Consider the following 54,262-nt stretch of genomic DNA (forward strand, 5'->3'; position numbering starts at 1 on the left):
CCGTGCCTGCTGGTCTGCCATCGCGAATTCCTTTAGGTGAGACGTGACACGAGGGCGAACCTGACGAAAGGTCATGGAAATGGCAACTGCTGAAATCACCGTGCGCGGCGCTGGCATCTTTGGGCTGTCAATCGCATGGGCCTGCCACCAACGCGGGGCCAAGGTGCAGGTGATCGACCCCGCAGGGCCCGGCGCTGGATCAAGCGGCGGGCTGGTCGGCGCGCTCGCCCCGCATGTGCCGGAAAACTGGAACCCAAAGAAGGCGTTTCAGCTTGAGAGCCTGTTGATGGCCGAAGGGTTCTGGGCCGAGGTTGAAGATACCGGGGGTGTTTCGCCGGGCTATGGACGCCTTGGCCGCCTGCAACCCATCGCGGATGAGCGCACGCTGGAACTGGCCCTCGCACGCCGCGAGACCGCAGCCGAGCTGTGGCAAGACCATGCGATCTGGGACGTGCGCCCGGCCTCCGATTTCGGTGACTGGTGCCCGCCCAGCGCAACCGGAATGGTGATCCACGACACGCTCTCGGCGCGCATGCATCCGCGCCGGGCCTGTGCTGCGTTGGTCGCCGCCCTGCGCGCTGGCGGTGTCGAGGTCGCAGGTGACGGGCGCGACGAAGGGCACGTGGTTCATGCCACCGGGTATCAGGGGTTGTTGGACCTGAACGCCCTGTCGCCGCGTCTGGTTGGCACGGGCGTCAAGGGACAGGCCGCACTGCTGGCCTACGATGCCGGTGCGGTGCCACAGCTTTATGCGGATGGGTTGCACATCATTCCGCATGCGGATGGCACCTTGGCCATCGGCTCCACCAGCGAGCGTGAATTCATCCGCCCGGACGAACCTGATGCGCAGCTTGATCAGGTGATTGCACGTGCCATCGCCGCAATGCCACAACTTGCCGGTGCCGAGGTTCTGGAGCGTTGGGCCGGTGTACGCCCCCGCGCCCGCACGCGCGCGCCAATGCTGGGAGAATACCCCGACCGCCCCGGGCATTTCATCGCCAACGGTGGCTTCAAGATCGGCTTTGGCATGGCCCCCAAGGTCGCCGAGGTCATGGCAACCCTGCTGCTGGACGGACGCGACACCATTCCCGACGGGTTTCGTGTCTCTGACAATCTCTGAGTGTGCCGCGGTCCCGGCGTTCAAGAGAGGGATTGCGCTGCGCCAGGCGCATCGCCGAACGCGGGGGCCGCACCCGTTGGGTGCGGCCCCCGCGGCCTGCCCGATGCTGTCACCCAGTTGCAGCCGCGCGAAGCTGGGTCATCAAGTCGGTCAGTGTCTTGGTATAGAGCTCGCTGGTCAGACGTCCGGCCGCGTCGAATTCCTTGCTCGATCCAGCCAGATGTACCTCCGGCCCGGGCAGAACACGCGGGCGAAACGGCACCAGGAAACTGCGCAGGATCATCTGCGCGCGCTCCCCGCCCGCACGCCCCGCTGCGGCAGACATCACGGCCACGGGCTTGTCGGCCCAGGGGTTGCCCTCGGTGCGGCTCACCCAATCCAGCGCGTTCTTGAGCACGCCGGATGGGCCTTTGTTGTACTCGGGCGTCGAGATGACCACGGCATCCGCCCCTGCAATCTGATCGGCCAGCGCCTGCACGGCGGTGGGTATACCGTCGGCCTCTTCCGCATCGCCATCATAAAGCGGCAGGTTCAGATCGCCCTCGATGACCTCCGCAGGACCAAAAAGCCGAGCGGCCTCTCTGGCCAGCTTACGGTTGGTCGCCTCCTTGCGGAGAGAGCCGGAAATAATAAGCAATACTGGATCAGCCATCATTTGGTCCTTTCAAATCATGTATCTCGCTGTGAAAGCTAGGTCGCGTCAGCCCGCAAACAAAGCCCGACCACCGCAGACGGGCTGTGCACCCTTACACAGCTGGCGCACCAAACAAAAAAGGCCGCGCTCGGGGGCGCGGCCTTTGGGGTCTGCTCATCCGTTTGAGCTTAGCTCGCCTGCGGGATGATGACGATTTCCACCCGGCGGTTGCGTGCCTTGCCCTCAACGGTCAGGTTGCTCGCCACGGGCTGATCCTCGCCACGGCCGATGATGCGCATACGGTTGTAAGAGACGCCGCCGGCGGCCATCTCATCGGCGACCGCATTGGCCCGACGTTCAGACAGGGAATAGTTGTAGGAGGCCGCGCCATCGCTGTCGGTGTGACCGATCACTTGAACCACACTGCCCGGATAGCGCTGCAAGCTGCCAGCAACCTTGCGCAGATCGCTCCGCACCACCGAGGAAATCGCAGCGCTGTCGGTGGCGAAGGTCAGGTCATTGGGCAGCGAGACAATCAGACGATCACCGGTGTTCACAATGGAAATCGAGTCATTGTCGAGGCTTTGACGCAGCTCCGCCTCTTGCTTGTCCAACTCTCGCCCGATCAGGCCGCCAGCCAGTGCGCCGACAGCAGCGGTGCCGATGATGGTCTCGGCCTTGTCGTCATCCGAGGTCGCCGCACCGATGCCTGCACCAATCAGGCCACCGATGATGGCCCCGTTCTGAGAGCGGTTGATACCGCCGGGCGCACCATAGGAGGCAGGATCGTCACACGCGCTCAGCGCCACGGCAGCGGCCAGCACGCCAAGGGCGGGGATTTTTGCAAAAGACATTTGTAGTCTACCTTTTCTTCCTCAAACCTGTCTTTTATCGCCCGCGTTTTCTGTTCGCGGGCGGAGACGTTGTGTGTAGATATTGTGCGCATCGCTGCGCGCAGCAAGCGTGCAGGCACCGCGTTCGGCGGATTGCCGCGCACCCCCACTCGCGAACCTGCGGGCCAAGTTACGCCTTGTAAACAAACGTGTCGCGTTCTTGTTCCCGCCACAGCTTGCGCAACAACGCGGCTTCATCACTGAAATGCGCGTCCAGCAAGTCAGCAGACATCATCCGGTCCGTGCGGAAATGACGAAAGCCGCTGCGTAGCTCGCACCACGCCGCAAGCAGCGTGCAGTCGATGTGATAGATCAACGCCAAGGGGCGCAGGATGCGCTCGCTCTGCTCTCCGGCCTCATTCACATAGACCAGTTGCAGTTTCTGGGCGCTGCGGACCGCCTGGCGCAAGATCGCCTTGGACACACAGCCATTGTCGGGGTCATCAAGCGGCGCGCCATACGGGGCAACCTGCAACCACTCGGCGCTGGCGTGGACGTCGCATATCTTGCGCCCAACCCGCGCCGCCGCCTGCTGTAGCGCGCCGTCCCCCGTGCGCATCAACATCGCAAGCCCGACATGCAGCGCCTCGATTTCTTCTTCATCGAAATTGAGCGGTGGCAGATCATACCCCTTGCGCAGCATGTAGCCGATCCCCGCCTCTCCCTCGACGGGCGTGCGCATCGCCTGAAGCGCGGCAATATCGCGGTAGATCGTGCGTTTGGAGACCTCAAGCTGAGCGGCAAGATCCTCGGCCCGAACCGGCGCAGGGGCCGCGCGCAGGATCTGGATCAACTCGAACATCCGATTGCTGCGGGTCATGACACCTCCGGTGATGCAGATGGGCGGGCACATGCCGTGACACCCTGCTGCCATCCTAGCATGCCCCACTGACAACAGGGTGTCAGCAGCGATTTGCTTTTCTCAGAGGGTCACATCACACCCAATGGAGTCTGCGCATGTCGTCTTATGATTGGATCGCTCTTGTCACCCTCGGCCTCGACCGATGGGACACACCACGGCCGCCGCGCACCGCTTATGAAATCGAGCGCGCAGAGGCGTGGGCGGAGCTCGAAGCACATCTGGCTGCACAGCGTCGCGCACGCCGCAAAGCGCTTTTGCAGAGCATAAAGAGGGGTCTCACGCGCATGGTCACGCGGCGCTCTCTTGCGCGACCTCCGCGCGGGCGGCCTCAAAAGCCAGCATCGCGCGTTTGACCGGCACGCCCCAGTGGTAGCCGCCCATGTCGCCGCCCTTGCGCAACACCCGGTGACAGGGGATGAGCCAGCTCAGCGGGTTCTTCCCCACCGCCGTTCCCACGGCGCGCACGGCGCGGGGATTGTCGATGGCTTCGGCAATCTCGCCATAGGTGGTGGCCTCGCCTTCGGGGATCTGCAGGAGCGCCTCCCAAACCTTGATCTGCAAAGGGGCCCCCATCAGATGCAGCGCAGTCTCGCCTTTGCGGGCAAAGGCCGCTTCGACCTGTGGGCGCAACGCATCTGCATCCTCGACAAACGCGGCCTTGGGCCAGCGGGCACGCATATCGCTCAGGGCCGTTTCAGCCCCGACTTCGGCCGCGAAGGCCAGACCACACAGGCCTTTTTCAGTGCCCATGGCGAGTGCCAGTCCGAAGGGGCTGTCAAACCAGCCCCAACGTACGGTCAACCCCTCGCCCCGGCGGGCATACTCACCGGGGCTCATCGCCTCCCAACGCAGGAATAAATCATGCAAGCGGCCAGACCCGGAAAGCCCAACGGCATGGGCGGTCTCCAGCAAGGGCAAATCCTCACGCAACAGCGATTTTGCATGTCCCAAACGCAGGTATTGCTGGTAGCGTTTGGGCGAAACACCAACCCAGGCTGAAAATATACGCTGAAAATGTGCTGAGCTCATGTCCATGCGGGCAGCCAGTTCTTCGAGAGACAGATCCGCCCCATCCGCATCAATGACCTCGATCGCGCGGCGGATGACCCCATAGTGATAAGCCTGTTCGTCCCGCGGCATGGCACTCGTCCTCATTGGTATTCTCTCTACTTCGGCATTGAGATTAGCCACAGTAAGCACGCGGCGCGACCCGGAACCTGCGGTTTGTTTTGTTGCGCGACGCTAAAGCGCGACTTTTGCACCGCAACGCCTGAACCCTTGCGAATACCACGCGTTTTTAATTTGCGCCCTGTGTCCTCAGCGGGCAAAAGAACGCCCGATGGCCAAGCAACTCGATTATCATACGCTCCGCGAGATCTTCACGCGGTTCCAGGACGCCGAGGCCGAACCCAAGGGCGAACTCGACCATGTCAACGTCTACACGTTGGTCGTGGCCGTCGCCCTGTCCGCTCAGGCAACCGACGCAGGCGTGAACAAAGCCACCAAGGATTTGTTCAAAATCGCCGACACACCCCAGAAGATGCTCTCCCTTGGCGAAGAGGGTGTGGTCGAACACATCAAGACGATTGGCCTTTATCGCAACAAGGCCAAGAACGTCATCAAGCTCTCCCGCATCCTTGTCGATCAATACGGTGGCGAGGTTCCCTGTTCTCGTGCAGCGCTCGAAAGCCTGCCCGGCGTGGGGCGCAAGACCGCCAATGTGGTTTTGAACATGTGGTGGCGCTACCCGGCACAGGCGGTGGACACGCATATCTTTCGCGTCGGCAACCGGTCTGGCATCTGCCCCGGCAAGGATGTGAACGCCGTTGAACGGGCGATCGAGGACAATATCCCGGTCGATTTTCAACTGCACGCGCATCACTGGCTGATCCTGCACGGCCGCTATCACTGCAAGGCGCGCAAACCCCTGTGCTCCACCTGCATCATCCGAGATCTCTGCCTCTACGAGGATAAAACACTATGACCAAAACCTACCAGCTCGTCGGTATCGGCAACGCGGTTGTCGACGTGATTTCCCAGTGCGACGACAGTTTCCTCGACCATATGGGGATCGAGAAGGGCATCATGCAGCTGATCGAGCGTGAGCGGGGTGAAGTGCTCTATGCCGCGATGAAGGAACGGGTGCAGACGCCCGGTGGCTCTGTCGCCAATACCATTGCGGGTGCTGGTGCGCTGGGGCTGTCCTCGGCGTTCATCGGCCGCGTGCATGACGACGCGCTGGGGCGGTTTTACGCGCAAGCCATGCAGGACGATGGCGTTGATTTTGTAAACCCGCCCGTCACGGGCGGCGAACTTCCCACCTCGCGTTCGATGATTTTTGTCTCGCCCGATGGCGAGCGCTCGATGAACACCTATCTGGGGATTTCGTCTGAACTCAGCTCTGACGACGTGCCGAACGCGGTCGCAGGACAGGCGCAGATCATGTTCCTTGAGGGGTATCTGTTCGACAAGGACAAAGGCAAAACCGCCTTTATGGAAGCGGCGCGTGACTGCCGCGCAGGCGGCGGCAAGCCGGGCATCGCGATCTCCGATCCCTTCTGTGTCGAACGTCACCGCGCCGATTTTCTGAAGCTGATCGAGACCGAGCTGGAGTTTGTGATCGGCAATGAGGCCGAAATCCGCTCTCTGTTTGAAACCGGTGATCTGGAAGAGGCGCTGGCAAAGACGGCGGCGATCTGCCCGCTGGTGGTCTGCACCCGCTCCGGCGAGGGCGTTACCGTTGTCAGCCCTGCAGGCCGCATCGACGTTCCCGTGACCCGGGTCGTGCCCGTGGATGCCACCGGCGCCGGCGATCAGTTCGCAGCCGGTTTCCTGTTTGGCCTCGCCCACGATCAGGATCTGGAAACCTGCGCCCGAATGGGGAACGCCTGTGCGGCCGAAGTCATCAGCCACATCGGCCCGCGCCCGCAAACCGACATGCGCGCACTTCTGCAAGCAGCGGGCTTGCTGGCGGCCTAAACGCCCGTGCCCGCAGACAAGATACGCCTTGAGCCAATCGCCGACATCGAGAGGCTCAAGGCATGCGACCCAGGGTAGTATTCGGTAATTCAAATACTACCAGACCGACCAAAACCGAACCCAAATCCAAAAACGAAATGCGCCGTTTGCGCTTTGGGTTCGCGAATCACACTTTCCTCAATGAATACAAGCCTTCACCTTTGATGCCGCCGCTTGGCGCCATATAGGTCATAAACTTCGCGCAAAAGTATAGTAATTCGCGAAAGAGAGGTATTGCCACCCAGATTTGCCAATTCTTAAGTTTGCCACGCGAGGTCTAGAATGTGGATCACATCTATCCGATAGGACCTCGCCATGTTTCGTATGAATGCCCTTCGAGTTTCCCAGAAGCTGCCGCTCTACTTCGCAGCTTTCAGCGCGTCCATCAGCGCCATCCTCATCGCCGCCGCGCTCTTTGCCTTTCACGGGTATGCCGAACGCGCCGTCGAGAACCAGATGGAGACAATCACCGCTGATCGCAGCGCATCGGTACGCAATATGATGTCCACGATCCGAGCGGATCTGACGTCGCTTGCCGCCTCGCCGGCCACCGTCAACGCCCTGGGATCATTTGCGACCACGTGGGAGGATCTTGGGGGAGCGGCCGCGGACACGCTGCGCACCGCCTACATCAAGGACAATCGGCATCCCGTCGGCGAAAAGCACAAGCTGCACAGGGCAGACGGTGACGCCGCCTATCACGAGATCCACGAAACCTATCATCATGGCCTGCGGACGCTGATCGAAAGCAAAGGCTATTACGATGCCTTTCTGATCAACCCAGCAGGCGACATCGTCTATTCCGTCTTCAAGGAAATGGACTACGCCACCAGCCTCACCAACGGTGCCTACAAGGACTCCGGGCTTGGGGCAGCCTTTCGCGATGCACAGTCCGCCAAGACTGGAACCGTGGCCTTTGCGGACATGGAACCCTATGCCCCCAGCAATGGCGCTGCCGCCGCGTTCCTCGCGTCGCCGGTCGTTGATGGAGACGGCACCCGCCTGGGCGTCATCGCGATCCAGGTTCCCGTGGATCTGCTGGGTCAGATTACCAACAACACCGATGGCCTTGGCGAAACCGCACAGGTCTACCTGATGGGCGCAGACCTCATGGCGCGCACCAATTCCCGCTTTGAGGACGGGTTCCGGGTGCTCGACACACTGCCGGAGAACGATCATATCATGCTGGCGCTTGACGGTGAAACGCACTTCTTCAAGGGCGCGGATGGGCTGGATGGCCACCCGGTCTATGCCTACTCCCGGCCGCTCGACCTCGGGATTGCCAATTGGGTTCTGGTCATCGAACAGGATGTGCACGATGTCATGGCACCGCTGCGCAGCCAGGCCTGGGTGCTCGGTCTGATCGCCATTGGCGTATGTTTGGCCATGTCCTTTCTTGGCTGGCGGATCGCCTGTTCCTTTACGCATCCCCTAAACCGTATTCGCACCGGCATGGCCGAGGTTGCGGACGGCAATCTGGATACCGACGTCGCTGACGCAAGCCGCGGCGATGAGATCGGGGATATCGGCAAGGCGCTGGTGTCGCTTCAGGACGACCTCCGTCTGGCGCGTGAAGCCGAGGAAGCCCGCGCGCAACAGCAGCAGGAACAGCAGATTGTGGTGGAACACCTCAGCGCCGGGCTGCTGCGTCTGTCGCAAGGGGATTTCTCTGCCACCATCGACACGCCATTCTCGGGCGAGCATGAAAAGCTGCGTGCCGATTTCAACACGACGGTGAGCACGCTCAATCAGACGCTCGGCCATGTGGTGAGCGCGGTCGAGCGCATTCGCAACGGTGCCGCCGAGATCAACCAGTCGTCCGACGATCTGTCCCATCGCACCGAGAGCCAGGCCGCAACGCTGGAGGAAACCGCCGCCGCGCTGGAAGAAATGACAGCAAGTGTGAAATCCGCCGCTGAAAGCGCCCGCAGTGTGGAGCAGATCACCGGTGAGGCCAAACAAGAGGCCGAAACCAGCGGCGGCGTGGTACAGAACGCGGTGACCGCAATGACCGAGATCGAACAGTCGTCAAAGAAGATCGAACAGATCATCTCGGTGATTGACGATATCGCCTTCCAGACCAACCTGCTGGCACTGAACGCTGGTGTCGAGGCTGCACGCGCAGGCGAAGCTGGCCGCGGCTTTGCGGTGGTGGCAAGCGAGGTGCGCGCTCTGGCGCAACGCTCCTCCGAGGCCGCGATGGAGATCAAATCCCTGATTGGCGAAAGCTCCAAACAGGTGGAATCGGGTGTCGACCTCGTCGGCAAGGCCGGTGAAGCGCTCCAGATGATTGTTCAACGCGTGAACCACATCTCTCAACTGGTGTCGGGAATCGCAGAAGGCGCATCCGAGCAATCGAACGGCATCGAGGAAATCAACACCGGCATGGTGCAGCTCGATCAGGTGACGCAACAGAACGCCGCCATGGTGGAAGAAGCCTCCGCCGCGTGCCAGATGCTGGACAGCGACGCCTCTCAACTGGGCAGCGTCGTGGCGAACTTCAAACTGTCCGGTGCGGCAGGCCAGGATCAACACGCCGCCCCCGCCAGCTCTGATCGCCCTGCCCGCACCCTCCAGCGCGACGAGTGGGACGTGTCCGCCGATCACGAGGACGCGACACCGCCCGCGCCGACGGCGCATGGCACCGATGGCAATGCCGCGCTCAACTTCTACGAGGACTTCTAGAAGCGCGCCCTTGCGCCGTGCCACACCCCAGGCCGGCGCCGGGGCTCCCTGACGAGGACCGACACATTGGACCGTACCATCAGGTGCGGTCCAATGCCGTCAGCGCCTTGCTCAACAACTCGGCCAACTGGTCGACCTCTTCGGGGGACAGCCCCTCGATCAGGCCGGATTGTGTGGCGACATGGGCCTCCACGACTTCATCGATCAGCGTCAGCCCCTCAACGGTCAGGGCGATCAGGAAACTGCGGCTGTCCTCCGGATTCGTCGTGCGACTGACCAAGCCATCCGCCTCCAGTCGATCAATCCGGTTGGTCATGGTTCCGGATGCCACCATCGTCGCCTTCATCAACGCCCCCGCCGACAGGCGATACGGCGCGCCTGCCCGGCGCAAAGTGGCCAGCACATCGAATTTCGCCGCATTGAGACCATAGCGGGCGAAGGTCTGTTCCATCGGTTTCAGGTAGGCCAGATAGAGCCGCCCGACGCGCCCGATCACCCCCATCGCGGTCACATCGAGGTCGGGCCGCTCGCGGCGCCATTGCTCCAGAATGAAATCCACATGATCCATGCGCCAGTAATGTGCCGCGACGCGAAGGAGGTCAATGCGATGCAAATATCTTGACGTCGAGACTTTGCATCACTATCTCGACATCGAGATATATGGGGAGTCCCACCATGACGAATAACAAAGACCTTGCCCTGACCGCACTTGCGCCGGCCATTTGGGGCAGCAGCTACATTGTGACGACAACGTTCCTGCCCGGAGAATCGCCCTATCTGGTGGCTCTGCTGCGGGCTTTGCCTGCCGGCCTGCTCCTGCTTCTGATCGTGCGCCAGCTGCCGCCCATCGCCCTCCTGCCAAAGATCTTTGCGCTTGGTGCGTTGAACTTTTCTGTATTCTGGGCGCTGCTGTTCTTGTCGGCTTACCGTTTGCCCGGCGGCGTCGCCGCCACGTTGGGCGCTGTACAGCCACTGTTCGTGATGGGGTTGTCGGGGGTTCTCCTTGGCACACGCCTCCACGGCAAGGGCATACTGGCGGCGATCCTGGGCATTCTGGGGGTCGGGCTGCTGGTGCTCGGGCCGGAGGCCAGCCTTGATCCCGGTGGGGTGGCGGCCGGGCTCGGCGGGGCGCTTTCGATGGCCACAGGCGTGGTTCTCACCCGCAAATGGCAACCCGGCGTGCCGGCATTGACCTTCACCGCCTGGCAGCTCACCGCCGGGGGACTGTTGCTGATCCCCGTGGCCGTGTTTGCCCTGCCTGACTGGCCGAGCCTCACGACCAACAACCTCATCGGCCTCAGCTACATGAGTCTGATTGGCGGCGCGTTCACCTATATCCTGTGGTTTCGCGGCATCGGCCGCATCGCTCCGGCGCAGATCTCGCTCCTCGGGGTCTTCAGCCCGCTGACAGCAGTGATCCTGGGGGCGCTTTTTGCAGGCGAGAGTTTCTCCGCGCTGCAAGCGCTGGGGGCTGTGGTGGCCTTGTTCTCTGTCTGGCTGGGACAACAGGGCACAAAACCCCTTGCGGTCAAGACGACAACAAGGGTCGCAGCGCAGTAGGGCGTAAGGGGCCCTGTCGGCAAACCTCTGGCGGTCAGTCGTCGGCCAGAGGTGACACCGCCCCGTCCAGGCTCTCGGGCAGCTGCGAGGGGCAGACCCCACCCCGGTGGCATTGCAGGACCGTATCCCCGGCGCTTCCATCCTCTGCCGCAAAGAAGAAGCCGCCACAGGGTTCTACAACCGCCACGACCCGCTCGTCGGTCTGCCGGGCAAAGAACAAATAGCGTGTGCCGGACACCAGGCTTCCGCACCATGGCCCCAAACAATGGACTTCCAGCGTGATTTGCCCGTCGACGGACTGGTCGAAGATCCGCTCTCCCAGCATCAGCCCCGTGACCTGTGCCGGGATCTCGGTCGGCTGTTCGGTCGCGCGCGGCGCAGCTTCAGAGTAGCGCGGCAGGAGTGCTTCATCAAAGCTCACACGCCCCTCGATCACGACAAAGGGGTCCTCGCTTTCGGATACGATCCGATAGACATCCCCCGGTCCCATCGGCAAGCAACTGAGCGCAGAGGCCTGGGTTGCCATCGCCAGCGTCAGCCCTGCGACAAAGATGGCATTACAAATAGGCTTTGAATTCCTCGACGACACGCGCATAGACCTCCTTCTTGAAGGGGACAACCTTGTCCACCAGTTCCTCCACCGGCTGCCAGCACCAGGCCGAGAACTCAGGATCCTTGGTTGCGATATTGATCTGGTCGTCGCGTCCGGTGAACCGCAGCAGAAACCACTTCTGTTCCTGCCCGCGGTATTTGCCACCCCAGAAATGAGGCACCACCTCATGCGGCAGATCATAGGGCAGCCAGCCGTCGCTTTCTGCGATGATCTCGACCAGATCGGGGGTAACGCCGGTTTCCTCTTCCAGCTCACGGAGCGCGGCGAGGCGGGCATCCTCCCCTTTGTCGATCCCGCCCTGCGGCATCTGCCAGGCGTCCTTGTGCCGATCCATCCGCTGGCCGACCCAGACCGCCCCGTCCCCGTTTATCATCATCACCCCGACGTTGGGGCGATAGGGCAAACCCGCGATTTCGTCAGGGGTCATTGCCTTCGGGGCGGGCTTCTTGGTCTTTTTGCTCATGCTGTTCCTGTGGCCTCACGCCTGTGCCTAACCGTCTGCCCCCTCTTAGATCGCGTGCCGCGGGGGCACGCAAGGGGGTGACGCCGCGTATGGAGGTGACAATCCCGAGCCGCCGGGCGATCCTGCGCCGCAAGAGCGCCCCGCATGGGGACGCGACGAAGGACATGGAGGGAGAGTGTCATGGCTGCGTACCCACATCTGCTGGCCCCGCTGGATCTGGGCTTCACCACGTTGAAGAACCGGGTGCTGATGGGCTCCATGCACACGGGCCTGGAAGAGACCCGCGATTGGAACCGGGTTGGCGAATTCTATGCCGCCCGCGCCCGGGGCGGTGTGGCGCTGATGGTGACAGGCGGCATTGGTCCGAACCTCGAAGGTTCCGTGCTGCCGGGCGCGGCGATGATGACGACGGAACAGGACGTCGCCAACCATTCCGTCGTGACCAAGGCCGTGCATGAGGCCGGCGGCAAGATCGCGATGCAGATCCTGCATGCGGGCCGCTACGCCTACGGGCCGAAATGCGTCGCCCCCAGCCCGATCAAATCTCCGATCTCTCCGTTTCCGCCGACGGAACTGGACGAAGAGGGCATCGAAAAACAGATTTCCGACATCGTGACCGCCGCGCGTCTGGCACAAGAGGCTGGCTACGACGGGGTCGAGATCATGGGCTCGGAGGGCTACTTCCTGAACCAGTTCCTCGTCACTCACACCAACAAGCGGACTGATCGCTGGGGCGGCGCTTACGAGAACCGCATGCGCCTGCCGGTCGAAGTGGTACGCCGGGTGCGGGAGGCCGTGGGGGAGGAGTTCATCCTGATCTACCGTCTGTCGATGATCGACCTGGTGCCCGACGGATCGACCTTTGACGAGGTGGTGCAACTGGCCAAGGCTGTCGAAACCGCGGGGGCGACGATTATCAATACCGGCATCGGCTGGCACGAGGCCCGCATTCCCACCATCGCCACGTCGGTGCCGCGTGCTGCCTTTGCCTGGGTCACGCAAAAATTGATGGGGCATGTTTCGATCCCCGTCATCACCTCGAATCGGATCAACACTCCTGAGGTCGCCGAAGATGTTCTGGCACAGGGCTGTGCCGATATGGTGTCGATGGCGCGCCCGATGCTGGCGGACGCGGAGTTCGTCGCCAAGGCCGCAGAGGGGCGCGCGGCGGAAATCGCCCCTTGTATCGCCTGCAACCAGGCCTGCCTTGATCATACGTTCGGCGGCAAGCTGACCTCCTGCCTTGTGAACCCGCGCGCCTGTCACGAAACCGAACTGGTGCTCTCCCCGGCAGGGCACACAAAGACCGTGGCGATCGTCGGGGCCGGCCCCGCGGGCCTGTCGACCGCGCTGGCTGCTGCGGAACGCGGCCACGCCGTGACGCTGTTCGATGCCGCAGAAGAAATTGGCGGCCAGCTCAACATGGCCAAGCAGATCCCCGGCAAGGAGGAATTCTGGGGCCTCGTCGACTGGTATCGCACCATGATTGCCAAAGCGGGCATCTCGGTGCAATTGGGCCGCCGTGTAGGCGTTGCGGATCTCGCGGGTTTTGACGAGGTCATTGTTGCCACCGGCGTCGTGCCCCGCGACCCCGGCATTCCGGGGCAGGATCACGGCTCTGTCGTCAGCTACATCGATGTGCTGCGTCACAAGGTGCAGGTGGGGGACAAGGTCGCCGTGATCGGTGCCGGGGGTATCGGATTTGATGTCGCGGAATACCTCCTGCACGAAGGTGACAGCCCGACCGAAAGCCTGCCCCTGTGGATGCGCGAATGGGGCGTGACCGATCCGGGCGAACATCGCGCGGGCCTGGCGCCCGAAGGGCCGCAACCCGAAGCACCGGCGCGGCAGGTGACGCTCTTGCAGCGCAAGGCCGAGCGCCACGGCAAGCGGCTGGGCAAGACGACAGGATGGATTCATCGTGCCACGCTAAAGATGAAGGACGTGGAGTTTGTCGGCGGCGTGAACTACGAGCGGATCGACGACGCGGGGCTGCATGTCAGCTTTGGCGAGGCGCGCGACACCCCCACCGTGATCGAGGCCGACACCATTGTTCTCTGTGCCGGGCAGGTCAGCGAACGGTCCCTGGCCGACCAACTGGCCGAGGCCGGAATCACCGCCCATGTGATTGGCGGAGCAGATGTAGCCGCGGAACTGGACGCCAAACGCGCCATCAATCAGGGCACTCGGCTGGCGGCAACACTGTGACCTGACGCAACGTGACCCTTACTGCGAAAACCCCGTCCGGAACATCCGTGGCGGGGTTTTCGTTTCCTGTTCGAGCCGGTCGCCACAAGGCGATCATTCAAGGCAACAGACAGGAAAGGACAGAAGATGCCGAAGATTTCCGACGCAAAAGTCCTCATCATCTCAACCCACGGCTACGAAAAATCCGAACTCGAAGTCCCGCGCGACGCGTTGCGCGCCAAGGGCGCAACCGTGCATGTCGCCACGCTTGACGGGAAAAAGATCCGCGGCTGGGAAGGCCCGGACTGGAACGGCGAGGCCGAAGCGGATCGGAAGGTCGCAGACGTCAACGCCTTTGACTATGATGCGCTGGTCATTCCCGGCGGTCAGATCAACCCGGACCTGCTGAGGGTCGAGGAGAACGTGATCGCCCTCGTCAAGGATTTCCACAACGAGGGCAAAGTGATCGCAGCCGTGTGCCACGCGCCCTGGGTGCTGGCCGAGGCGGGGATCGTGAAGGATCGCGACATGACCTCTTACGGCTCCATCAAGACCGACATCATCAATGCAGGTGCCAATTGGGTCGATGCTGAGGCAGTGGCGGACCAGGGTATCGTCACCAGCCGCCAGCCCGATGACCTAGAGGCCTTTGTTGCAAAAATCGTCGAAGAGATCGAGGAAGGCCGCCACCAGCGCAAAGCCGCGTAACCCCGTCATCTGCCGGCTGTGGGGGTGAGACACACCGCCCCCGCAGATGCTGCGTTCTCATCCACACCGCGAACACCCCAGACGCACCACCGCACGAAACGGCGCCCCAAGCATTTCCGCACGCGCATTTGCGAGGTCAATCGTGTCGCACGCGGCTGTCGTCCGGGGCCTCTTCACGCTCCGACATTCCGTAGTCGCGGATGACACCGGCCACGCGCAGGCGATAATCCTCAAAATACCCATTGCGGCCTTTTGCCTGCGCAATGCGGTGCTTCTCCATCTGCCGCCACCGGCTCAAGGCCGCTTCATCTTTCCAGAAGGACAGTGACAACAGCTTGCCCGGCGTTGTGAGGCTTTCAAACCGCTCCACCGATATGAAACCTTCGATCCCTTCGAACAATGGGCGCAGCGTGACCGCGTGGTCCAGATAGGCCTCTTTCATCCCCTGTGCGGGTGTCACCTCAAAGATTACAGCGATCATCGTTCCTCTCTCCCTCCGGGCCCATGCGGTGTCGAGGCCAGTGTAAGCCAGGTGCGGTCCTCACGCAGGATGAACTTCTCCTTTTGGGCAAATTCATAGTTCTGGCGTCCCAGCGGATCCGCCGCCAAACGGGCGCGATAGGCCTCATATGCCGCCAGAGACGGGATCGAATAGATCCCATAGGCCAGTGTCGAAGAGCCTTCATGCGGCGCGAAATAGCCGAACAGATCGGCACCATTGCGCGGAATGGCCTGCCCCCAGGTCTGGGCATATTGGCGGAATTGGGCATGTTTCGTCGGATCGATCTGATACCGGATGATGCAGGTCAACATCGCAGGGTCCTTTGTGTTCAGTGCCTGCCCGTCCTGACATGTCCCGCCCCGGCGATGCTTCGGCGCGCATCGAAATATCCCGCGCCCCCTGTTTCCTGACCACGAACGATCCGGCGAAAACCCTGCAATTATCCCAAGCCCGCCCCGATCTTGCCCGATTTGCCCCGCAGGAAGGGCAAGAGACAGAACGTGCGATGAGGAATGCGAAATGGACCGACTGACCGAGATGGAAGCCTTCGCCAATGTGGTGGATCAAGGCGGGTTCACGGACGCAGCCAAGAAGATGGGCATCTCCAAATCTGCCGTTTCCAAACATGTCTCCAGCCTCGAAGCCCGCCTGGGTGCGCGATTGTTGAACCGCACCACGCGCCGGGTGTCGCCGACGGAAATCGGCCTGGCCTACTACGACCGCGCACGACGGGTGCTGAACGACGCTGGCGAGGCCGACGCATTGGTGACATCGATGCAAACGGCCCCATCCGGCCTGTTGCGGATTTCGGTTGCGACGGATTTCGGCGTCAACCACCTGTCGCCGGTCCTGTCCGATTTCCTGCGCGATTTTCCCGACATCACCGTCAATATGGTGCTCAACAACCGCTTCGTGGAATTGATCTCCGAAGGGTTCGACATGGCCGTGCGCATTGGCGAACTGGAGGACAGCAGCCTTCGGGCCCGCAAACTGACCGAGACCACCAAACGCATGGTCGCGTCGCCCGGCTACCTGGAGAAATTCGGCCGCCCGCAAAAGATCGACGACCTCAATGCGCACAAACTGCTGCATTATTCCAACCAGTCCAGCGGCAACGTCTGGAAACTGACCGCGCCCTCGGGCGAAAAACGCCAGGTGCGCTCGACCGGCTGGCTCTCGGTCAATGACGGGCAATCCCTGCTGAACGCCGCCATATCGGGGCTCGGGATCGCCTATCTTCCGAGCTACCTCTACGCCGAGGCCAAGGCCGAAGGTCTGGTCGAGGACGTGATGCCCTCCCTCCCGGTCGAAACCCTAGGCGTCTATGCCGTCTATCCGCCGGGACGGTTCACGCAACCCAAGGTCCGCGCCTTCATTGATTTTCTCGCCCATGCCTTTGCGGAGAAGGGCATGGAGACCTGGTAGGCGCTTTGCCAAGGGTGCCCCCGCTCGGCACCCGGCTCTACCTCGGCTTCAAGGCGATCCACACTTCCCTCGACTGCCCCTTGCATATTCTGCAGGGGGCTTTTGTTCGGCCCGACGCGCCAATGCGCAACATTCGGGTCGCTGCAAGGCGCACTGCCTGACACATCATCAGCGCAGAACCGCCTCGATGGACACGCCGATGATCCTTGCCTTGCTGATGTTTCTTCTGCCACTGGCCTATAGCCCAGGCCCTGGAAACCTGTATTTTGCGGCCGCGGGCGCGCAGTTTGGTGCCAGAGCAACGATTGCGGCCTCGGTGGGCTACCACCTCGCCACCTGGGGCGTGACGCTCGCCATCGGTCTGGGCAGCCTCGCAACGCTTGCGCAACATCCCGCCATCTTTGCCGCGGTCAAGCTGTTGGGCGGGGGGTACATTCTTTGGATCGCATGGCGGTTCGCACGCAGCAGCCGGTTGCGTCACAGGCATGCGGCAACCGACGTCCGCTTTGTGGATGGTGTGATCCTGCTGCTGTTCAACCCCAAGGCCTATGTCATCATCGCATTGATGTTCAGCCAGTTCCTCGACCCTGACCGGTTTCCGGTTGTCGACCCTGGTCACATCGGACAGGTTCTTCTGATTACAACAGTCTTCACGTTGAACAACCTCTTGGCCTTTACCATCTGGACCTTGGCAGGGGATCGGCTTGCCCGCGTGTTTTCCAGCCCCGCCCAGGCGCGCTGGCTCAACACCGGCTTTGCTGTCACGCTCGCGGGCGTCGGGCTCTGGATGCTGCTGGATTGAGCAAGGCTCAGGGTCTGACCAGAACCGCCTCGACCCGACGATTGGTTTCGCGCCCGGCTTCGGTCGTGTTCGGCGCCAAGGGGGCCATATAGCCCGCGCCCGCCACCTGGATGCGATCCCCAGCGATGTCGTAGCGCGAGATCAGCCGCTCACGCACGCTGGCGGCCCGCCGCCGGGACAAGGCAATATTGCTGTCGAGGCCACCCACCGTATCCGTATGCCCTACGAGCAGGATGGTGGCGTTTTCACGCTCCGTCATGAAGGCCGCCAACTGACGCAGGCTGTCGAAGGGCCCATCTCCCATACGGGTCGAACCGGAGGCAAATTCCAGATCGAGCAGCGGCACATGTCCTTGCAGAACAATCAGGTCGGCAATCGCTCCGGTCGACAGACGCCCCCCCTTTGCGATCGCATCTGCCAGCAGCGCCTGCGGACCCGATGGCGTTGCGGTTTCTTCCCCGAGGTTGGTGGGCGTTGCCGCCTCGTCGGTGCCGGAAAGCACCCCCACGCCCTCCGGCGGCGCCAATGGTCGCAGCAACTGCTCCGGATCGTGACGCTCCAGCAGCTGCACATAAATCGACCCCGCAGAGCGCGACACCAGAAGCGAAACCGCCACGCCGCTCTCCGGGTGCTGCGCCGCCAGGAATTCATAATCCGACAGGTTCACCGCCATATCCGGTGCCGGGATCACCTCGATCCCGAACCGAAAGCCAAAACCGCCGCAGGCCGCCGCGGTGCAGGCAAAGACCTCTTCAAAGCCGCGCTCCGTCAAGGCTGCCCGGATCGGGGCCAGCACCTGAAGCGCGCTCCAGTCTCCGTTCAAGCGCCAGCTGCGTCTGTAAATGCGCCCTTCCAGTGCCCGGACGGGCACTTCGTCGCCCGCCACCGGACCAATCGGCAACAACAACGTGTCAAGCTGGGTTTCCTGCTCTCGCAGCAACTCCTCTCCCGCTGGCAACGGGATCGTGATCGGGGCCGCCGTGGCGCTGGTCGCGCTGATCACGCACAGCAGCACCGCCGGCGGGAAGCGCCGCGCGACCCGGGCCATCTGTGACAAGATCACCGGCACTGCCCGTGATACTCCGCGTTGGGTGCCATGGCCGTGGCGCTTGCGACCCGGTTGGTCATATTGAAAAAACCCGCCACATTGGCGATGTCCCAGATATCGCGGTCATCAAAACCGTGGTGCCGCAGAGCCTCGCGATCAGCTTCTTCGATCTCGGCGCTGGATCGGGTCATCTTGGCGGCGAAATCCAGCATTGCGCGCTGACGCGCATCAACGGGCGCAACACGGTAGTTCATCACCAGCATTTCCCCCAGCACGGGATCGCCCGACAACTGCCGCACCGCCGCACCATGCGCCACCAGGCAATAGAAACACTTGTTGATCGAAGAGACTACCACCGCGATCATTTCGCGTTCCAGCTTTGACAGCTTGCTCTCGCCCAGCATCAGATCATTGTACATCGCGGTAAAGGCGTTGAGCTTCTCGATGTTGAAGGCATAGGCCTTGAGCACGTTCGGCACCATGCCAAGCTTGTCCTGGCAGATGTCGAAATACTTCTGCGTCTCGGGCGGCAGCGGGTCTGCCATCGGCAGGTCGAGCGCGGTCGGCTCCTTGAGTTTGGTCATCGTCAGCGCCCTCCTCCGGCGTCAGCGTTTGATGCGATAGTGGTATTGGCCGACCTCGCGCATACCAAGGCTGGCATAGAGCGCGTTTGCGCCGGCATTGGCACGGGTGCAAATGACCACCAATTCCTCTGCGCTCTGGTCGGCGGCCCAATAGGCGGCCTGCCGCATCATCCAGACCCCGACCCCCTTGCGCCGCTGGTGCGGCAGAACCTCCAGCGCGTGCAACATTGCGATCCCGTCGTGGCAACCGACATAGGCGGTCGCCGCAGGTTTGTCGTCCCACCGGCCGAGCAGGCTGGTCTTGGCGCAGGTCGCACGCTCCATCACAGCGCGGCGCTCGGGGCCGATGCCACCCGCGTCCCAGATCTCGTTCTGGATCGCCAAGGGTTCCCAGACACAAAACGTGGTGACACGCGGAATCTCCACATCCGTGAGGATCTCAGGCGCGCAGGACCAGAGGTTGACCGGATCCATCACCTCATATCCAAGCGCCGCGAGCTGGGTGTCCAGATCGGTCTGACCATCGCGGATCATGAACAGGCGCGACTGGCCGAGGGCCTGCATCTCCGCTTCGGCCTCTGCGATCTGAGCCTCGGTCACCGATCCGTCCACGGTAGCCGCAGAGACACGGCTGCCGCCACCGCCGCCCTCACGCAGGGTGACCGGCCCAAACTGCCGCCGCCGCAAAGCAGGCCAGGTGGCCTCCACGACGTCGTAATATTTCGGATCCGTTGGGCTGTGGTTCACAGACCAAGCTCCCGTGCCAATTCGGTGACGGCGGCATCGATGCGCATACCGTCCGTGCCGCGCACCACCACGTTGGCGCCAAACGCCCCGTCTTTCTGAAACGGGTAGCACCCGATGGAAAGATCGCCGTATTTCTCTGCCAGAGCAGAGAGTGTGGCGGCAATCTCGCCTTCGCCCCGATCCACCCGGAGGGTCTGGCTCAGCAAGGGCTGTCCGCCGGTCAGCGTGGCCAGCACTGTCGCGACCATGGCCTGAAACACCGCGGGCACACCCGCCATGACATGGACATTGCGCAGGCTGAAGCCCGGTGCCCGCGACACCGGGTTGTCGATCAGCTCAGCACCATCGGGGATACGCGCCATGCGCAATCGGGCGTCGTTCAACTCGGCCCCCGTGCGGGCATAATGCTCCTCGAGGATCGCACGGGCATCTGCACGCACGTCGATTTCTGCGCCAAAGGCCTCGGCGATGCAATCGGCGGTAATATCATCATGGGTCGGCCCGATCCCGCCAGAGGTGAACACATGGTCGTAGCTTTCGGACAGGATACGCACCGCCGCGACGATGGCAGGGGCGTCATCGCTGACCACGCGCACTTCCTTGAGGTCAACGCCATGCTTGGTCAGCTCGCCCGCGAGGTAGTGCATATTGGCATCGCGCGTGCGGCCCGAAAGGATTTCATCCCCGATCACAAGCATGGCAGCGGTGGGATTGGGCATGGCGTGTCTCCTGTGGGATTTCCGGGGTCTGGCAAAAGGATAGCCACCCCCGTGGCCGGTGCAAGCAGTTCCCTGCGGATCAGGCTTTGACAGGTGGCAGTTTATGGCCCATCAGCTGGCCTCATGAGATTTGCCACGCCCCTGATCCCCGCGACACTGATCAAACGCTACAAACGCTTTCTGGCCGATTGCCGGCTGGAGGACGGGCGCGAGGTGACGGCCCATTGCGCCAATCCGGGCTCCATGATGGGGCTGGCGGAGCCTGGGATGCGGATCTGGCTGGAGCCCAATGACGACCCGAAGAAAAAGCTGAAGTTCGGCTGGCGACTGGTGGAACACGGCAGCGGCGATTTCACCGGGGTGGATACCTCTGTGCCGAACCGGGCGCTGAAGGCGGCGCTGGAGGCAGGTCAGATCGCCGCACTTGCAGCCTATTCCACCGTGCGGGCAGAGGTGAAATACGGCCAGAACAGCCGCATCGATTTCCTGCTGACGGGCGAGGGACTGCCTGATTGCTATGTCGAGGTAAAAAGCGTGACCCTGTCGCGCCAGCCCGGTCTGGCCGAGTTCCCCGACAGCGTCACCGCGCGCGGTGCGAAACATCTGCGGGAACTGGGCGGCATGGCGGCGGCCGGGCATCGGGCCGTGATGCTCTATCTCGTGCAGCGCACGGATTGCGACCGCTTCGCACTGGCCGGCGATATCGACCCGTCCTATGCCGCCGCTTTTGAAGAGGCGCGCGGGCGCGGCGTCGAACGGTTGGTGATCGGCACCCAGATCACACCCGAAGGCGTGGACGTCGGCCAGCCCTTCGCGGGCTGACCACGTGTCTCAGGCCGCGTCCTGCTGCGGCTCCGGCTCCGGTGCCGCGGGCTGGATGAGGGTGCGGGTCGGGAAGGGGATATCCACACCTTCGGCATCCAGTGCCTCCTTCACCTTGCGGGTCATATCGGCCTTGTACTGAAAATAGTCACCGGCATCGACCCAGACCCGCACCAGGAAATCCACCGAACTGTCATTGAGGGTGCTGACCTGAATGAACGGCTCCGGATCGCTATGCGAGCGCGCGTCCGCCATGATGGTGTCGCGGATGGTGCGCTCGGCCACCGCGAGGTTCGCGCCATAGCCGACACCAAAGCTCCACTCGGCGCGCCGGGTGGGGTATTCGGAATAGTTGGAGATGGTATTGCCCCAGACCTCGGCATTGGGAATGATGACCTTCACGTTCGACAGGTCGGCGAGGACAGTGTTGTTGAGGGTAATTTCCCTGACCGTGCCCATGGTGCCGTTGACGTCAATGAAATCACCCAGCTTGAACGGGCGGAACAGGATGATCATCACCCCTGCCGCCACATTCGACAGCGCGCCCTGCATCGCCAGACCGATCGCCAGCCCCGCAGCACCGATCGCCGCAATGATCGAGGTGGTCTGCACGCCAAAGGTGTTCAGGACAATCAGAATCGCAAAGCCCAGAATACAGTAACGCACCACGTTTCCGAGGAAATGGAACAGGGTTTTGTCCAACCGCGCATGGCTGTCGCTCAGGGCTACGATCCGGCGCTTGGCCCAGGATCCCAGGATGAACCCCACAAAGAGGATGAGCGCAGCGGCGACCACGCTGCCCAATACGCTGGCAAGAAACTCCAGCGTGACTAGATCGGCGAGCGTCCTGCCGCTGTAAATTTCGGTCTGCATTACACTGTCGAGGCTTTCCATGCGGTGCTCCTTGATCCCTGCTTTTCACGTCTTTTCAGCGTGAAAACGCCGGTCAGACGGGAAAGTTCCCCAAAACCCACCCGCAGACAGAAGCGCCCCCTCTGGCCCTTTGGGTCAGAAACGCTTACATAGCGGCAGAGAGACCTGTGAACACGCGACGGAGCATGCCCCGATGAGATCCAAGAACGGCCGCACCACCAAGGATGGCATCCGCATCTACGAGCAGGCCGACTTTGCCGGCATGCACGCAGCCGGTGCCCTGGCGGCGCGGATTCTGGACGACATCGCCGCGCATGTGTTTCCCGGTCAGACCACCGGCGAAATCGACCGGATCATCACCCAGATGGTGGAAGACGCCGGTGCGACCTCCGCGACCATCGGTTACAAGGGCTATCAGCACGCCAGCTGCATTTCGATCAACCATGTGGTGTGCCACGGCATCCCCGGCGACAAGAAGCTGAAGGATGGCGATATTCTGAATATCGACGTCACCGTCATCGTCGATGGCTGGTTCGGTGACACCAGCCGCATGTATGTGGCCGGAAAACTGCCCCGCAAGGCCGAGCGTCTGATCCAGATCACCCATGACGCCCTGATGAAGGGCATCGAAGTGGTCAAACCCGGCAACACCTTTGGCGACATCGGCCACGCGATCCAGTCCTATGCCGAAAGCCAGCGCGTGAGCGTGGTGCGCGATTTCTGCGGCCATGGTCTCGGGCAGGTCTTTCACGCCCCGCCCAACGTCCTGCACTATGGTCGCCCCGGCACGGGTCCGGTTCTGGAAGAAGGCATGTTCTTCACCATCGAACCGATGCTGAACCTCGGCCGCGCCGAAACCAAGGTGCTGGCAGACGACTGGACCGCCGTCACCCGTGACAAATCCCTGTCGGCACAGTTTGAGCACTCGGTGGGGGTCACCGCAGATGGGGTCGACATCTTTACCCTGTCGCCCAGCGGCCGATTCCATCCGACATACGACACGGACTGATCCCTGCCCCGGCGGGGTCGTGCGCAGACGACCCGTGGGTCAATCCAGCCCAAGCCGCAGCGGAAGATCGGCCATGTCGTGAAAAACCTCGGCCCCTTCGGCCACAAGCAGATCACCGGAGTCGTGGGCCGCATAGCCGAAACACTGCATGCCCGCGCGATACGCACCCCGTGCGCCAGTCGCGCTGTCCTCGATCACCACGCACTGCCGGGCTTCCACGTCGAAATGCGCCGCCGCTGCGAGGAAGATGCCGGGGTCCGGTTTTGCGACCTTCATCGTAGGGGCAGAAAACATCGCGTTCGGATGAAACCGATCCCAAAGCCCGTGTGGACCGAGGGTGATCCGCATCTTTTCCTCGCTGCCGTTTGACACCACACAGGTCGGAATGCCGGCCGCATCCAGTCGCTGCAGGACCGTCATGACGCCCGGGATCAGCGGTACGCCCTGCCGCAAGGTTGCATAGGCGGTTTCGTAAACCTCCGCGATCCAGGTCTCCGGCAGGGTTGCCCCCATCTCGGTTGCCTTCTTGGCAACTTCCGGCATCGCAAGCCCCGCAAAGGTGGGCAGGCTGACCTCGGTGGTCATCGCCAGTCCGCGCGACGTGAGATCCTCGGCCAATACCGCATTGAACACCCGCTCGCTGTCGACCAGGACCCCGTCACAGTCAAAGATCACGAGATCGGGGCGCGGATAGGTCTTGGGCATCGGCGGGCTCTTTCCGGGGGGGCTGACTTGATCAGTGCGGTGACACGGGCGCGGCGGCCCAGAGGAGTGTAATATGGGTGTCGCCATATTTGCGACTGTCTTCAAGCTCATAGCCTTCAGGAGGTGGCATCGGAGTGTTTTCCTCCCAGACGATCAATGCGTCCTCGGCCACCCAGCCGCCGGCCCGCGCCACGTCGATCGCCGCCTCGCCCAGCGCCTTGCCGTAAGGCGGATCCAGAAAGATCAGACTATAGGGGGCATCCGGGTTGTCGCCCAGTTTCAACGCGGAACGACGGACAAGCCGCGCACGATCGCGGGCGCGGCAGAGGTCGATGTTCTTGGTGATGAGCCCCTGTGCGACCCGCCCGTCATCGACAAAGGTGACGGACTCAGCGCCGCGCGACAGCGCCTCCAGCCCCAGCGCACCGGTGCCCGCAAATAGGTCAAGCACCCGCGCGCCATCGAAGTCGATCTTGTGAGTAAGGACGTTGAACAGGCTTTCCCGCACCCGATCCGTCGTGGGCCGCAGATGCGCCCCCGCATCCCCCTTGCCGACGCTCGCCAGAGCCCGGCCGCGAAAGTCGCCCGCGATGATCCTCACGCCTTCAGGAGCGGCTTCAGATCCGCCTCCGGGTTGGACACCGTCGCCTTGTCCGCGGTCTTGCCCGCCTCGATCAAGCGTTTGGCCACCATATAGGCGCGCGGATCGTTCATCGCATCCACCGCCACCAGCTGGTCACCCTGATAATACCAGAACGAGACCTGGCGGCCCTCGCCCTGCCGCGTGACGACGGTGTCGTACCCTGAATTCAGCCCGGCGATTTGCAGTTTCACGTCATATTGGTCGGACCAGAACCACGGCGTCGCCACATAGGTTTTCTCCGCGCCAAGCATGTTCTGCGCCACCACTTCGGCCTGGTCGATCGCATTGGGCACGCTTTCCAGTCGAATGCGCTGACCCTTGTAGGGGAAGGAGGCGCAATCCCCCGCCGCCCAGACGGACGGATCAGAGGTGCGCCCGAATTCATCGGTGCGGATACCGTTCTCAATCTCGATCCCCGCAGCCTCCGCCAGCTCGGCGGCAGGCGCGATCCCAACCCCGACCACGACAAAATCCACATCCAACGTGCTGCCATCGCTCAGCACGGCGCGGGTGACCTTGCCCGCCTCGCCTTCCAGATGGTTGAGGCCGATACCTTCGCGGATTGCCACACCGTGATCGCCATGGAGCTGGCGGAAATATTCCGAGGTCTCCGGTGCGGCCACCCGCTGGAGAATCCGATCCGCCATCTCCACCAGCGTCACGGAGACCCCGCGCTTGGCGCAGACCGCCGCCGCTTCGAGGCCGATGTAGCCCCCGCCGACGATCAGCGCCCGTGCCCCTTCCCGGACTTGCGGCGCCATGGCATCGACATCCTTGAGGTCGCGCACAACAAAAACACCGTCGAGATCCCCGCCGATCGAGGCTGGCAGACGACGCGGATGCGACCCGGTGGTCAGCGCCAGCTGGTCATAGGCGATGACCTCATTGCCGATGTGGATTTCTTTGCTTGCCGTGTCGATCGCATCCACCCGCGTGCCCAGACGCAGGGTGATGTTCTGCTCGGCGTAGAAACTTTCGGGGCGCAGAAACAGGCGTTCCAACTCCATCTCCCCCAGCAGATACGCCTTGGACAGAGGCGGGCGCTGGTACGGCAGGGCCTCCTCGGCGCCAATCAGGGTGATGTCACCGTCAAACCCGCTATTGCGCAGCTTGGCCACCAAAGATGCGCCTGCCTGCCCTGCGCCAATCACTGCGATATGCGTCATCTGCCCTCTTGTCTCCTGATGCAGTTCCAGTACCGTCTGCGCAGGACCCTACATGCAGGGCCGGTTGCGACGCAATTGCGCAAAGTCGTCGTGACGTATTTGAAATGAGCACAGAGGATGGACCTGATGATTGCCGTTGGAGACAAGCTGCCCGCCGCCACCCTGACCCGGTTGGGGGATAACGGCCCCGAACAGGTCGAGATTGCCGACCTCGCCAAAGGACGCACCCTGGCGATCTTTGCGGTCCCCGGCGCCTTTACCCCCACCTGCCACTCGGCCCATGTGCCGAGCTTCATCCGCACCAAGGATCAATTCGCGGCCAAAGGGGTCGACGAAATCATCTGCGTCGCGGGCAACGATCCCTTCGTGATGCAGGCCTGGGGCGAGGCCACCGGCGCGACCGCCGCGGGAATCACCATGCTGGCCGATGCCGAGTGCAGCCTGACCGAAGCGCTTGGCATGCGGTTCGACGCGCCGCCCGCCGGATTGATCGCCAGATCGAAGCGCTATGCCATGATCGTCACCGATGGTGAGGTAAAAATCCTGCACCTCGAAGAAAGTCCGGGCACTTGTGAAGTGTCTGCTGGCGAAGCACTGCTGGATGCGTTGTAATCACATCAGATCACGAATACGCCAGCAGACCTAAGGCCTTGAACGAAGACGAATGACCGACGCGCAAAAGCCTGCGATCCACCCCGCCACAATCATGGCGGAGGTTATGGATGAGATCGACGCCGCCCGCGCCTTCGTGGCGCGGGATGATTCCTTTGACAGTGCGCAAGCGCTACGGGTGGCGTTGCGACGCCTGCGCAGCGGGCTGACCCTGTTCCGTCCGCTGCTCCCGCCCGATCACAACAAGGCACTTCTGGAGGAGGCCAGATGGTTGGCGGCCGAGGTCACCCGGCTGCGGGACCTCTATCTGCTCTGGCAGGACACCCTGACCCCGGCGCGGGTTGCGTTGCCCGACAACAGCGCCCTGCAGGCTCTGGAAGAACGGGTGCTCGGCCGGATCGACGCAGAACGCACGGCCTTGCGCGCCTTGCTCGAAGAGAGCCGCGTGCGTGACCTGATCGCCCGTGGTGGCGACATGCGCGATCCCGCCTTCTGGCGCCCGGCGGCGGAGAGCCGTGAGAAACTGGAGACCCTGTGCCTGGAAACGCTGGAGTTGCGGCTCAATCAGGCCATGAAGCATGGCGAAACGCTGAAACGTCTGGACAGCCAGGCCCGTGACAGCTTTCGCAAGAGCCTGCGCAAACTGCGCGCTACGGCAGAGTTTACCCAGGCGCTGTTTGCCTCCAAGAAAACAAAGGCGTTCCTGAAACAGCTGAAGAAGCTTCTGGACTCCATGGTGGCAGCCCGCGACGCCAGTGCAGTTCGGGATCGGCTTGAAGAACTGATGGACGATATGGACGAGGGCTCTGGCGAGCGCCATATCGCACAGGAGCTGATCAAGGCGAAAGAAGCCGGTGTTGGTCTCGACCACAAACGCCTGCAAAAGATGTGGCGCGCAACGGTGGGGCTCCCGCTTCACTAGCACCGTCGGGGCTGTCCGCGCCACGGCACGAGATCTGCCCGCACAACCGCTGCGGGTTTATGCCCTCCTGCCAGCCGCCACAAAAGGCAGCGAGGGGCGCGCTCCCGCCCCTTTCCTCATCAGCCGGAGGCTGCTGCAAAAGCGTTGGGCCCGGCGGGGGCCGCGCCAAAGGCGCGGCCCCCGCCCCCCCCGCGATGCGCAAAGCGCAGCGCAATACCTCTTGCCGCACCTTGGCACCGCGGATTGGGATGCGGCCAGCGCCATTCGTCTCAGACCAGACCATCCATCTTGCGGGCCAGTTTCGCATCCAGAGCGCTGAGCCCCTCCACGTCATGTGTCGTCAACACCACCGTGACGCGGTTGTAGACATTGCTCCATTCCGGGTGGTGGTTCCATTTCTCTGCCCAGATCGCAGCTTTTGTCATGAATGCAAATGCATCGACAAAATCGTCGAATTTGAAGGTCTTGCGGATCGCATCCCGTCCGTCTTCCAGTTGCCAGCCGGTATCAAACAGCGGCTTCAGCAAGGGACCTCGGGTCTCCTCGGAGAGTTTCTCGGTCATTCCTGTTCCTCCACATATGTTCGTTTGAACGGACCATACCGGGTGAGGATCTCGATCTCCTCGTCCACCGCTGCCCGTTCCGCCTCGAGATATTGTTCGACCGCAGCCCGAAAACCGGGATCCGCAATCCAGTGCAGGCTGTGCGTCTCCGCAGGAAGGTAGCCCCGCGCCAGTTTGTGTTCGCCCTGCGCGCCTGCTTCGACCCGCGCCAGCCCCATCTCGATGGCGAGATCGATGGCCTGATAGTAACACAGTTCGAAATGCAGACAGGGATGATGCTCGGCGCAGCCCCAGTAGCGGCCATACAGCACGTCCGCCCCGATGAAGTTCAGCGCCCCCGCAACCGGCACCCCGTCCCGTTCTGCCAGCACCAGCGCCATATCATCCGCCATCGTCTCATGCACGATGTCGAAGAAGGCGCGCGTCAGATAAGGGCTGCCCCATTTGCGGCTGCCGGTATCCTGATAGAACTCCCAGAAGGCGTCCCAGTGTTCCGGTCGCAAATCAGCGCCCGTGTAGGTCTCGATGATACCGCCAAACCCTTGCGCCTGCCGCCGTTCCTTGCGGATATTCTTGCGCTTGCGGGAGGACAATGCGGCAAGGAAGTCGTCAAACGTCTCATACCCGTTGTTCAGCCAATGAAATTGCTGGGTGCTGCGACTCATCAGCCCGATATCGGATCCATTTTTGACTTCGCGCTCGGTGCAAAAGGTCACATGCAGCGACGACAGCTGGTTGTCAGAGGCAAGCTGCACCGCCCCCTGCACCAGCGCGGAGGTTCCGATCTCCTCATACTCCGGACGCACGAGAAACCGCCGCCCCGTCGCCGGCGTAAACGGCACTGCAATCTGCAACTTCGGATAATATCGACCACCGGCCTGCTCGTAGGCATGTGCCCAATTGTGATCGAAGACATATTCACCCTGACTATGCCCCTTGGCATAGAGCGGCGCGCAGGCGATCAGGTCACCTTCGAGATAACAGGCCAGATACTGCGGCTGCCACCCGGTTCCCCGACCGACAGAGCCGCTCTGTTCCAGCGCGCTCAGGAAACGGTGGGTTGTGAACGGATCATAAGGACGACCACCGCGCGCGGCTTCGGGGCAGGCGCAGGCGTCCCAGTCTGACGCATCGATCTGCGACAGGCTGCTCAATACCTGAATTTCCACGCGCGCCTGATCCATTCCGCCTCACACTGCCTCCCCCCTATTTGGGCGCAGGATCGAGCCGATCAAGCACCGAAAGCAGAAAGATAATTTTCAAACGTCACGTTGTCCACGTACCCAGATACGTCTGCCTCCTGCACGGGCGCGCCAATTGTCCAGCACAGCACCGGCACGCCCGACGCCCGCAGCTCCTGCACCCGGGGGCGGCGAACATCTTTAGCCTCATGGCTGACAAAACAGGCGCCCACGCGGTCAAAATCGGGAATGCCCCGCAACTCCAGACATCGGGCGGGCGCCAGGGGGGCCCAGTCGGTCGGGTCAAAGGCGCTGGTGGTGAGACCGCGCGGCATATCCGGCGCCAGGCGCGCCACCTCAGCCATGCTGTGCGGGTTGAAGGACATCAGCGCCACGGGCCCGGGGTAGTCCCGGAGATCCGTGATCGCAGCCGCCTCGAGCTCTCCGACATCGGGTCCCATCTCACCGCCGACGTCCTTCACCTCGACAAGCAGCGGCACCCGCCCCGAAACCAGCTGCAACACTTCGGCAAAGGTCGGAATGGTCTCGTCACGACTGTGGTTCAGCTGGATCCTGGACAGCGCTTGTGCGCTGCGGTCTCTCACCGGGCCATCCTCGGCGGTCAGGCGGTTGAGCATATGGTCGTGAAAGACCATTGCCCGCCCGTCCGATGACACCTGCAGGTCGATTTCAATCCCATACCCAGCCGCGATGGCCGCGCAGATTGCTGCGCGGCTGTTCTCGGGACAGTGGTCTTGCAGCCCATGCAAGGCGCGGTGGGCGATCGGCTGGCGCAAAAAGGCCGCAGGCAGGCATGGGACAGACATGACCGGGGTCAGACCTCGATTTCGAAGACGCCGTCGATTTCGACCGCCACACCAAGGGGAAGCGACGGCGAGCTGACGGCAGAGCGCGCATGCCGCCCGGCATCACCCAGGATTTCGACCAGCAGGTCAGAGGCGCCATTCACGACCTGCGGCTGTTGGGTGAAATCGGCGGTGGAGTTCACAAAGGCCCCCAGCTTGACCACGCGTTTCAGCTTGCCCAGATCGCCACCACACGCCGCTTTGACCTGCGCCAGCAGCGACAGCGCGCAGCGCTTGGCAGCCGCCTGCCCTGCGGCCACATCGAGGTCATCCCCGAGGGTACCGGTGATCAACCCATTTTCGTCGGCAGAGATCTGGCCGGATACATAGACCATGTTCCCGGACACCACGAAGGGCACATAGTTGGCCGCCGGCGCCGGGGCATCGGGCAGGGTCAGACCAAGGGATTGGATTTTGGCGTCAACGCTCATGAGGCGGGCTCCTTTATCAGAATTCAGCAGTCATTGGCGCGGACGCTACAGCGGAAGGCTGCACCGGGAAAGGGACAAATGCGACCCCTTCAGTCAGCTTTCCGCGAACCGCTCAACTCTCGCGGAAGGCCTTCACAAAATAGTCTGCGAGGGGCTTCACCAGATAGGCCAATGGCGAGCGATCTGCCGTGCGAATAAAGCTCTCCACCGGCATGCCGGGGATGAGAACCGTGCCCTCCGGCAAACGATCCATCTCGCCGTCATCCAGCTCGATCTCGGCGCGGTAGTAGGACATCCCGGTGGTGTCATCCTGAAACGCATCGGCCGAGAACAGCGTTACGGTCCCAAAGAGCTCCGGCGTCTGGCGTTGATCCAGGGCGGGCAGTCGAATCGACACCGCCTGGCCGACATGGATCTGGTCGATGTCGGTGGGCGCAACCCGTGCCGCGATCACGAGCGGGCGGTCCTGTGGTACCAGATAGAGCACCGGATCTGCCGGTCGGATCACCGAACGGGGGGTGCGCACGCTCATCCCATAGACAACGCCGGAGACGGGCGCCGTGATGTCCAGTCGTCCGAGCCGGTCAATCAATGACCGTCGCGTCTCGATCAGTTCCAGTTCCTGATACCGCAGGTCACGCAGACGGCTGATCGCCTGCTCCCGCCGCTGCGTGCGCAGCTTCAGGGTTTCGATTTCCAGTTCGGTGATCCGGCCCCGGGCCTGGGCTTCGGAGGCGATCAATTCCCCCAGCGTGCCCTGGAGATTGGCCTGATTGCGCCGCAGGTTCAGCACCACAGATGCCTGCGCAAGCCCGCGATCCAACAGCGACTGCTGGTTGCCCAGCTCCTCCTCGATCAGAACAAGCTGCTCACGCGTGGCGGCCTGCTGGGCCAGCACCCCTGTGATCTGGTCCTCGGTCTGGGCGGCACGCTTTTCCAGCTGCTCCACCTCCCGGCGCACGGACTCGCGCCGGGCCCTGAACAGCCGGTCCTGACCTGCGACCAGCTCAGCCACCTCGGGGCGCTCCCTGGCCAATGCCAGCAGCTCCTCATCAAAGGAGATGTCTTCTGCCTCGTCCCGCTCCGCTTCCAGCCGGGCGCGCCGGGCCATCATCTCGAACAGCTGGCCTTCGGTGATCGTGAGTTGCGAGCGCAGATCCGCCGCGTCCAGTCGCAACAGGGTCTGCCCTTCGGTGACCAGATCGCCTTCGTCCACCAGAATGTCGGCCACCACGCCCCCGTCAATATGCTGGACAACCTGCCGATTGCGGTCGACCTCGATCTGTCCGGAGGCAACGACGGCCCCCGCGATGTTGGAAAACACCGCCCACGACCCGAAGCCCCCCAACAGGACAAGAACCCCAATCACACCGGCGATCAACGACCCGCGCACGGACCAATCATGTGCCTCGCGCCTGCTCATTGCGCGCCCCCCTTGCCGGCTGCGCTGCCGCGCGGTGCGCGTGCCTGTTGAATGTCTCGGTGGTTGGAGACCATCTTGCGCAGGACTTCCTCCTTGGGTCCAAAGGCCGACATCTGCCCCTGCTCGATGACCAGGAGTTTGTCGCATTCCTGGATCGCGGCAGGCCGGTGCGCCATGATGAGAACCGATTTGCCCTGCGATTTCAGATTTTTGATTGCGTTGTTCAACGCGATGGACCCGTCATTGTCGAGGTTGGAATTGGGCTCATCAAGGATGACGATCACCGGGCTTCCGTAAAGCGCACGCGCCAGGCCGATACGCTGCATCTGGCCACCGGACAGACGCCCACCGCCGGCACGGACCGGCGTGTCATAGCCTTCGGGCAGTTTTACGATCATATCATGCGCCGCAGCCGCCTTGGCGGCGGCCACCACGGCCTCTGCATCCGGTTCAGACGCCAGCCGCGCAATATTCTGGGCGATCGTGCCGTCAAAAAGCTGCACGCGCTGCGGCAAATAGCCGATGTGCGCGCCCAACACCGACGGATCATATTGGGACAACGCCGCCCCATCGAGCCGAACCGTCCCCGCTGCCGCCCGCCAGGCCCCCGTCAACACGCGGGCCAACGTCGACTTGCCGGACCCGGACGGGCCGATGACGCCGATCGCCTCGCCGGGCTCCACCCGAAAGGTCACATTGCGCAGCAGGGGCCGGGTCTCTCCCGGTGCGGTCGCGGCGATCGCTTCCACATCCAGCAGAGCACGAGGCTGCGGCAATGCGGTGCGCGCAGGCTCGGGGGGCGTTTTGCCCAGCAGAGTTTCGAGGTTCTGCCACCCTTTGCGTGCACGCTGGACCAACGGCCACTGCCCCAGGCCCAGCTCGATCGGCGCCAGGGCGCGCCCCAGAAGAATGGACCCTGCAATCATCGCCCCCGGACTGACCTCACCCTGAAGGGTCAGATAAGCGCCCAGCCCCAGCATGGCGGATTGAAGGAACAAGCGCAGCGTCTTTGTCAGCGTGCCAAAGCCACCGGTCACATCCGACGCGGTGACACTGTCCGCCAGCGCCTTTCCCCGGGCCGTTTGCCAACGTCGAAACGCCGCCTCTCGCATGCCCATGGCCTGTATCATCTCGGCCTCGTTGCGAATTTCTTCGGATTGCAGCATCGCCCGATGGCCACTGGTCATTGCAGCCCGCCCCGGTGCGGTGCTCAGAAACTGATTCAGGACAGCGATCGCAATGAGCACGCCGCCTCCGCCCAGTGCCAGCAACCCAAGCCAGGGGTGAAACAGCGCAATGCCGGTCAGAAAGATCGGGGTCCACGGCAGATCAAATGCCGCCATCAGAACCGGCGAGGCAATCAGTCTCTGAATGCTTTCAAGATCGCTCAGCCCGGTCTGCGCCTCTGGATCGGTGGCAACCGCCGAGCGCCGGATCATGGCATCAAACACCCGGCGATCAAGTGCCGCCTGAAACCGCGCCGCCACCCGGCGCATCACGCGCCCGCGCACCGCATCCAGCAGCCCCATCATCCCGTAGAGAAACACCACCAGCAATGACAAGGCCACCAGCGTCGCCTCGGACCGGCTGCCCAGCACGCGGTCGTAGACCTGCATCATATAGAGCGGTCCGGTCAGCATCAGAAGGTTCACAAATGCACTCAGACCGGCGACCGCCCAAAACAGGCCCCGGCTCTGGCGGCGTGCGGCCAGAAGTTCCTCTCGCCCCGCGTTTGTAAGTGTATTGTTCATATCGTCCCAGTAGAGCGCGCGTTCATACCCGTTATAGAGTCTCGGTTTCGTTTTCAAAGAGTGACTGGTATCTGTTCCAAATCTGTCACATATAGAAGCTTTGCTGAGGTTTGGTCTGGGATCAGGCTCAGGGATCGCTAATTGACCTCTAGGACTCATGTGGCCCGGCGCCGGTCGCAACTGGAAATTGGTAGGCATGATTGCATTGTTGAAAAAACCCTTAACCGCGCTGGCCCTGTCCGCGGCGGTTCTGACCTCCGCCTGTGCCACACAGGATCCGGCAGCCAAGGCTGCGGGAGAGATATTCGATCCGTATGAGAACACCAACAGATCGATCCACCAGTTCAACAAGGGTCTGGACCGCTATGCGTTCCGTCCGGCCTCCAAGGGGTATGTGGCGGTGGTGCCACCGGATATGGTCACCGCCTTTGGCAATTTTGCCGAGAACCTGTCCAAACCCGGTGATGCGGTCAATTTCCTGCTGCAAGGCAACCTGAAAGGCGCCGGTCAGGCCCTGGGACGTTTTGCCGTCAATACCGTCTTTGGCATCGGCGGGCTCGGCGACCCGGCCTCCGACTTCAAGATTCCCGAAGCGCGCACGGATTTCGGCGAGACCCTGCATGTCTGGGGCGCAGGCGAAGGCGCGTATGTGGAACTGCCGGCCTATGGGCCGTCAACCACGCGCGACGCCGTTGGCATTGTCGTCGATTTCTTCACCAATCCGCTCAGCCAGCTTGAGAACAATCCCGCCGAAGACCTCCAGGTCCCGGCAGAGATCGTGGACCAGCTCGGCAATCGCGGTACATATTCGGACACGATCGACTCGATTCTTTATGACAGTGCGGACAGCTACGCGCAGAGCCGCCAGATCTACCTGCAGAATCGCCGCTTCGAGCTCGGCCAAGAGGACGTCAACTCGGAAATCGATCCGTTCGAACTAGACACCGGAGGGTTCTAACCATGCTTCGCCGCCACTTCCTAGCAGCTCTCGGCGCTGCGGGTGCTGCCTTTGCTGCGCCGCAGCCCGTTCTTGCCCTGAACGAAAACTCCGCCTCGGCCCTCATCAACAGCCTGGTGGGCGACATCAACAACGTGATCGCCTCCGGCAAGTCGGAGCGGGCGATGTATGGCGATTTCGAGCGTATTTTCCAGCGCTACAGCGACACTTCCTATATCGCCGCCTACGCGATGGGTGTCGACGCGCGGCGCGCAACGAACGCGCAGAAACGGGCGTTTTCAAACGCGTTCCAAGGCTATATCGCCCGCAAATACGGCAGCCGCTTTCGCGAATTCATCGGCGGCCGGCTGGAAGTTTCCGGCGTCAAGAAGGTCAAGAGGTGGTACGAGGTTTCCTGCGTGGCGTACCTGCGCGGTCAGTCCCCGTTTGAGGTCACGTTCCACGTCTCCGACCGCTCCGGCAAGGATCTGTTCTTCAACATGTTCATCGAGGGTGTGAACCTCCTGCTGACGGAGCGCACCGAAATTGGTGCGATGATCGACCGCAACGGCGGCGATATCGACAAGATGATCGCGGATCTGAAGAAACTGAGCTGACCCCATCAGATTTCAAATGGCGGAGCCCCGGAAGAGAGATCTTTCGGGGCTTTTCTGCATCGGCGTCCCGGCACCGGTAGCGCCGGGTGTATCAGCCGTGGTCTTTCAGCAGGCGTTGTTTCTGCCGGGACCAGTCTCGCTTGGCTTGCGCCTCGCGTTTGTCGTGGTTCTTCTTCCCTTTGGCGATGCCGATCTTGATCTTCGCCATACCGCGATGGTTGAAATACAGCACCAGCGGCACAAGCGTCATGCCTTTGCGCTGCGTCGCATTCCAAAGGTTCGCCATTTCCTTGCGCGACACCAACAGCTTACGGCGGCGGCGCTCGTCATGCTTGAAGACCTTCGCCTGCTCATAGGGCGCAATGTAGGAGTTCACCAGCCACAGCTCGCCCTCCTCGACCGCAGCATAGGACTCCGCGATATTGGAGCCCCCCGCGCGCAGGGATTTGACCTCGGACCCTTCGAGCACGATGCCGCATTCGAGATCCTGCTCGATGGCATAGTCGAACCGCGCGCGACGGTTTTCCGCTATGACTTTGTAGTTCGGGTCTGTCTTTTGCTTCGCCATGGGGCGCAGATGTAAGTCGCCCTGTCGTCACGCGCAAGATCAACTGAGGCACAAAGCAGGCCCGCGGTGTCGCAAAGAGCGGCCTCAGCCTGCGGTCACGGTTACTTATGACTTCTCAGCAATGTGAAAATACCACTCGCCACCACGACGACAGAGCCAAGGATCGTCATCAGATCCGGACGCTCGCCAAAGACCATGACGCCCAGCGCCATGGCAAACACCAGACGCGTGTAGCGAAACGGCGCCACGACGGAAATTTCCCCCGTCCGCATCGCGCCGGTCAGCGCCATATAGGCCAACACGCCCACACTCACCGCCGCAGCAAGCGCGCCGCTCTGCCCCGCAGTGGGCCAGACCGCGCCACCGGTCCAGATCAACAGGATCGCCCCGGCAATCACCAGCATCGCAAAGCCAAAAATGCCCAGCTGTGCATTGCTCATGGTCTTGGGTGCTGCGCGTGTCGCCAGATCACGGCCCGCAAATCCAAGCATCCCCGCGACCGCCAACAGCGACGTCGCTTCAAAGCCGCTCATTCCCGGACGCAGAATCATCAACACACCGACAAACCCAAGACAGATCGCAAGCCACCGCCGCCAGCCCACCGTCTCGCCAAAAAAAACAACCGCGCCGGCGGTGACCACAAGTGGCGTGGCCTGCAAAATGGCCGAGGCCAACGACAACGGTGCGAGCACGATCGCCAGCGTGAAAAACAGGCGTCCCGAAACCTCGGCCACACAGCGCCACAACAGCGGGCGCGTGCAAAAGCCCGGGTGCCACAAGGAAGCCCCCTGCGCACGCGCCATGACGGCAAAGATCGCCATGCCGCCGAGACCAAAGACAATCAGCACCTGCCCCGTTGGCATCGCGCCCGCTACCGATTTGATGATCATATCCTCGACCGCAAAAGCCGCCATCGCCAGCGCCATCAAAAGGCTGCCACGCAGGGTGTCCCGATCCATAAAAAAATCCCGAAAATGAATGACCTTATCGCCAGTGGTACCCGTGTGAGTGGGCAAAGAACAAGCCCGCGGCGTCAATCTGCCGCGCGGAACAGACCCGCGTTCCGGTAGTGATGCATGTTCAGGAAGGCCGCACCGGTCTCAAGGCTGCGGTACCCATGCGGTTGGTCAGCGGCAAATCTCAGCCCCTGCCCCGGCTCCAACGCAACCCAATCGCCGCCCCGCAGCACTTCCATCCTGCCCTCCAGCACAAAGACCTCTTCGGTCACGCCGCTGTCGTGAGGCTGCGATTCATGGCTTTGGCCGGGTTTCAGGCTGACATGAAACGTCTCAGCCCCTAACTGCGGATCAAAGGGAAAGACGATCTTGACCGAGATACTGCCGGGAAACTGCACCGTGCGATAGACCTCGCCGCTCATTCCCGAGGGGCGCGTACTCTCTTCGATCAGGGCCGTCAGGGGCAGGTGAAATCCTTTGGCGATCTTCCAGAGCGTGGCGATCGTCGGGCTTGATTCGCCACGCTCGATCTGCCCCAACATGGCCTTGCTGACGCCGGTGATCTCGGCGGCACGTGACAGGCTCAACCCCGCGGATGCGCGAATATCCCGCAAGTTCAACGTGATGCTTTCGTCGCTCATGCCACTCCCTCAGCTCCGGGGGGCCAATACTCCACCGCCCGAAATCCACACCAAAAAAGACTTGTGCGTTATAGCGCACGGATTGTAGTGTGCGCTATAACGCACAATACCTACCCCAGCCACCGCCCGAGGAAAACCCGCATGCTGAGCAGATTGAAACTCTCCCATCTCGCTGCGGGGGCGATCGTGGTGCTGGTGGGCTATACGAGTTCCGTCGCGATCATCTTTCAGGCCATCGAGGCGGTGGGCGCGACACAGGCCCAGGCCAACAGCTGGCTGGTGGTTCTGGGGCTCGGAATGGGGCTGACCAGCCTGATCCTGTCGCTGTGGTTTCGGATGCCGATCCTCACCGCCTGGTCGACACCCGGTGCCGCCCTCTTGGCCACTGGCCTAAACGGCGTTCCGATTTCCGAAGCGGTGGGAGCGTTTCTGTTTTGCGGCGCGTTGCTGACACTCACTGGCCTCACCGGTTGGTTCGAGCGCCTGGCCCGACTGATCCCGGACTCGCTGGCCAATGCCCTTCTGGCCGGGATCCTGTTCCAATTTGGGCTTTCGGCCTTTGCTGCGCTCGGCGAGGATGCGGCTCTGGTGGGCATCATGGGGGCGACCTTCCTCGCTGGCCGGGTCATGTTTCCCCGCTACACCATTCCTGCCGTGCTGGTGGCTGGCTGCCTCTGGGCCGGTTTTGCGGGATCGTTTGGCGATCTGGAGGCGCTTGATCTCAGCATCAGCATGCCGGAATTCGTCGCACCAGCCTTCTCGCTCCCTGTTCTTATCGGCGTTGGGCTGCCGCTCTATATCGTCACCATGTGCTCGCAGAACATGCCCGGCGTGGTGACCTTGCGCGGCGCAGGCTACACGCCGCCGGTGTCCGCCAGTCTGACCATCACCGGACTGGCCTCGCTGATCCTTGCACCGTTTGGCGGCTTTGCTTTCAACCTCGCCGCCATCACCGCCGCGATCTGTGCCGGGCCGGAGGCGGATGACGACCCCAAGAGCCGCTATCTGTCCAGCGTGGTTGCAGGTGTGCTATACTATCTCGTGGGTCTCGGCGGCGCGACGGTCATCAGCCTGTTCCTGATTGCGCCCAAAGCGTTGATCGCCACGGTGGCGGGGCTTGCGCTCTTGTCCACCATCGGCAACAGCCTCTCCGCTGCGCTATCCGACAGCCGGGGGCGTGAGGCGGCTCTGATCACCTTCATGATGACCGTCTCGGGTGTCAGTTTCTTTGGAATTGGCGCGCCGTTCTGGGCCTTGCTGATGGGACTTGCGGTGAATCACCTGTTCAATCCATCCAAACCTCAACCCGTACGCGCCTGACCCGCACCCTGACCATCTTTCGCAAATCCACGAAATCCCGACCTCAAGAGCAATTTCGTGACCTCAACCCGCCCCGACATGTTGCCTTTACTGCGCGAATAGTGTCCCTGTGGGCAAAAATATAGGGAACCAGCATTATGCCGATGTACCGATCAAGAACCTCCACCCACGGTCGCAATATGGCGGGCGCACGCGGCCTCTGGCGCGCCACCGGCATGACCGAGAGCGACTTTGGCAAGCCGATCATCGCGATCGTGAACTCCTTCACCCAGTTTGTGCCCGGCCACGTGCATCTCAAGGATCTCGGCCAGATGGTGGCCCGCGAAGTCGAATCCGCAGGCGGTGTTGCCAAGGAATTCAACACCATCGCGGTCGATGACGGCATCGCCATGGGTCACGATGGGATGCTCTACTCGCTGCCCTCCCGCGAAGTGATCGCCGACAGCGTGGAGTATATGGTCAACGCCCATTGCGCCGATGCCATGGTCTGCATCTCCAACTGCGACAAGATCACGCCGGGCATGATGATGGCAGCCATGCGCCTCAACATTCCGGTGATTTTCGTCTCCGGCGGCCCGATGGAAGCGGGCAAGATCGACATCGAATCCCTTGATGCAAAAAAGGTCGACCTCGTCGATGCGATGGTGGCCGCCGCCAGCGACAAGCTCACCGACGAAGAGGTGCTGCATATCGAGGAAAACGCCTGCCCCACCTGCGGTTCCTGCTCGGGCATGTTCACCGCGAACTCGATGAACTGCCTGGCTGAGGCGCTGGGTCTGGCATTGCCCGGAAATGGCTCCACACTGGCAACCCACGCGGACCGCAAGCACCTGTTCCTTGAGGCCGGGCGCAAGATCGTCGAGATCACCAAACGCCACTACGAGCAGGACGAGAAGGGGCTATTGCCACGCGAAATCGCCACCTTTGAGGCTTTCGAGAACGCCATGAGTCTCGATATCGCCATGGGCGGTTCCACCAATACGGTGCTGCACCTCCTCGCGATTGCCCACGAGGGCAAGGTGGACTTCACGATGCAGGACATCGACCGCCTCAGCCGCAAGGTGCCGTGCCTGTGCAAGGTCGCGCCCAATACTGAAAACGTCCATATGGAGGACGTTCACCGCGCCGGAGGGATCTTCTCGATCCTTGGCGAATTGAGCCGCGCCGATTTGCTGCATAACGACGTCTCGACCGTGCACAGCCCGACCATGGGCAGCGCCATCGCCAAATGGGACATTGCCGTCGCCAACAACGCCGAGGCCGAAGAGCTGTTCAAGGCCGCTCCCGGTGGTGTACGCACAACGCAGGCCTTCAGTCAGGACAACCGGTTCAAAGATCTCGACACCGACCGCAAAGGCGGCGTCATCCGCGCCAAAGAACATGCCTTCAGTCAGGACGGTGGTCTTGCCGTGCTATTCGGCAACATCGCGCTGGATGGCTGTATCGTGAAAACCGCCGGTGTGGATGCCTCAATCCTGAAATTCACCGGCACCGCCTATGTCTGCGAGAGCCAGGATCAGGCGGTGAATGACATCCTGACCGGCAAGGTCAGCGCAGGCGACGTGGTGGTGATCCGCTACGAGGGGCCGCGCGGCGGGCCGGGCATGCAGGAAATGCTCTACCCGACGTCCTATCTGAAATCCAAAGGGCTCGGCAAAGAGTGCGCCTTGCTCACGGATGGGCGTTTCTCCGGCGGCACCTCCGGTCTCTCGATCGGACATGTCTCGCCAGAAGCTGCCGAAGGCGGCACCATCGGTCTGGTCGAGCATGGCGACACCATTGAAATCGACATCCCCAACCGTTCGATCCATCTGGCGGTGGATGAGGCCACTCTGGCCGCACGTCGTGCCGCGCAGGATGAAAAAGGCTGGAAGCCCGCAGCAAAGCGCAAGCGCAAGGTTTCCACCGCGCTCAAAGCCTATGCGATGCTTGCCACCTCGGCCGCCAAAGGTGCGGTACGCCAGGTGCCCGAAGACGAGTAAGGCGCTCCTTTGATGCAACACAAAAGGCCCCTCGCGATCTGCGTGCAGGGGCCTTTTTGATTGGACTGCTTCCCCTGCGACGCAGGTGCGTGATCAACACCCCGCTTGATCTGCTAAAATGTCACCTCGCAACAAAGCGCACGCCGGGCGTCAGCCCGGCGCTGGGCCCAACGGGACCAGATCATTTCAATGATCGCAGGACGGGCGGGAGCACACCCGCCTCTGAGACTTTAGTTAATCGCCTAGTTTGGCGTGCAGCTCATCAAGGTCGATCTCACCAATGGGCATTTTATTGGCCGGGTTCTCAAAATCATATTTGAAAACCTCAAAGTCGCGCTTGTAGATCTCATAAACCAGATGCATCGACAGATCGTCGAAGTAATCCTCGACCGGATGGGCGCGCTTGGGGCCGTGACCTTCACTCTCGTTGAACCGCGGGATCGACGCCAGGTCTACCGCATGCGGTGTCTCAACCGCGTCGAGCACATCCTGCATGCCGTCGTTGAACCTCTCAGTCCAGATCACCTTGTCGTAGCGCCCGCCATTCACGATGAAGGTGGACACATGACCCGAGGCCGCTGACCAGTGGATGTCCGGATCCATCGGACGGCGCCAGCGGATGGTATCGCGCGCAAACAGCAGAAAGCGCCGAAAGCTCTTGATCTGGTCGAACTCCTCTTTGCCGTCCTCGCCACCGACCTCGATGCCGTATTCGAACATCAGTTTCGGCACCAGATTTCCCCGATAGCGTTTGCCATTGCGCTGGATGCCACAGATCTTGTCGAAGAAAGAACTCAGAATGCGGGTGTAGGGATTGCGCACGCAGGTGAAGGCATAAGTTGCGTGCCCCTTCACATTCGTCTCGATCCGCGGCTTGCTGGCGTCCTGCGCCCATTTGTGCAGCCCGGCGGTCGCGTCATGGATGTCCCCGTCAAAGAACCGACCGTGATCGGAGTAGAACATGATCTGACCGATCGTGGAACACGCACATTTCGGCACCACGCGGTACACCACGCTTTCGCTTTCTGTCATCCAGGTGCCTGGAAATCCCATCTTTCAGTCGCTCCCCCGCGTCACTCTTCCGGCAAGAATGCCCCAGGTGATCGCATTTGCAAAACAATCTGGTTTATTCAGCCCTTGTTCCTCTTTATCAAGGAAACAATCCGACAAAACAGGGTATTGCGTCCCGGACATGGCAAAAATCGCCTATATTCTGCTCTGCCACAAGGATCCGGAGGCTATCATTCAGCAGGCCGAGCGGCTCACCGCGACCGGAGACTGCATGGCGATCCACTTTGATGCACGGGCAAAGGCGCGGGATTATCGCGCCCTGCGCGACGCGCTGGACGACAATCCCAACGTGACCTTCGCCAAGCGGCGGGTGAAATGCGGTTGGGGCGAGTGGTCTTTGGTCCGCGCAACCCTGAACACGCTTCATACCGCCGTTGCGGAATTTCCCCGCGCCACCCATTTCTACATGTTGTCCGGCGATTGCATGGCGATCAAAACCGCCGAATATGCCCATGCCTTCCTCGACCGGCAGGACAAGGACTATATCGAAAGCTTCGATTTCTTCGACAGCAACTGGATCAAGACCGGCATGAAGGACGACCGGCTGATCTACCGGCATTACTTCAACGAACGCACGCAGAAGCGACTGTTCTACGGCTCTTATCAAGTGCAGAAATCTCTGGGGCTGACACGGGCCATTCCCGCCGACATCCAGGTCCAGATCGGCAGCCAGTGGTGGTGTCTGCGCCGGCGCACGGTCGAGGCGATCCTGACCATGTCCCGCCAACGGCGCGACGTGATGCGCTTTTTCGCATCGACCTGGATCCCCGATGAGACGTTTTTTCAGACACTCGTGCGGCACTTGATCCCGGAAGAGGAAATCGAATGCCGGACGTTGACCTTTCTGCTGTTCAGCGACTACGGCATGCCCGTGACGTTCTACAACGATCACTATGATCTGCTGCTGAGCCAGGATTTCCTGTTCGCCCGCAAGATCAGCCCCGATGCGCGGGAGCTCAAGACCCGTCTGGGCCGGCTGTATGCCGCACATGACGTGGAGTTCCAGATCTCCAACGAGGGGCGCAATCTCTACACCTTCCTGACGGAACGCGGTCGCACGGGGCAGCGGTTTGCGCCCCGGTTCTGGGAAACCGAAAGCAGTCTCGGACGGGAACGGGAATTGCTGATTCTGACCTGCAAGAAATGGCACGTCGCCAAACGGATGCTGGACCAGATGCGTGCGCTGACCAACACGCCTGTCATCGAATACCTGTTCAATGAAGAAGGTACGCCGCTGCCGGATCTTGGCGGCATTCAACGCACGCTGGAAAAACGCACGCGCCATCGGCGGGCGTTGATGCGGATGCTGTACGACTATTACGAAACCGACCGGCTGATGATCTGCCTGGATCCATCAGCACTCGACCTGATGCACGACTTCTTTTCCGACCGGTCGCATACCCGCCTGTTGCGGATTGATTGCGAGTTTTCAGATGATTACCTGATCGGCCATGCGCATCGGGTCGGACTGGCAGGCGAGCATACCCCGCCCGCAACCCTGGAACGTCTCCTGCCCACGATCCGCAACGACATCGCCAGCGAGGTCGACCAGATCCGCGACGCAGGGTTTGAACGCCACTGGTCGGTGCAGGAGCGCGCCACGGAACTGGACAATGCCCGCGCCATTGCCCAATTCCTTGACGTGACGCAGGACACGGCCCTGGAAGTGGCGCGCACACCCTATTTGTTCGCCGACTGATTTGTTCGCCGACTGGTCGCTCCGGCCATCTGCGCGCAACCAACGCCTGCCTCATAGCAGACGCGACCGCGACCACATGGGCACCAAGCCCGGATCAGAGCCCGTGTTTGGCCTTCAACTCGGCGATCACATCCGGATTTGCTGCCATCCAAGCATCGAATTTTTCCACCACATCCGGATGCGTGGCGGACGAAACGTGATAGTTGGACACGGAATGTGGCAAGCCTTCGTCAAAAACCAGGGCGTCCGCATCCTTGCCCAGATCTGTCAGAACGCGGCGCACAACATCCTGGTTGGCATATGCCCCATCGATACGACCGGCCAGAGCCTGACGGACCATGCCCGAGAAGTTGGAATTCTCGGTCAGTGCAACCGCGCCGCTTTCGATCCGGTCCATCCAGGCAAACGCGGTGAAACCCAGCACCGTGCCCAGACGCTTGATCGTGTCCACCGGCTGACCCAGATTTTCGGGCAGCACCATCACACCGTCGATCGCCTCAACCACAGGTTCGGAATAGGTCACGCTCTTGCCCTCCTTGAGGTCGGCAGACCAAAAGGAATTGTCCGGATATTTCAGGTCCACGTCGCCGTTCACCAACGCCTGCATGAGCCTGGAGATCGGCAGCGCCCGAAAGGTCAGCGTATAGCCTTCGTCCTCGGCAAACCGGTTGAGCACATCGGCCCCAAACCCGGAATAGTTTTCCCCATCCCAGTGATAATGCGGGAGGTATTCGATGTTTTCCACACCGACGACCAGGGTCTCTGCGGAATGCGCCATCGGAACCCAGGACAGGGTCGCAAGGCCGAGCGTCGCGAGCAGCGTTTTCATGATATCTCTCCGTGATGAGGTCTAAGTCACATCAGCAGGGAGTAGCAGCCCGTCGTTACCATCGACTTATGCGCGCCCGGGGGCGAGCCGTAAATTCGGCAATAAAACCAAATAGGACTTTCAAATCAAACCGACAAACGCGCTGCGGCCGGGCCGCCCCTCAGGGCTTGCGGCGGAACCAGCGGCGCAAGCCTCTTGTACGGTCATCAATGGCGTCACCCGCGGCGTAGAAGCCATCTTCGACGTCATCGAACAGCGGGTCCAGGCGACGGCGCTTGAACCGACGCAACCGCACGAAAATTGCCCAGAAGACGGCGGCGAGCAGCACCAGGATGGAAATAGAAATCCAGTTCACCGGCTTGTCATCCGGCCCGGCAGCGGCCGAGATCGAAACCGCGTTCGGAAACGCCGACAGGAATTCGTTGCGCCAGCCATAGTGCAGGATACGCACCCATTCGGGATTGTCCTTGGTCGAGACCGAGTCGTTGGCTTCGGTATAGAGGTTCGCAGTGTCGAACTTGAAATACGGCGGCCAGCTCCAGCCGGTATCCTCGTTGCGATAGACGATCGCTTTGCCATTCGGACGCACGGCCTGGATGAACTGAACATCGCGATTGTCCAGCGTCGCGCTTTGGGTGTCGGGTTTGGACCAGAAGACACGGGTCCAGTCGCCAAGCTCACGACGCTCCTCATAGGTGTTGACGATGCGCACCACGTCGTATTGCGGCAACGTATAATGCAGAAAGCCTCCGAGCAGGAGCCAGAAGGTCAGAATGAGTATCCACTTCACATAGGCCATATCGCCCCTCTCGCAATCCGAACCGCTCTGTGCATTGTCGGGCGAATTGCGCCGCGAAACAATGTCATGGGCCACATATAGCCGGAATGCCTGGCAGGCTTGGTCCAGGTCAGCACCGGCACACGCTGGATGCAGGTCTCGCGCGTGCCGGTCAAGGTCTTTCAGAGGGATGCCGTGTCACCCAACGACATTGAACTCAGGTCCATAGGGGTATTTGGTGATGTTCTCATTGCCTTCATCGGTGATGATGAGGATGTCATGTTCGCGGTATCCACCGGCACCGGGCTGCCCCTCCGCGAGGGTCAGCATCGGCTCCATCGAGATCACCATGCCGGGCTCCAGCACCGTGTCGATGTCCTCGCGCAGCTCCAACCCGGCTTCACGACCATAGTAATGCGACAGCACCCCAAAGGAATGCCCGTAGCCAAAGGTCCGATATTGCAGCAGGTCGCGCTCCTCGAAGAAGCGGTTGATCTTCTGGGTGATCTCGGCGCAGCTGGCACCCGGTTTCAGCAGTGACATTCCATATTCATGGGCGGCAATGTTGGCCTCCCAGATCCGCAGGCTGTCCGCGTCAACTTCCCGGACAAACATCGTGCGCTCCAGTGCCGTGTAGTAGCCGGAGATCATCGGAAAGGTATTGAGCGACAGGATATCGCCGTGCTGAAGCTGCCGTGCAGTCACGGGATTATGCGCGCCATCGGTGTTGATCCCGGACTGGAACCAGACCCAGGTGTCGCGGTACTCGGCATCCGGGAAGCGACGGGCAATTTCCAGCTCCATCGCGTCACGCCCGGCCATTGCAACGTCGATCTCGCGCGCGCCGACCCGGACCGCCTCCCGAATGGCGTAGCCGCCCACATCCGCCACCGCAGCACCGGCACGGATCATGTCCAACTCCGCGGCGGATTTGTGCATGCGCTGCATCATGGTCGCCTCATAGAGGTCCACCACCTGCAACGGCGCGAGGAAATGATCCAGCTTGCCCCGCTGCAACAGCGTCAGGTGATCGCTCTCGCAGCCCACCACGCGTGCGGGACCGGTCACCGAAAGGATCGCGCGCCAGAAGTTGTCCCGTTGCCAATCCGTATAGGTGATGTTGTCGCAGAACGAACGCCGCCAGGGCTGCCCCGCATCGATGCCGGCGCTGATAGTCACCGCCTGGTCTGCGGTCACCACCAGACCATAGGGCCGCCCGAAGGCACAGTAGGTAAAGCCGGAGTAATAAGAGATATTATGCATCGAGGTGAAGACGGCCGCCTCGACCCCAAGCTCTGCCATGGTGCTGCGCAGTTTGGCTACTCTGGTTTCATACTCCGCCACAAGGAACTGCAACGGCGCTTTCTCACCATTGTGAAAGCGATACATTTCAGGACGAGCAGTCATGCTGGACTCTCCTTTTGACAAGAAGATCCCGGCGTACAGGATGTGTTTTGGGAATGTGGAACCCGTGGTGCTTCCACGCGCGACGCCATCGCCGGTTCCGCGTGGATACTGTTCGAGAATGCTCCACGCGGCAAGGTTTTTTTCGGTGCCCGCAGCCCGGTCCGCTCAGGCTGTCAGCACCGCAACCAGATCGCTCTCCGGGTCCGCCAGCGGCTCGATCACGTTGAAATGGTGCTTTTCAAAGGCGATGACATGATCCGCGTCCCAGGCCTCCACCAGCCAGATCGCCTGATCGAGAAAGGCCGGGCGCTCGGCCCCACCGACCCAGACCGTCACATCCGCATCATAGCGGTTCTGCATCTCGACGGGGCTTTCGGCGGTAGCGTCCTCTGCGGTCATGTTGAACTTTTGATTCATGCTGGTCCGCAACAAGGGGCGCAGATCGGACAGCGGCGAAATCGGCACGACGGTTCGAATGCGCTTGCCCACCTCGGCCGGCAGTATGGCCTTGTCGAGCATGCGCGCCACCAGATGGCCCCCCGCCGAATGTCCCGCAAGCGCGATCGGGCCATCGACTTCGCCGGCGATCACCTGCACCGCCTGCGCGACCTGCTGCGTGATGTCCGCAATCGTCACCGCAGGGCAAAGATCATAGGAGGGCATCGCCACGGCCCAACCCCTGGCCAGAGCGCCCACCGCAAGATGCGACCACGTGGATTTGTCGAAGTTCAGCCAGTAGCCGCCATGGACAAAGATGAGCACCCCCAAGGGCGCGGTTTCGGGCAGGAACAGATCATACCGATGACGCGTTCCTGCCCCATAAGGGATGTCGAGACGGGCACGATCATGCAGGCTGTTACGGAAATCTTCGGCCGAGGCCATCCAGCGCGGCGGATAGTCTGCGGCGCCCTCGATATAGGCTCCGTTGGCATAGGCGTCGTCAAGTTCCATCTTATTCCCTTAATGTGTTAAGCATCTGGACTTATCGCTGTCACTGGACAACATTAGGCCCAACTGCTTTTGATTTGCGAGACTCGAATTTGCGGAGGACACCATGCTAGACGCGACGACCGACCTGAAATCCCTTCTGAAGGATCCCAGCCTTCTGGAGGAGCGCGCCTATATCGGCGGGGCCTTTGTGACGGGCGAAGGCACCTTCGAGGTGACCAACCCGGCGCGCGGCGACGTCATTGCCAATGTGGCCGACGTCAGCCGGATGCAGGCGCGCGACGCCATTGCCGCGGCCAACACCGCGCAAAAAGACTGGGCGAAGTGGACCGGCAAGGAACGCGCGGGCGTGCTGCGCAAATGGTTCGACCTGATGATGGAACACCAGGAAGACCTCGCTGTGATCCTGACCGCGGAAATGGGCAAGCCGCTGGCAGAAGCGCGCGGCGAGATTGCATATGGCGCGTCCTTCATCGAGTTCTTTGCCGAAGAGGCCAAGCGCGTCTACGGGGAAACCATCCCCGGCCACCAGCGTGACAAGCGCATCACGGTTATCAAACAGCCCATCGGTGTTGCGGCCTCGATTACGCCGTGGAATTTTCCCAACGCGATGATTACCCGCAAAGCTGGCCCGGCGCTGGCTGCGGGCTGCGCCTTTGTCGCCCGCCCGGCCTCTGAAACGCCGCTGTCGGCGACCGCGCTGGCTGTACTGGCAGAACGCGCGGGCCTCCCCGCCGGCGTGTTCAGTGTCATTCCCGCCGCGGATGCTGCGGGCATCGGCAAGGAATTCTGCGAAAACCCGATCGTGAAAAAGCTCACCTTTACCGGGTCCACCAACGTCGGTCGCATCCTGCTGCGCCAGGCCGCGGATCAGGTGATGAAATGCTCCATGGAGCTTGGTGGCAACGCCCCCTTCATCGTCTTTGACGATGCCGATCTCGACGCCGCCGTCGACGGCGCGATCATGTGCAAATTCCGCAACAATGGCCAGACCTGCGTCTGCGCCAACCGGATCTACGTGCAGGCAGGGATCTATGATGCCTTTGCCGCCAAGCTGAAAGAGAAAGTCGAGGCCATGAAGGTCGGCGACGGCCTCGAAGATGGCATCCACTTCGGTCCGTTGATCTCTGACGCCGCCGTGAAAAAGGTCGAGGACCATATCGCGGACGCACGCGACAAGGGCGCCGAGGTGATCCTGGGCGGCAACCCGTCGGAACTGGGCGGCACGTTCTTCCAGCCCACGATCATCACCGGAGCAACGCCGGATATGGCCTTTGCCCAAGATGAAACCTTCGGGCCGCTGGCGCCTCTGTTCAAGTTCGAGACCGAAGACGAGGTGATCGACATGGCCAATGACACCATCTTTGGCCTTGCCTCGTATTTCTATGCCAAGGACCTGAGCCGGGTCTACAAAGTGGCCGAAGCACTGGAGTACGGCATCGTCGGGATCAACACCGGGATCATTTCAACCGAGCTGGCCCCCTTCGGCGGCGTCAAGCAATCGGGCCTCGGTCGGGAGGGCAGCCATCATGGCATCGAGGACTATCTGGAAATGAAGTATCTCTGCATGTCGGTGTAACATCTCGGCAGATCAGGTGGCGGTGGACTCGATCCCCGCCGCCAGACTCTGGCACACGCGGCGCAGTGCGTCATTCCAGGCGGAGGCCTCGGCCGCTGTCAGATCGTCCCGCAGCACCTCATCAAAGGCCAACAACAACGCGCGCTGCGCCACATACATATGCATCGCGGTCAAACCCAGATGCTGATGCTGGAGCAGAATACGCTCCACCAACGCAGCCAATCGACCATCTTGATCAAGGCTTTTCACACCGCTGACCAGGACCTGGGCAAACATCTCTTTCTGGTGCGAGAAGTCCTGCGTGAACAGGTCCCGCGTTTCGGGCAGCTCCTGGAACAGGTAGTCATAAAACCTGTCCGTCAGTGCGGCCTTGCGCGCAAACACCTTGCCGATACTGCCCCGCACAAGGCGGGCATCAATCTCATGCAGAATGGTCATGCCCATTCCTGCACCCCCTTATCAGCACAACGATAACGTGATCCGTAGGCTCAAGAGTAGTCAGAATTGGTGAATGCAGCCTTACCCTGGCATCACCAAATCTACAAAAAATTGTCACAATTGTTTTGCGTCCCGTCGGCAATGCCAAGGCACTGATATTCAACCAACAGGAGCTGCCGATGTCCTTGCGCCTTGTGTGCCTGACTTCCGCCCTCGCGCTGACCGCTGGTTTTGCGCAGGCTGAGAAATCCTTTAACCGGATCGCGTCCTTCCCCGTCATCAAGAACATGGCCGAAGGCGAAGACCAAACCCGCGAAAGCTCGCCAGAGATCATCGACGTCACCGCCGATGGCATGACACTAGTCTACACCGACAGCCCGCTCGGGGTACTCGGCATGATCGACATTACCGACGCCGCCAACCCGGCGCCCAAGGGCAACATCGCTCTGCCGGGTGAACCGACCTCGGTCGCCGTCATCGGCACCATCGCCTACGTCGGCGTCAACACCTCCGAGAGCTACACCCAGCCCTCCGGCCAGTTCATGGCCTTTGACACGACCACTGGCAAAGAGCTTGCCTCCTGCGATCTCGGCGGGCAGCCGGATTCTGTTGCCAAGGCCAAAGACGGGTCCTTCCTGTCTATTGCGATCGAGAATGAACGCGACGAGGACCTGAACGACGGCGTTATCCCGCAGATGCCGGCGGGCAATCTGGTGATGGTCAACACCACCGAGAACGGCCTTGATTGCGCCAGCATGAAGATGGTCGACCTGACCGGGCTGGCCGACATCGCCGGCTCCGACCCCGAACCCGAGTATGTGTCGATCAACGGCCTTGGCGAAACCGTTGTGACCTTGCAGGAAAACAACCACATGGTTGTCGTCTCCAAGGACGGCGAAGTCGTCAGCCATTTCTCCGCCGGGTCTGTTGATCTCGACGGGATCGACGCCACGGATGAGCGCGGCGCGCTGATCTTCACCGAGAGCCAGCAGGGCCGCCTGCGCGAGCCTGACGCCGTGACGTGGATTGATGACACCCACTTCGCCACCGCCAACGAGGGCGACTACAATGGTGGCTCGCGCGGTTGGACGATCTTCAACAAAGACGGAACCGTGGTTTACGATTCCGGTGTCGATTTTGAACATGCCATCATCCAGATCGGCCACTACCCTGACAAACGATCCGATGCCAAGGGCGTGGAACCTGAATCCGTGACCTTCGCCGAATTCGACGGCACGCCGTATGTTTTTGTCGGGGCCGAGCGCGCCTCGGTCGTGGGGGTCTATGACGTGACCGATCCGGCCAACCCGGTCCTGACCCAACTGCTGCCGTCGGGCACCGGCCCCGAGGGCTATGTCACCATTCCGGAGCGCGACCTGCTGGTCTCCGCCAACGAGGCAGACCTGATCGAGGACGGCGGCGCGCGGGCGCATGTGATGCTGTTCGAACAGCAGGATGGCGCGCCGGTCTATCCGCATCTGACCTCCGAAGGCGCGGATGACCTGATCGGCTGGGGGGCAATCTCCGGCATGGTCGCGGCTGAAGACGGGATGATCTGGGCTGTGAACGACAGCTTCTATGGCTTCCAGCCCTCCATCTTCAAAATCGACCCGTCGCAAACCCCGGCACGCATCACCGATGTGATCCGCATTCATCGCGCCAATGGCGATGCGGCTCAGAAGCTCGACCTCGAAGGCATCACACTGGACGGCAAGGGCGGCTTCTACGTGGCCTCCGAAGGCCGCACCGAGCGTGCCATTCCGCATGCGATCTATCACGTCAGCGCTGATGGCCTGATCAAGACCAACAAGGGCGAAATCACCATCCCGGCAGAGCTGCAAGCGGTGGAAAAGCGCTTTGGCTTTGAAGGCATCACCAAGGTCGGCGACACCCTGTGGATGGCGGTGCAGCGTGAGTGGAAAGACGACCCCAAGCACCACGTGAAACTGGTGTCCTACAACCTGGAGACCAAGGAATGGGGCGCCGTGCACTATCCCAAGGCAGAGCCTGCAACCGGCTGGGTCGGCCTGTCCGAGATCGTGGCACATGGCGACCATGTCTATGTCATCGAGCGTGACAATCAGCACGACGATCGCGCGGTCACCAAGAAGATCTACCGCATCGCCCTGTCTGAAATGACCCCGGCTCCGCTTGGTGGCGAGTTGCCAGTCGTGACCAAGGAAGAGGTCCGCGACCTGCTGCCCGATCTGAAATCCACCGGCGGTTATGTCCTCGATAAAGTCGAAGGGCTGGCTATCATGGCAGATGGCACCGCATGGGTGTCCACCGACAACGACGGCGTCGATGACAGCTCCGGCGAGACCATGTTCTGGTCCTTCAAGGTCGAGTAACCCGCTCGCCCATTCAGCCGACATTCCGACCACGCAAAGAGGCCTCCAAACCAGGGGCCTCTTTCACGTTGTGCACAGGGCGCTTTTCTTTGCCGGTCAGCTTGGCTATGTCTTTTTCACCTCATGAAAGTGAGGTGATATTCTCAGGGCAGGGTGAAAGTCCCTACCGGTGGTCACAGCCCACGAGCGGCCTTTGCCTGCGCAAAGGTGTCAGCAGACCCGGCGCAATTCCGGGGCCGACGGTCATAGTCCGGATGGAAGAGAATGGAGAGCCCCGCACCGCCCCCAATCTGGAGGCGGTACCGGGTCTGTTCGTCTGCCTTGGGTCACATGCGTACCGAGGAAAGGACGACACGCAGATGGCTCAAACGCTCCCCACCCCGCTCAAGGCGGCTGGCCTCATGGTCACCGCCGGAGCCTGTTTCGCGCTGGTCAACACCGCGCTGCAATCGGCCACCATGCTTCATGGGGCCTCCGCTCCGACAGTGACCTTCTGGCAGTATCTGATCGCGCTTTTGTTTTATATTCCGTGGATCTGGCGCAACCGGTCGGCTGTGCTGTCGACCCGACAGATCGTATCCCATGTGCTGCGTGTCGCGCTGGCCGTGGGTGGCGTACAGCTCTGGACGCTGGGACTTGCCCATGTGCCGATCTGGCAGGCGATTGCGCTGATTCTACTGTCGCCCTTCTTTGTCACCATCGGGGCGGGGCTGTTCCTGCGCGAAGAGGTCTCCTTGCATCGCTGGGCCGCGGTTGTCGTGGGCATCATCGGCGGCATGGTGATCCTTGCGCCGTGGTCGGACCGGTTTCAACTGGCGGCTCTGCTCCCGGTGGCTGCTGCCGCCTTCTGGGCTGCGAGTTCCGTCGTGACCAAGCAACTCACGCGCCGCGACAACACCGAAACCGTCACCATTTACCTGCTGCTGCTTCTGAGCCCCGCCAATGCGTTGCTGACGGTCAGCACCGGCTTTGCCCTGCCACAGGCCACGCTCTGGCTGGTGATTGGGGCCGGGCTTTTGACTGCGCTGGCGCAACACACTTTGGTGCGTGCCTATACGCTTGCCGATGCGGCGTTCCTGCAGCCCTTTGACCACCTCAAACTGGTGTTCAACGTCGGTCTTGGCGCGATGATCTTTGGCTTTTTGCCCGATGGCAATATGTGGCTCGGCACCCTGCTGATCCTTGTGGCCAGCGTCTATCTGTTGAACCGGGAGGCCCGCACCCACCCGGCTTCACCGCCGCAAAAGGCCTGAGACCAACTCGGCAGAAATCGCTGCGCACTGAGATCGAGCCGTCTCCACGGTTGCACCGCCAAATCGTACTTGCAGCGTCGCTTCCGCAGATGGCGGGAGTGACGCTGCGCCAATGAGTTGCGTCACCACGCCCAGCGCCCCGGCAGCGCCAGCCCCCTGCCAGCGCTCGGTTGCCTGCACGGTCGCCACCAGGCTCTCCAGCAAGGTGGCAAAAGCACCCCCCTCCTGCGTGGTCAGCGCATTATCCAGCAGTTCACGCAACACGAGCTGCCCGGCGGCGGGCTTTGCGCTTAAGAGCTGTTGATAGGAGGCAAAGAAGGCCTCCAGTTGGTCTTCGGGGGAATGATCGTCATCCATGGCATCAAACAGCAATTGCAGCACCGCTGCCGCCGCCTGCTCGACCGCCAGTGAATAGAGCGCGTTTTTGCTGCCAAAGTGGTGCAACAGCGCCTGCTTGCTCAGGCCCAACTCTCTGGCGATGCTTGAGATCGAGGCCCCGGCATAGCCATGCGCCGCAAACAGGCGGCACGCGCTTTCAACGAGTTGGGTGCGGGTATTGGATGGCGCAACACGTAATGTCATTGCGCCATTAACACAGGTGATCGCGTGGCCGGCAACCTACCGATTGGTAGGAGTGCGCAAATCCACAAATAAAATCGCCCCCGGCCGCAAAACCGGGGGCGCTGCAAACAGGATGCCTGTGCATCCCGGGGAGGGATCAGTTCACGGTCGAGCCCGCGATTTCCTTGGGCTTCGATCCTGCGGCGGATGCGATTTCAATCCGGCGCGGTTTCAGCGCTTCGGGAACTTCGCGCACCAGATCGATATGGAGCATACCGTCGGCGTGGCTTGCGCCTTCGACCCGCACGTGATCCGCCAGCGTAAAGCGGCGCTCAAACGCGCGGGTGGCGATGCCGCGATGCAGATAGGTGCGTTCGCCGGCATCCTCGGCCTTGCGCGCGGACACGACCAACGCGTGTTCCTTCACCTCGACGTTCAGCTCATCTTCGGAAAATCCGGCAACGGCGATCGAGATGCGATAGGCATCGTCCGAGGTTTTTTCGATGTTGTAAGGGGGGTAGCTGGGCTGCTGGATATCCGAGCTCATGACCCGGTCCATCAGGTCTGCAATCTGGTCGAAACCGACAGTTGCACGGTGCAGCGGAGCAAAATCAAACGTACGCATGGTTCATCCTCATCTTTGAGCGATAACTGCTATGAAGCCCTCCCAACACGGGACGGGCGGCTTTTCTTCAGAGCCCAATCATTGGCGCCCTGAACACCCTCCGATTTATGAAGGGTCATCGCAGTTTCAAGAGGTTCGTGCTCAGTTGGAGATGAATTTTGCGCC

At 61.7% G+C, this 54,262-nt stretch carries 57 protein-coding genes and 1 riboswitch (2 of these 58 running past the window's edge); of the genes, 21 read left to right on the plus strand and 36 right to left on the minus strand.

What is annotated here, in order from left to right:
* Positions 1 to 21, minus strand: partial view of a tRNA (5-methylaminomethyl-2-thiouridine)(34)-methyltransferase MnmC2 gene (mnmC2, locus tag ACXAF5_RS18090; protein ID WP_474947641.1) — the 5' portion only. It extends 663 nt beyond the left edge of the window; only the first 21 of its 684 coding nucleotides appear in the window; its start codon is at positions 19 to 21; its stop codon lies off the left edge, out of view.
* Between the two features lie 58 nt (positions 22 to 79).
* On the opposite strand from mnmC2, the gene ACXAF5_RS18095 reads away from it, so the two are divergent.
* Entirely contained in the window at positions 80 to 1,120 is a 1,041-nt protein-coding gene (locus ACXAF5_RS18095) for an NAD(P)/FAD-dependent oxidoreductase (RefSeq protein ID WP_474947642.1), read from the plus strand.
* 109 nt (positions 1,121 to 1,229) lie between these two features.
* Here the strand turns inward: ACXAF5_RS18095 and ACXAF5_RS18100 are convergent, their stop codons facing one another.
* The 4 genes from ACXAF5_RS18100 to ACXAF5_RS18115 all read right to left on the minus strand — a co-directional run bounded on the left by ACXAF5_RS18100 (position 1,230) and on the right by ACXAF5_RS18115 (position 4,649).
* Positions 1,230 to 1,772: an NADPH-dependent FMN reductase gene (locus ACXAF5_RS18100; RefSeq protein WP_239322468.1), complete on the minus strand. Its 543-nt coding sequence runs from the start codon at positions 1,770 to 1,772 to the stop codon at positions 1,230 to 1,232.
* A 170-nt stretch (positions 1,773 to 1,942) separates the two neighbouring features.
* Positions 1,943 to 2,608 carry a YiaD family glycine zipper/OmpA-like lipoprotein gene (locus ACXAF5_RS18105; protein ID WP_239322467.1) on the minus strand — a complete coding sequence of 222 codons (666 nt, stop codon included), beginning with the start codon at positions 2,606 to 2,608 and terminating at the stop codon, positions 1,943 to 1,945.
* A gap of 169 nt (positions 2,609 to 2,777) precedes the next feature.
* Entirely contained in the window at positions 2,778 to 3,467 is a 690-nt protein-coding gene (locus ACXAF5_RS18110; protein ID WP_239322466.1) for a helix-turn-helix transcriptional regulator, read from the minus strand.
* A 330-nt stretch (positions 3,468 to 3,797) separates the two neighbouring features.
* Positions 3,798 to 4,649, minus strand: coding sequence for a methylated-DNA--[protein]-cysteine S-methyltransferase (locus ACXAF5_RS18115; protein WP_474947643.1), 852 nt, complete (start codon positions 4,647 to 4,649; stop codon positions 3,798 to 3,800).
* Positions 4,650 to 4,848: 199 nt separating this feature from the next.
* Here ACXAF5_RS18115 and nth point away from each other — a divergent pair, with 199 nt between their 5' ends.
* The 3 genes from nth to ACXAF5_RS18130 all read left to right on the plus strand — a co-directional run bounded on the left by nth (position 4,849) and on the right by ACXAF5_RS18130 (position 9,212).
* Entirely contained in the window at positions 4,849 to 5,493 is a 645-nt protein-coding gene (gene nth, locus ACXAF5_RS18120) for an endonuclease III (RefSeq protein WP_474947644.1), read from the plus strand.
* Positions 5,490 to 6,488 carry an adenosine kinase gene (locus ACXAF5_RS18125; protein WP_474947645.1) on the plus strand — a complete coding sequence of 333 codons (999 nt, stop codon included), beginning with the start codon at positions 5,490 to 5,492 and terminating at the stop codon, positions 6,486 to 6,488. The genes nth and ACXAF5_RS18125 overlap by 4 nt, the downstream gene beginning before the upstream one ends.
* Positions 6,489 to 6,842: 354 nt before the next feature.
* Complete coding sequence (locus ACXAF5_RS18130) at positions 6,843 to 9,212, plus strand: methyl-accepting chemotaxis protein (RefSeq protein WP_474947646.1); 2,370 nt, start codon at positions 6,843 to 6,845, stop codon at positions 9,210 to 9,212.
* A 79-nt stretch (positions 9,213 to 9,291) separates the two neighbouring features.
* Here ACXAF5_RS18130 and ACXAF5_RS18135 read toward each other — a convergent pair whose 3' ends face one another.
* Positions 9,292 to 9,780: a MarR family winged helix-turn-helix transcriptional regulator gene (locus ACXAF5_RS18135; protein WP_239365632.1), complete on the minus strand. Its 489-nt coding sequence runs from the start codon at positions 9,778 to 9,780 to the stop codon at positions 9,292 to 9,294.
* 107 nt (positions 9,781 to 9,887) lie between these two features.
* On the opposite strand from ACXAF5_RS18135, the gene ACXAF5_RS18140 reads away from it, so the two are divergent.
* Positions 9,888 to 10,772, plus strand: a complete 885-nt coding sequence (locus ACXAF5_RS18140) for a DMT family transporter (RefSeq protein WP_474947647.1) — start codon at positions 9,888 to 9,890, stop codon at positions 10,770 to 10,772.
* 34 nt (positions 10,773 to 10,806) lie between these two features.
* Here ACXAF5_RS18140 and ACXAF5_RS18145 read toward each other — a convergent pair whose 3' ends face one another.
* The gene (locus tag ACXAF5_RS18145) at positions 10,807 to 11,361 is read right to left on the minus strand and encodes a hypothetical protein (RefSeq protein WP_474947648.1); all 555 of its coding nucleotides are present in this window, start codon (positions 11,359 to 11,361) and stop codon (positions 10,807 to 10,809) included.
* A complete protein-coding gene (locus ACXAF5_RS18150; protein WP_239322663.1) occupies positions 11,330 to 11,812 on the minus strand; it encodes an RNA pyrophosphohydrolase in 483 nt (160 codons plus the stop codon). The genes ACXAF5_RS18145 and ACXAF5_RS18150 overlap by 32 nt, the downstream gene beginning before the upstream one ends.
* A 216-nt stretch (positions 11,813 to 12,028) precedes the next feature.
* On the opposite strand from ACXAF5_RS18150, the gene ACXAF5_RS18155 reads away from it, so the two are divergent.
* Both ACXAF5_RS18155 and ACXAF5_RS18160 read left to right on the plus strand, forming a co-directional pair.
* Entirely contained in the window at positions 12,029 to 14,056 is a 2,028-nt protein-coding gene (locus tag ACXAF5_RS18155) for a 2,4-dienoyl-CoA reductase FMN-binding domain-containing protein (protein ID WP_474947649.1), read from the plus strand.
* Positions 14,057 to 14,182: 126 nt separating this feature from the next.
* Entirely contained in the window at positions 14,183 to 14,743 is a 561-nt protein-coding gene (locus tag ACXAF5_RS18160; RefSeq protein ID WP_474947650.1) for a type 1 glutamine amidotransferase domain-containing protein, read from the plus strand.
* A 136-nt stretch (positions 14,744 to 14,879) separates the two neighbouring features.
* Here the strand turns inward: ACXAF5_RS18160 and ACXAF5_RS18165 are convergent, their stop codons facing one another.
* Together ACXAF5_RS18165 and ACXAF5_RS18170 are read right to left on the minus strand one after the other, a co-directional pair.
* On the minus strand, positions 14,880 to 15,224 hold the full coding sequence (locus ACXAF5_RS18165; protein ID WP_474947651.1) for an antibiotic biosynthesis monooxygenase family protein: 345 nt from the start codon (positions 15,222 to 15,224) through the stop codon (positions 14,880 to 14,882).
* On the minus strand, positions 15,221 to 15,556 hold the full coding sequence (locus ACXAF5_RS18170; protein WP_239322455.1) for an NIPSNAP family protein: 336 nt from the start codon (positions 15,554 to 15,556) through the stop codon (positions 15,221 to 15,223). Before ACXAF5_RS18170 ends, ACXAF5_RS18165 begins: the two co-directional genes overlap by 4 nt.
* Before the next feature lie 208 nt (positions 15,557 to 15,764).
* Here ACXAF5_RS18170 and ACXAF5_RS18175 point away from each other — a divergent pair, with 208 nt between their 5' ends.
* Together ACXAF5_RS18175 and ACXAF5_RS18180 are read left to right on the plus strand one after the other, a co-directional pair.
* On the plus strand, positions 15,765 to 16,670 hold the full coding sequence (locus tag ACXAF5_RS18175) for a LysR family transcriptional regulator (RefSeq protein WP_239322454.1): 906 nt from the start codon (positions 15,765 to 15,767) through the stop codon (positions 16,668 to 16,670).
* Positions 16,671 to 16,869: 199 nt separating this feature from the next.
* A complete protein-coding gene (locus ACXAF5_RS18180) occupies positions 16,870 to 17,472 on the plus strand; it encodes a LysE family translocator (protein WP_474947652.1) in 603 nt (200 codons plus the stop codon).
* A 7-nt stretch (positions 17,473 to 17,479) separates the two neighbouring features.
* Here the strand turns inward: ACXAF5_RS18180 and ACXAF5_RS18185 are convergent, their stop codons facing one another.
* The 4 genes from ACXAF5_RS18185 to ACXAF5_RS18200 are packed head-to-tail and all read right to left on the minus strand — an operon-like array spanning position 17,480 to position 20,570.
* The gene (locus ACXAF5_RS18185) at positions 17,480 to 18,535 is read right to left on the minus strand and encodes an OmpA family protein (protein WP_474947653.1); all 1,056 of its coding nucleotides are present in this window, start codon (positions 18,533 to 18,535) and stop codon (positions 17,480 to 17,482) included.
* Positions 18,532 to 19,104 carry a peroxidase-related enzyme gene (locus ACXAF5_RS18190; RefSeq protein ID WP_239322451.1) on the minus strand — a complete coding sequence of 191 codons (573 nt, stop codon included), beginning with the start codon at positions 19,102 to 19,104 and terminating at the stop codon, positions 18,532 to 18,534. The genes ACXAF5_RS18185 and ACXAF5_RS18190 overlap by 4 nt, the downstream gene beginning before the upstream one ends.
* 21 nt (positions 19,105 to 19,125) lie before the next feature.
* Entirely contained in the window at positions 19,126 to 19,851 is a 726-nt protein-coding gene (locus ACXAF5_RS18195) for a GNAT family N-acetyltransferase (protein WP_474947654.1), read from the minus strand.
* A complete protein-coding gene (locus ACXAF5_RS18200) occupies positions 19,848 to 20,570 on the minus strand; it encodes a competence/damage-inducible protein A (protein WP_474947655.1) in 723 nt (240 codons plus the stop codon). Before ACXAF5_RS18200 ends, ACXAF5_RS18195 begins: the two co-directional genes overlap by 4 nt.
* A gap of 123 nt (positions 20,571 to 20,693) precedes the next feature.
* Here ACXAF5_RS18200 and sfsA point away from each other — a divergent pair, with 123 nt between their 5' ends.
* Positions 20,694 to 21,392: a DNA/RNA nuclease SfsA gene (gene sfsA / locus ACXAF5_RS18205; protein WP_474947656.1), complete on the plus strand. Its 699-nt coding sequence runs from the start codon at positions 20,694 to 20,696 to the stop codon at positions 21,390 to 21,392.
* A 9-nt stretch (positions 21,393 to 21,401) separates the two neighbouring features.
* Here sfsA and ACXAF5_RS18210 read toward each other — a convergent pair whose 3' ends face one another.
* Positions 21,402 to 22,286 (minus strand): mechanosensitive ion channel family protein, encoded by an 885-nt coding sequence (locus ACXAF5_RS18210; RefSeq protein WP_474947657.1) that lies wholly within the window; start codon positions 22,284 to 22,286, stop codon positions 21,402 to 21,404.
* 172 nt (positions 22,287 to 22,458) lie between these two features.
* Here ACXAF5_RS18210 and map point away from each other — a divergent pair, with 172 nt between their 5' ends.
* Positions 22,459 to 23,274, plus strand: coding sequence for a type I methionyl aminopeptidase (gene map / locus ACXAF5_RS18215; RefSeq protein WP_239365575.1), 816 nt, complete (start codon positions 22,459 to 22,461; stop codon positions 23,272 to 23,274).
* 39 nt (positions 23,275 to 23,313) lie between these two features.
* Here the strand turns inward: map and ACXAF5_RS18220 are convergent, their stop codons facing one another.
* From ACXAF5_RS18220 to ACXAF5_RS18230, 3 genes are read right to left on the minus strand one after another with little or no spacing between them, the layout of a single operon-like run.
* Positions 23,314 to 23,979, minus strand: a complete 666-nt coding sequence (locus ACXAF5_RS18220; protein ID WP_474947658.1) for an HAD family hydrolase — start codon at positions 23,977 to 23,979, stop codon at positions 23,314 to 23,316.
* Positions 23,980 to 24,010: 31 nt separating this feature from the next.
* Positions 24,011 to 24,580 (minus strand): 16S rRNA (guanine(966)-N(2))-methyltransferase RsmD, encoded by a 570-nt coding sequence (gene rsmD, locus ACXAF5_RS18225; protein ID WP_474947659.1) that lies wholly within the window; start codon positions 24,578 to 24,580, stop codon positions 24,011 to 24,013.
* Positions 24,577 to 25,788 (minus strand): NAD(P)/FAD-dependent oxidoreductase, encoded by a 1,212-nt coding sequence (locus ACXAF5_RS18230; RefSeq protein WP_474947660.1) that lies wholly within the window; start codon positions 25,786 to 25,788, stop codon positions 24,577 to 24,579. The genes rsmD and ACXAF5_RS18230 overlap by 4 nt, the downstream gene beginning before the upstream one ends.
* 126 nt (positions 25,789 to 25,914) lie before the next feature.
* Between ACXAF5_RS18230 and ACXAF5_RS18235 the strand changes: the two genes are divergently transcribed.
* Complete coding sequence (locus tag ACXAF5_RS18235) at positions 25,915 to 26,400, plus strand: redoxin family protein (RefSeq protein ID WP_474947856.1); 486 nt, start codon at positions 25,915 to 25,917, stop codon at positions 26,398 to 26,400.
* 52 nt (positions 26,401 to 26,452) lie between these two features.
* Positions 26,453 to 27,322 (plus strand): CHAD domain-containing protein, encoded by an 870-nt coding sequence (locus tag ACXAF5_RS18240; protein ID WP_474947661.1) that lies wholly within the window; start codon positions 26,453 to 26,455, stop codon positions 27,320 to 27,322.
* Positions 27,323 to 27,591: 269 nt separating this feature from the next.
* Here the strand turns inward: ACXAF5_RS18240 and ACXAF5_RS18245 are convergent, their stop codons facing one another.
* The 6 genes from ACXAF5_RS18245 to ACXAF5_RS18270 all read right to left on the minus strand — a co-directional run bounded on the left by ACXAF5_RS18245 (position 27,592) and on the right by ACXAF5_RS18270 (position 33,537).
* Positions 27,592 to 27,885, minus strand: a complete 294-nt coding sequence (locus tag ACXAF5_RS18245; protein WP_239322441.1) for a 4a-hydroxytetrahydrobiopterin dehydratase — start codon at positions 27,883 to 27,885, stop codon at positions 27,592 to 27,594.
* A complete protein-coding gene (locus tag ACXAF5_RS18250; protein ID WP_474947662.1) occupies positions 27,882 to 29,069 on the minus strand; it encodes a GNAT family N-acetyltransferase in 1,188 nt (395 codons plus the stop codon). Before ACXAF5_RS18250 ends, ACXAF5_RS18245 begins: the two co-directional genes overlap by 4 nt.
* 47 nt (positions 29,070 to 29,116) lie before the next feature.
* On the minus strand, positions 29,117 to 29,893 hold the full coding sequence (locus ACXAF5_RS18255; protein ID WP_474947663.1) for a glycerophosphodiester phosphodiesterase family protein: 777 nt from the start codon (positions 29,891 to 29,893) through the stop codon (positions 29,117 to 29,119).
* 8 nt (positions 29,894 to 29,901) lie between these two features.
* Positions 29,902 to 30,363, minus strand: coding sequence for a RidA family protein (locus ACXAF5_RS18260; protein ID WP_239322438.1), 462 nt, complete (start codon positions 30,361 to 30,363; stop codon positions 29,902 to 29,904).
* A 112-nt stretch (positions 30,364 to 30,475) separates the two neighbouring features.
* Positions 30,476 to 31,786, minus strand: a complete 1,311-nt coding sequence (locus tag ACXAF5_RS18265) for an HlyD family type I secretion periplasmic adaptor subunit (protein WP_474947664.1) — start codon at positions 31,784 to 31,786, stop codon at positions 30,476 to 30,478.
* Complete coding sequence (locus ACXAF5_RS18270; RefSeq protein WP_474947665.1) at positions 31,783 to 33,537, minus strand: type I secretion system permease/ATPase; 1,755 nt, start codon at positions 33,535 to 33,537, stop codon at positions 31,783 to 31,785. Before ACXAF5_RS18270 ends, ACXAF5_RS18265 begins: the two co-directional genes overlap by 4 nt.
* Before the next feature lie 196 nt (positions 33,538 to 33,733).
* On the opposite strand from ACXAF5_RS18270, the gene ACXAF5_RS18275 reads away from it, so the two are divergent.
* Both ACXAF5_RS18275 and ACXAF5_RS18280 read left to right on the plus strand, forming a co-directional pair.
* Positions 33,734 to 34,495 carry an MlaA family lipoprotein gene (locus ACXAF5_RS18275; protein ID WP_239365531.1) on the plus strand — a complete coding sequence of 254 codons (762 nt, stop codon included), beginning with the start codon at positions 33,734 to 33,736 and terminating at the stop codon, positions 34,493 to 34,495.
* A gap of 2 nt (positions 34,496 to 34,497) precedes the next feature.
* Positions 34,498 to 35,091 (plus strand): MlaC/ttg2D family ABC transporter substrate-binding protein, encoded by a 594-nt coding sequence (locus ACXAF5_RS18280; RefSeq protein ID WP_239322434.1) that lies wholly within the window; start codon positions 34,498 to 34,500, stop codon positions 35,089 to 35,091.
* Between the two features lie 91 nt (positions 35,092 to 35,182).
* Here ACXAF5_RS18280 and smpB read toward each other — a convergent pair whose 3' ends face one another.
* From smpB to ACXAF5_RS18295, 3 genes are all read right to left on the minus strand, one after another.
* A complete protein-coding gene (gene smpB, locus ACXAF5_RS18285) occupies positions 35,183 to 35,659 on the minus strand; it encodes an SsrA-binding protein SmpB (protein ID WP_239322433.1) in 477 nt (158 codons plus the stop codon).
* 101 nt (positions 35,660 to 35,760) lie between these two features.
* A complete protein-coding gene (locus ACXAF5_RS18290) occupies positions 35,761 to 36,618 on the minus strand; it encodes a DMT family transporter (protein WP_474947666.1) in 858 nt (285 codons plus the stop codon).
* 74 nt (positions 36,619 to 36,692) lie between these two features.
* On the minus strand, positions 36,693 to 37,256 hold the full coding sequence (locus ACXAF5_RS18295) for a helix-turn-helix domain-containing protein (RefSeq protein ID WP_009177349.1): 564 nt from the start codon (positions 37,254 to 37,256) through the stop codon (positions 36,693 to 36,695).
* A gap of 141 nt (positions 37,257 to 37,397) precedes the next feature.
* Between ACXAF5_RS18295 and ACXAF5_RS18300 the strand changes: the two genes are divergently transcribed.
* Together ACXAF5_RS18300 and ilvD are read left to right on the plus strand one after the other, a co-directional pair.
* The gene (locus tag ACXAF5_RS18300) at positions 37,398 to 38,576 is read left to right on the plus strand and encodes a benzoate/H(+) symporter BenE family transporter (protein ID WP_474947667.1); all 1,179 of its coding nucleotides are present in this window, start codon (positions 37,398 to 37,400) and stop codon (positions 38,574 to 38,576) included.
* Positions 38,577 to 38,713: 137 nt separating this feature from the next.
* Positions 38,714 to 40,558: a dihydroxy-acid dehydratase gene (ilvD, locus tag ACXAF5_RS18305; protein WP_474947668.1), complete on the plus strand. Its 1,845-nt coding sequence runs from the start codon at positions 38,714 to 38,716 to the stop codon at positions 40,556 to 40,558.
* A 234-nt stretch (positions 40,559 to 40,792) separates the two neighbouring features.
* On the opposite strand, the gene ACXAF5_RS18310 is transcribed toward ilvD, so the two are convergent.
* Positions 40,793 to 41,611 carry a sulfotransferase family protein gene (locus tag ACXAF5_RS18310; RefSeq protein ID WP_474947669.1) on the minus strand — a complete coding sequence of 273 codons (819 nt, stop codon included), beginning with the start codon at positions 41,609 to 41,611 and terminating at the stop codon, positions 40,793 to 40,795.
* A gap of 139 nt (positions 41,612 to 41,750) precedes the next feature.
* On the opposite strand from ACXAF5_RS18310, the gene ACXAF5_RS18315 reads away from it, so the two are divergent.
* Positions 41,751 to 43,328: a DUF5928 domain-containing protein gene (locus tag ACXAF5_RS18315; protein ID WP_474947670.1), complete on the plus strand. Its 1,578-nt coding sequence runs from the start codon at positions 41,751 to 41,753 to the stop codon at positions 43,326 to 43,328.
* Positions 43,329 to 43,422: 94 nt separating this feature from the next.
* Here the strand turns inward: ACXAF5_RS18315 and ACXAF5_RS18320 are convergent, their stop codons facing one another.
* From ACXAF5_RS18320 to ACXAF5_RS18335, 4 genes are all read right to left on the minus strand, one after another.
* Positions 43,423 to 44,157 carry a substrate-binding periplasmic protein gene (locus ACXAF5_RS18320; protein ID WP_239322426.1) on the minus strand — a complete coding sequence of 245 codons (735 nt, stop codon included), beginning with the start codon at positions 44,155 to 44,157 and terminating at the stop codon, positions 43,423 to 43,425.
* A 160-nt stretch (positions 44,158 to 44,317) separates the two neighbouring features.
* Positions 44,318 to 44,956 carry a DUF1523 family protein gene (locus ACXAF5_RS18325; protein WP_474947672.1) on the minus strand — a complete coding sequence of 213 codons (639 nt, stop codon included), beginning with the start codon at positions 44,954 to 44,956 and terminating at the stop codon, positions 44,318 to 44,320.
* A gap of 177 nt (positions 44,957 to 45,133) precedes the next feature.
* The gene (locus ACXAF5_RS18330; RefSeq protein WP_474947673.1) at positions 45,134 to 46,342 is read right to left on the minus strand and encodes an aminopeptidase P family protein; all 1,209 of its coding nucleotides are present in this window, start codon (positions 46,340 to 46,342) and stop codon (positions 45,134 to 45,136) included.
* 165 nt (positions 46,343 to 46,507) lie between these two features.
* Positions 46,508 to 47,293, minus strand: coding sequence for an alpha/beta hydrolase (locus ACXAF5_RS18335; protein ID WP_474947674.1), 786 nt, complete (start codon positions 47,291 to 47,293; stop codon positions 46,508 to 46,510).
* 103 nt (positions 47,294 to 47,396) lie between these two features.
* On the opposite strand from ACXAF5_RS18335, the gene ACXAF5_RS18340 reads away from it, so the two are divergent.
* Positions 47,397 to 48,869, plus strand: a complete 1,473-nt coding sequence (locus tag ACXAF5_RS18340) for an NAD-dependent succinate-semialdehyde dehydrogenase (RefSeq protein ID WP_474947675.1) — start codon at positions 47,397 to 47,399, stop codon at positions 48,867 to 48,869.
* A 12-nt stretch (positions 48,870 to 48,881) separates the two neighbouring features.
* Here the strand turns inward: ACXAF5_RS18340 and ACXAF5_RS18345 are convergent, their stop codons facing one another.
* Positions 48,882 to 49,307 carry a globin domain-containing protein gene (locus ACXAF5_RS18345; RefSeq protein ID WP_474947676.1) on the minus strand — a complete coding sequence of 142 codons (426 nt, stop codon included), beginning with the start codon at positions 49,305 to 49,307 and terminating at the stop codon, positions 48,882 to 48,884.
* 179 nt (positions 49,308 to 49,486) lie between these two features.
* On the opposite strand from ACXAF5_RS18345, the gene ACXAF5_RS18350 reads away from it, so the two are divergent.
* A complete protein-coding gene (locus ACXAF5_RS18350) occupies positions 49,487 to 51,658 on the plus strand; it encodes an esterase-like activity of phytase family protein (RefSeq protein ID WP_474947677.1) in 2,172 nt (723 codons plus the stop codon).
* Between the two features lie 135 nt (positions 51,659 to 51,793).
* Positions 51,794 to 51,928: riboswitch (FMN riboswitch) on the plus strand.
* Positions 51,929 to 52,017: 89 nt separating this feature from the next.
* Entirely contained in the window at positions 52,018 to 52,911 is an 894-nt protein-coding gene (locus ACXAF5_RS18355) for a DMT family transporter (RefSeq protein WP_474947678.1), read from the plus strand.
* Here the strand turns inward: ACXAF5_RS18355 and ACXAF5_RS18360 are convergent.
* The 3 genes from ACXAF5_RS18360 to ACXAF5_RS18370 all read right to left on the minus strand — a co-directional run.
* Positions 52,891 to 53,493, minus strand: coding sequence for a TetR/AcrR family transcriptional regulator (locus ACXAF5_RS18360; protein ID WP_474947679.1), 603 nt, complete (start codon positions 53,491 to 53,493; stop codon positions 52,891 to 52,893). The two genes, ACXAF5_RS18355 and ACXAF5_RS18360, sit on opposite strands and share 21 nt — an antisense overlap.
* Positions 53,494 to 53,629: 136 nt before the next feature.
* A complete protein-coding gene (locus tag ACXAF5_RS18365; protein ID WP_239322417.1) occupies positions 53,630 to 54,097 on the minus strand; it encodes an Hsp20 family protein in 468 nt (155 codons plus the stop codon).
* A 141-nt stretch (positions 54,098 to 54,238) separates the two neighbouring features.
* Positions 54,239 to 54,262: the 3' portion of a trypsin-like serine peptidase gene (locus tag ACXAF5_RS18370; RefSeq protein ID WP_474947680.1), read on the minus strand. It continues 807 nt past the right edge of the window; only the last 24 of its 831 coding nucleotides appear in the window; the start codon falls outside the window, past its right edge; its stop codon occupies positions 54,239 to 54,241.

Source organism: Epibacterium sp. ABV4_022, from assembly GCF_056159345.1.

Excerpts from the sequence above, each read along its gene's own strand:
- ACXAF5_RS18230 (WP_474947660.1), bottom strand. The coding sequence starts at position 25,788 with ATGACGCATATCGCAGTGATTGGCGCAGGGCAGGCAGGCGCATCTTTG.
- ACXAF5_RS18210 (WP_474947657.1), bottom strand. The coding sequence starts at position 22,286 with ATGGAAAGCCTCGACAGTGTAATGCAGACCGAAATTTACAGCGGCAGG.
- ACXAF5_RS18355 (WP_474947678.1), top strand. The coding sequence starts at position 52,018 with ATGGCTCAAACGCTCCCCACCCCGCTCAAGGCGGCTGGCCTCATGGTC.
- ilvD (WP_474947668.1), top strand. The coding sequence starts at position 38,714 with ATGCCGATGTACCGATCAAGAACCTCCACCCACGGTCGCAATATGGCG.
- ACXAF5_RS18240 (WP_474947661.1), top strand. The coding sequence starts at position 26,453 with ATGACCGACGCGCAAAAGCCTGCGATCCACCCCGCCACAATCATGGCG.
- ACXAF5_RS18095 (WP_474947642.1), top strand. The coding sequence starts at position 80 with ATGGCAACTGCTGAAATCACCGTGCGCGGCGCTGGCATCTTTGGGCTG.
- nth (WP_474947644.1), top strand. The coding sequence starts at position 4,849 with ATGGCCAAGCAACTCGATTATCATACGCTCCGCGAGATCTTCACGCGG.
- ACXAF5_RS18315 (WP_474947670.1), top strand. The coding sequence starts at position 41,751 with ATGGCAAAAATCGCCTATATTCTGCTCTGCCACAAGGATCCGGAGGCT.
- ACXAF5_RS18275 (WP_239365531.1), top strand. The coding sequence starts at position 33,734 with ATGATTGCATTGTTGAAAAAACCCTTAACCGCGCTGGCCCTGTCCGCG.
- ACXAF5_RS18255 (WP_474947663.1), bottom strand. The coding sequence starts at position 29,893 with ATGTCTGTCCCATGCCTGCCTGCGGCCTTTTTGCGCCAGCCGATCGCC.
- ACXAF5_RS18200 (WP_474947655.1), bottom strand. The coding sequence starts at position 20,570 with ATGCCCAATCCCACCGCTGCCATGCTTGTGATCGGGGATGAAATCCTT.
- ACXAF5_RS18360 (WP_474947679.1), bottom strand. The coding sequence starts at position 53,493 with ATGACATTACGTGTTGCGCCATCCAATACCCGCACCCAACTCGTTGAA.
- ACXAF5_RS18300 (WP_474947667.1), top strand. The coding sequence starts at position 37,398 with ATGCTGAGCAGATTGAAACTCTCCCATCTCGCTGCGGGGGCGATCGTG.
- ACXAF5_RS18170 (WP_239322455.1), bottom strand. The coding sequence starts at position 15,556 with ATGTTGACCTGCATCATCCGGTATCAGATCGATCCGACGAAACATGCC.
- ACXAF5_RS18150 (WP_239322663.1), bottom strand. The coding sequence starts at position 11,812 with ATGACCCCTGACGAAATCGCGGGTTTGCCCTATCGCCCCAACGTCGGG.
- ACXAF5_RS18130 (WP_474947646.1), top strand. The coding sequence starts at position 6,843 with ATGTTTCGTATGAATGCCCTTCGAGTTTCCCAGAAGCTGCCGCTCTAC.
- ACXAF5_RS18100 (WP_239322468.1), bottom strand. The coding sequence starts at position 1,772 with ATGGCTGATCCAGTATTGCTTATTATTTCCGGCTCTCTCCGCAAGGAG.
- ACXAF5_RS18175 (WP_239322454.1), top strand. The coding sequence starts at position 15,765 with ATGGACCGACTGACCGAGATGGAAGCCTTCGCCAATGTGGTGGATCAA.
- ACXAF5_RS18290 (WP_474947666.1), bottom strand. The coding sequence starts at position 36,618 with ATGGATCGGGACACCCTGCGTGGCAGCCTTTTGATGGCGCTGGCGATG.
- ACXAF5_RS18330 (WP_474947673.1), bottom strand. The coding sequence starts at position 46,342 with ATGACTGCTCGTCCTGAAATGTATCGCTTTCACAATGGTGAGAAAGCG.
- ACXAF5_RS18340 (WP_474947675.1), top strand. The coding sequence starts at position 47,397 with ATGCTAGACGCGACGACCGACCTGAAATCCCTTCTGAAGGATCCCAGC.
- ACXAF5_RS18105 (WP_239322467.1), bottom strand. The coding sequence starts at position 2,608 with ATGTCTTTTGCAAAAATCCCCGCCCTTGGCGTGCTGGCCGCTGCCGTG.
- ACXAF5_RS18365 (WP_239322417.1), bottom strand. The coding sequence starts at position 54,097 with ATGCGTACGTTTGATTTTGCTCCGCTGCACCGTGCAACTGTCGGTTTC.
- ACXAF5_RS18155 (WP_474947649.1), top strand. The coding sequence starts at position 12,029 with ATGGCTGCGTACCCACATCTGCTGGCCCCGCTGGATCTGGGCTTCACC.
- ACXAF5_RS18345 (WP_474947676.1), bottom strand. The coding sequence starts at position 49,307 with ATGACCATTCTGCATGAGATTGATGCCCGCCTTGTGCGGGGCAGTATC.
- ACXAF5_RS18310 (WP_474947669.1), bottom strand. The coding sequence starts at position 41,611 with ATGGGATTTCCAGGCACCTGGATGACAGAAAGCGAAAGCGTGGTGTAC.
- ACXAF5_RS18115 (WP_474947643.1), bottom strand. The coding sequence starts at position 4,649 with ATGCCGCGGGACGAACAGGCTTATCACTATGGGGTCATCCGCCGCGCG.
- ACXAF5_RS18180 (WP_474947652.1), top strand. The coding sequence starts at position 16,870 with ATGATCCTTGCCTTGCTGATGTTTCTTCTGCCACTGGCCTATAGCCCA.
- ACXAF5_RS18220 (WP_474947658.1), bottom strand. The coding sequence starts at position 23,979 with ATGCCCAAGACCTATCCGCGCCCCGATCTCGTGATCTTTGACTGTGAC.
- ACXAF5_RS18320 (WP_239322426.1), bottom strand. The coding sequence starts at position 44,157 with ATGAAAACGCTGCTCGCGACGCTCGGCCTTGCGACCCTGTCCTGGGTT.
- ACXAF5_RS18260 (WP_239322438.1), bottom strand. The coding sequence starts at position 30,363 with ATGAGCGTTGACGCCAAAATCCAATCCCTTGGTCTGACCCTGCCCGAT.
- ACXAF5_RS18190 (WP_239322451.1), bottom strand. The coding sequence starts at position 19,104 with ATGACCAAACTCAAGGAGCCGACCGCGCTCGACCTGCCGATGGCAGAC.
- ACXAF5_RS18110 (WP_239322466.1), bottom strand. The coding sequence starts at position 3,467 with ATGACCCGCAGCAATCGGATGTTCGAGTTGATCCAGATCCTGCGCGCG.
- smpB (WP_239322433.1), bottom strand. The coding sequence starts at position 35,659 with ATGGCGAAGCAAAAGACAGACCCGAACTACAAAGTCATAGCGGAAAAC.
- ACXAF5_RS18265 (WP_474947664.1), bottom strand. The coding sequence starts at position 31,786 with ATGAGCAGGCGCGAGGCACATGATTGGTCCGTGCGCGGGTCGTTGATC.
- ACXAF5_RS18250 (WP_474947662.1), bottom strand. The coding sequence starts at position 29,069 with ATGGATCAGGCGCGCGTGGAAATTCAGGTATTGAGCAGCCTGTCGCAG.
- ACXAF5_RS18235 (WP_474947856.1), top strand. The coding sequence starts at position 25,915 with ATGATTGCCGTTGGAGACAAGCTGCCCGCCGCCACCCTGACCCGGTTG.
- ACXAF5_RS18245 (WP_239322441.1), bottom strand. The coding sequence starts at position 27,885 with ATGACCGAGAAACTCTCCGAGGAGACCCGAGGTCCCTTGCTGAAGCCG.
- ACXAF5_RS18270 (WP_474947665.1), bottom strand. The coding sequence starts at position 33,537 with ATGAACAATACACTTACAAACGCGGGGCGAGAGGAACTTCTGGCCGCA.
- ACXAF5_RS18295 (WP_009177349.1), bottom strand. The coding sequence starts at position 37,256 with ATGAGCGACGAAAGCATCACGTTGAACTTGCGGGATATTCGCGCATCC.
- ACXAF5_RS18140 (WP_474947647.1), top strand. The coding sequence starts at position 9,888 with ATGACGAATAACAAAGACCTTGCCCTGACCGCACTTGCGCCGGCCATT.
- ACXAF5_RS18325 (WP_474947672.1), bottom strand. The coding sequence starts at position 44,956 with ATGGCCTATGTGAAGTGGATACTCATTCTGACCTTCTGGCTCCTGCTC.
- ACXAF5_RS18350 (WP_474947677.1), top strand. The coding sequence starts at position 49,487 with ATGTCCTTGCGCCTTGTGTGCCTGACTTCCGCCCTCGCGCTGACCGCT.
- ACXAF5_RS18335 (WP_474947674.1), bottom strand. The coding sequence starts at position 47,293 with ATGGAACTTGACGACGCCTATGCCAACGGAGCCTATATCGAGGGCGCC.
- ACXAF5_RS18165 (WP_474947651.1), bottom strand. The coding sequence starts at position 15,224 with ATGATCGCTGTAATCTTTGAGGTGACACCCGCACAGGGGATGAAAGAG.
- ACXAF5_RS18135 (WP_239365632.1), bottom strand. The coding sequence starts at position 9,780 with ATGGATCATGTGGATTTCATTCTGGAGCAATGGCGCCGCGAGCGGCCC.
- ACXAF5_RS18125 (WP_474947645.1), top strand. The coding sequence starts at position 5,490 with ATGACCAAAACCTACCAGCTCGTCGGTATCGGCAACGCGGTTGTCGAC.
- sfsA (WP_474947656.1), top strand. The coding sequence starts at position 20,694 with ATGAGATTTGCCACGCCCCTGATCCCCGCGACACTGATCAAACGCTAC.
- ACXAF5_RS18160 (WP_474947650.1), top strand. The coding sequence starts at position 14,183 with ATGCCGAAGATTTCCGACGCAAAAGTCCTCATCATCTCAACCCACGGC.
- ACXAF5_RS18280 (WP_239322434.1), top strand. The coding sequence starts at position 34,498 with ATGCTTCGCCGCCACTTCCTAGCAGCTCTCGGCGCTGCGGGTGCTGCC.
- map (WP_239365575.1), top strand. The coding sequence starts at position 22,459 with ATGAGATCCAAGAACGGCCGCACCACCAAGGATGGCATCCGCATCTAC.